This window comes from Proteiniphilum sp. (assembly GCF_034331125.1).
Classification (GTDB): Bacteria; Bacteroidota; Bacteroidia; order Bacteroidales; family Dysgonomonadaceae; genus Proteiniphilum; species Proteiniphilum saccharofermentans.
On sequence record NZ_JAXQGC010000011.1, the window covers coordinates 57,139 to 114,809 of the forward strand.

36 protein-coding genes (1 of these 36 running past the window's edge) are annotated in these 57,671 nt (G+C 45.6%); 6 read left to right on the forward strand and 30 right to left on the reverse strand.

Translation table 11 applies throughout. From position 1 onward, the window contains the following. Positions 1-208: 208 nt before the first annotated feature. Both U2P89_RS03315 and U2P89_RS03320 read left to right on the forward strand, forming a co-directional pair. Complete coding sequence (locus U2P89_RS03315; protein WP_322190611.1) at positions 209-1,777, forward strand: calcineurin-like phosphoesterase family protein; 1,569 nt, start codon at positions 209-211, stop codon at positions 1,775-1,777. Between the two features lie 371 nt (positions 1,778-2,148). After that, complete coding sequence (locus tag U2P89_RS03320) at positions 2,149-2,574, forward strand: Hsp20/alpha crystallin family protein (RefSeq protein WP_076928276.1); 426 nt, start codon at positions 2,149-2,151, stop codon at positions 2,572-2,574. Positions 2,575-2,627: 53 nt separating this feature from the next. On the opposite strand, the gene U2P89_RS03325 is transcribed toward U2P89_RS03320, so the two are convergent. After that, positions 2,628-3,602 carry a polyprenyl synthetase family protein gene (locus U2P89_RS03325; RefSeq protein ID WP_313380884.1) on the reverse strand — a complete coding sequence of 325 codons (975 nt, stop codon included), beginning with the start codon at positions 3,600-3,602 and terminating at the stop codon, positions 2,628-2,630. Between the two features lie 224 nt (positions 3,603-3,826). On the opposite strand from U2P89_RS03325, the gene polA reads away from it, so the two are divergent. The 4 genes from polA to U2P89_RS03345 are packed head-to-tail and all read left to right on the forward strand — an operon-like array spanning position 3,827 to position 9,436. Then, positions 3,827-6,625 carry a DNA polymerase I gene (polA, locus tag U2P89_RS03330; RefSeq protein WP_322190612.1) on the forward strand — a complete coding sequence of 933 codons (2,799 nt, stop codon included), beginning with the start codon at positions 3,827-3,829 and terminating at the stop codon, positions 6,623-6,625. A gap of 20 nt (positions 6,626-6,645) precedes the next feature. After that, positions 6,646-7,098 (forward strand): YqaA family protein, encoded by a 453-nt coding sequence (locus U2P89_RS03335; RefSeq protein ID WP_091905502.1) that lies wholly within the window; start codon positions 6,646-6,648, stop codon positions 7,096-7,098. A 55-nt stretch (positions 7,099-7,153) separates the two neighbouring features. Then, positions 7,154-7,933, forward strand: a complete 780-nt coding sequence (locus U2P89_RS03340) for a radical SAM protein (protein ID WP_076928272.1) — start codon at positions 7,154-7,156, stop codon at positions 7,931-7,933. A gap of 27 nt (positions 7,934-7,960) precedes the next feature. After that, on the forward strand, positions 7,961-9,436 hold the full coding sequence (locus U2P89_RS03345) for an ATP-binding cassette domain-containing protein (protein ID WP_322190613.1): 1,476 nt from the start codon (positions 7,961-7,963) through the stop codon (positions 9,434-9,436). A 17-nt stretch (positions 9,437-9,453) separates the two neighbouring features. On the opposite strand, the gene U2P89_RS03350 is transcribed toward U2P89_RS03345, so the two are convergent. The 29 genes from U2P89_RS03350 to U2P89_RS03490 form a co-directional block, all read right to left on the reverse strand. Continuing rightward, positions 9,454-10,722: an MFS transporter gene (locus U2P89_RS03350; protein WP_313380889.1), complete on the reverse strand. Its 1,269-nt coding sequence runs from the start codon at positions 10,720-10,722 to the stop codon at positions 9,454-9,456. A 13-nt stretch (positions 10,723-10,735) separates the two neighbouring features. Then, entirely contained in the window at positions 10,736-11,794 is a 1,059-nt protein-coding gene (locus U2P89_RS03355) for a sialidase family protein (RefSeq protein WP_322190614.1), read from the reverse strand. Continuing rightward, on the reverse strand, positions 11,778-12,869 hold the full coding sequence (locus U2P89_RS03360; protein WP_322190615.1) for an alkaline phosphatase: 1,092 nt from the start codon (positions 12,867-12,869) through the stop codon (positions 11,778-11,780). The genes U2P89_RS03355 and U2P89_RS03360 overlap by 17 nt, the downstream gene beginning before the upstream one ends. A 163-nt stretch (positions 12,870-13,032) precedes the next feature. Continuing rightward, positions 13,033-13,881: a sugar phosphate isomerase/epimerase family protein gene (locus U2P89_RS03365; RefSeq protein ID WP_322190616.1), complete on the reverse strand. Its 849-nt coding sequence runs from the start codon at positions 13,879-13,881 to the stop codon at positions 13,033-13,035. Positions 13,882-13,919: 38 nt separating this feature from the next. Then, positions 13,920-15,278: a Gfo/Idh/MocA family oxidoreductase gene (locus U2P89_RS03370; protein ID WP_322190617.1), complete on the reverse strand. Its 1,359-nt coding sequence runs from the start codon at positions 15,276-15,278 to the stop codon at positions 13,920-13,922. A 56-nt stretch (positions 15,279-15,334) separates the two neighbouring features. Next, positions 15,335-17,680, reverse strand: a complete 2,346-nt coding sequence (locus U2P89_RS03375; RefSeq protein ID WP_322190618.1) for a hypothetical protein — start codon at positions 17,678-17,680, stop codon at positions 15,335-15,337. A gap of 13 nt (positions 17,681-17,693) precedes the next feature. Beyond that, positions 17,694-20,351 (reverse strand): glycoside hydrolase family 2 protein, encoded by a 2,658-nt coding sequence (locus U2P89_RS03380; RefSeq protein ID WP_322190619.1) that lies wholly within the window; start codon positions 20,349-20,351, stop codon positions 17,694-17,696. Positions 20,352-20,371: 20 nt separating this feature from the next. Then, positions 20,372-21,616 (reverse strand): metallophosphoesterase family protein, encoded by a 1,245-nt coding sequence (locus U2P89_RS03385; protein ID WP_322190620.1) that lies wholly within the window; start codon positions 21,614-21,616, stop codon positions 20,372-20,374. A 19-nt stretch (positions 21,617-21,635) separates the two neighbouring features. Further along, on the reverse strand, positions 21,636-24,902 hold the full coding sequence (locus U2P89_RS03390) for a neutral/alkaline non-lysosomal ceramidase N-terminal domain-containing protein (RefSeq protein ID WP_083710857.1): 3,267 nt from the start codon (positions 24,900-24,902) through the stop codon (positions 21,636-21,638). Then, positions 24,899-25,816, reverse strand: coding sequence for a polysaccharide deacetylase family protein (locus U2P89_RS03395; protein WP_076928264.1), 918 nt, complete (start codon positions 25,814-25,816; stop codon positions 24,899-24,901). The genes U2P89_RS03390 and U2P89_RS03395 overlap by 4 nt, the downstream gene beginning before the upstream one ends. Before the next feature lie 36 nt (positions 25,817-25,852). Beyond that, the gene (locus U2P89_RS03400) at positions 25,853-27,208 is read right to left on the reverse strand and encodes a PhoPQ-activated pathogenicity-related family protein (RefSeq protein WP_322190621.1); all 1,356 of its coding nucleotides are present in this window, start codon (positions 27,206-27,208) and stop codon (positions 25,853-25,855) included. A gap of 79 nt (positions 27,209-27,287) precedes the next feature. Beyond that, complete coding sequence (locus U2P89_RS03405) at positions 27,288-29,465, reverse strand: hypothetical protein (RefSeq protein ID WP_322190622.1); 2,178 nt, start codon at positions 29,463-29,465, stop codon at positions 27,288-27,290. 142 nt (positions 29,466-29,607) lie between these two features. Next, positions 29,608-31,275, reverse strand: a complete 1,668-nt coding sequence (locus tag U2P89_RS03410; RefSeq protein WP_091905532.1) for a SusD/RagB family nutrient-binding outer membrane lipoprotein — start codon at positions 31,273-31,275, stop codon at positions 29,608-29,610. Between the two features lie 13 nt (positions 31,276-31,288). Then, positions 31,289-34,702 carry a SusC/RagA family TonB-linked outer membrane protein gene (locus U2P89_RS03415; protein ID WP_091905536.1) on the reverse strand — a complete coding sequence of 1,138 codons (3,414 nt, stop codon included), beginning with the start codon at positions 34,700-34,702 and terminating at the stop codon, positions 31,289-31,291. A 44-nt stretch (positions 34,703-34,746) separates the two neighbouring features. Continuing rightward, a complete protein-coding gene (locus tag U2P89_RS03420; protein WP_092024854.1) occupies positions 34,747-35,760 on the reverse strand; it encodes a PKD domain-containing protein in 1,014 nt (337 codons plus the stop codon). Between the two features lie 57 nt (positions 35,761-35,817). Then, positions 35,818-36,753, reverse strand: a complete 936-nt coding sequence (locus U2P89_RS03425; RefSeq protein WP_092024853.1) for a dihydrodipicolinate synthase family protein — start codon at positions 36,751-36,753, stop codon at positions 35,818-35,820. 141 nt (positions 36,754-36,894) lie between these two features. Continuing rightward, on the reverse strand, positions 36,895-37,911 hold the full coding sequence (locus U2P89_RS03430) for a LacI family DNA-binding transcriptional regulator (RefSeq protein WP_092024852.1): 1,017 nt from the start codon (positions 37,909-37,911) through the stop codon (positions 36,895-36,897). A 472-nt stretch (positions 37,912-38,383) separates the two neighbouring features. Next, positions 38,384-40,018 (reverse strand): ribulokinase, encoded by a 1,635-nt coding sequence (locus U2P89_RS03435; protein WP_322190623.1) that lies wholly within the window; start codon positions 40,016-40,018, stop codon positions 38,384-38,386. Continuing rightward, positions 40,019-41,467 (reverse strand): L-fucose:H+ symporter permease, encoded by a 1,449-nt coding sequence (fucP, locus tag U2P89_RS03440; RefSeq protein WP_322190624.1) that lies wholly within the window; start codon positions 41,465-41,467, stop codon positions 40,019-40,021. 153 nt (positions 41,468-41,620) lie between these two features. Then, a complete protein-coding gene (locus U2P89_RS03445) occupies positions 41,621-42,877 on the reverse strand; it encodes a DUF6786 family protein (protein ID WP_322190625.1) in 1,257 nt (418 codons plus the stop codon). A gap of 21 nt (positions 42,878-42,898) precedes the next feature. After that, positions 42,899-44,992, reverse strand: coding sequence for a hypothetical protein (locus U2P89_RS03450; RefSeq protein WP_322190626.1), 2,094 nt, complete (start codon positions 44,990-44,992; stop codon positions 42,899-42,901). Positions 44,993-45,086: 94 nt separating this feature from the next. Beyond that, positions 45,087-47,033 (reverse strand): glycoside hydrolase family 172 protein, encoded by a 1,947-nt coding sequence (locus U2P89_RS03455; protein ID WP_416188608.1) that lies wholly within the window; start codon positions 47,031-47,033, stop codon positions 45,087-45,089. Positions 47,034-47,088: 55 nt separating this feature from the next. After that, positions 47,089-48,255, reverse strand: a complete 1,167-nt coding sequence (locus U2P89_RS03460) for a glycoside hydrolase family 172 protein (protein ID WP_076928251.1) — start codon at positions 48,253-48,255, stop codon at positions 47,089-47,091. Positions 48,256-48,319: 64 nt separating this feature from the next. Next, complete coding sequence (locus U2P89_RS03465; RefSeq protein ID WP_322190627.1) at positions 48,320-51,358, reverse strand: GH116 family glycosyl hydrolase; 3,039 nt, start codon at positions 51,356-51,358, stop codon at positions 48,320-48,322. 9 nt (positions 51,359-51,367) lie between these two features. Then, entirely contained in the window at positions 51,368-52,420 is a 1,053-nt protein-coding gene (locus tag U2P89_RS03470; RefSeq protein WP_322190628.1) for a hypothetical protein, read from the reverse strand. Between the two features lie 35 nt (positions 52,421-52,455). Beyond that, the gene (locus U2P89_RS03475) at positions 52,456-53,886 is read right to left on the reverse strand and encodes a DUF4185 domain-containing protein (protein WP_322190629.1); all 1,431 of its coding nucleotides are present in this window, start codon (positions 53,884-53,886) and stop codon (positions 52,456-52,458) included. 133 nt (positions 53,887-54,019) lie between these two features. Beyond that, the gene (locus tag U2P89_RS03480; RefSeq protein ID WP_322190630.1) at positions 54,020-54,430 is read right to left on the reverse strand and encodes a DUF4945 domain-containing protein; all 411 of its coding nucleotides are present in this window, start codon (positions 54,428-54,430) and stop codon (positions 54,020-54,022) included. 23 nt (positions 54,431-54,453) lie between these two features. Then, positions 54,454-56,262: a RagB/SusD family nutrient uptake outer membrane protein gene (locus tag U2P89_RS03485; protein ID WP_322190631.1), complete on the reverse strand. Its 1,809-nt coding sequence runs from the start codon at positions 56,260-56,262 to the stop codon at positions 54,454-54,456. An 11-nt stretch (positions 56,263-56,273) separates the two neighbouring features. Then, a protein-coding gene (locus U2P89_RS03490) for a TonB-dependent receptor (protein ID WP_322190632.1) crosses the window boundary here: on the reverse strand, positions 56,274-57,671 show its final stretch. The gene runs 1,746 nt beyond the window's last position; the window shows 1,398 of its 3,144 coding nt (coding positions 1,747-3,144); the start codon falls outside the window, past its right edge — the gene reads right to left on this strand; its stop codon occupies positions 56,274-56,276.

Here is a 57,671-nt window from a genome sequence, read left to right on the forward strand (position 1 = left end):
TGGCATAGCTCAAACAAGTTTGGCTCTGCTCATTTAGCTTAACGAAAAAGTTCACTAAAGTTAGACTTTTTCTCGCTATGGCATAGCTCAAACAAGTTTGGCTCTGCTCATTTAGCTTAACGAAAAAGTTCACCGATTCGTAACAGTTTGACAGGAAGAAAGACATATCTTTGCAATTCAATATAGCTCAATCATAAAACACACGGCAATGCAAAAAAATTTACTCTTTCTTATTCTGCTATTCAGCAGCATCCTGGCCTATTCCCAACAGACTGCCAAAGGATATGTATATGAAGATGCCAATAGAAACGGGAAGAAAGACAGGCGTGAAGCCGGTATTCCCAATGTGTCCGTTTCAAACGGAACAGATGTGGTACTTACGGATAGTAAAGGATTTTACACTCTCCCTGTAAATGACGGTAGTACTATCTTCGTGATCAAGCCCGGCGGATACAAAACTCCTGTGGATGAAAATTTTATTCCCCGGTTCTATTACCACCACAAACCGGAGGGTTCACCCGATTCTTTCACCTATAAAGGAATATCACAAACGGGAAGTCTCCCTAAGTCGATAGATTTTGCGTTTCACAAACAGGATGAGCCGGAGAACTTCACCGCCGTTATTTTCGGTGACCCACAACCCTATTCCATTCAGGATATGGATTATTTCACGGAAAAAATAGTGAATGATGTGGTGAAAACCGATAAAACCCTGTTCGGTATAAGCTTAGGTGACATCGCAGGTGATAATCTTGATCTGCATCCGGTCTATAAAGAGCGGATGCGCCGCCTACAGTTGCCATGGTACAACGTAATGGGTAATCACGACATGAATTACGACGCGCCATCCGATGAGCTCTCGGATGAAACCTTCAAAAAGAATTTCGGCAGCGCCAATTATGCCTTCAACTACGGCAAGGCACATTTTATCATCCTTGACAACATCCTTTATCCCGATCCGCGTGATGGCAAAGGTTACTGGGGCGGCTACCGTGAGGACCAGCTTATTTTTCTGGAAAACAACCTGAAGCATGTCCCCAAAAACAAACTGGTGGTTTTGTCGCAACACATTCATATGAAAGACAATTCGGGTGGTTCGTACCGGTTGGAAGACCGCCAGCGCCTGTTCGACCTGCTGAAAGATTATGAGAATGTACTGATCATGTCGGCGCACACCCATTTACAGGACCAGATCGAATACACCGAAGCAGACGGATGGAAAGGAAAAAAACCTCTGCATGAATATAATGTGGGTACTACTTCGGGCGACTGGTATTCGGGGAAACTGGATGAGAAGGGATTACCCGACGCTACTATGCGTGACGGCACGCCGCAAGGATATGCTTTCCTGAATATCAACGGGAATCAATATGATGTGGATTACAAAGTTGCCGGTAGGGAAAGCGAGTATCAAATGAATATCTTTGCTCCGAAAGTAGTGCCGCACAAAGGAAGAACCACATCTCAAATCATGGTGAACTTCTTTATGGGCAGTCAAAACGATTTGGTCGAATACCGGATTGATGAGGGGGGATGGCGGAAAATGCACTATGTCTCCGCTCCCGACCTCTACTATCTCACAAAATTACTGGAGTGGGATTTCACCGAGGAATTACTGCCGGGACGACGTCCTTCGAATCCCGTGAACAGCACACACGTATGGATCGGCTCTGTTCCAACGGATTTGCCGGCGGGCAAGCATACCATCGAAGTACGGGTTACCGACAGATATAGCAAGACTCACTCCGGCAAAAGAACATATTCAATCCTCGAATAATTTTTCCTGCCGAACGGCCAAACCAATCGAAAAGAGACTGTCATACACCTTTGACACGCTGTGTCAACGAGGTTTGTCAACCAATAAAGCACGTCAAAAGGAACCATTCTACCCTACCCTGAATGGTCTCTTTTTACAACAATATCTCTCTGTACAAGCACCGGATACTAATCTCAAAAAAACATTTTCAATTTCAACATCCCCTAAATACTGCCATTTTGTCTTTATATTTTACAGTTTTAAACCGTTTTTTGATCTTTTTCAGCCATTTTGTCATATGTATGCATAAAGACGGGCTAAAGTTCCTCCCGGCATGTATTTTGCCCTTTTGATAGTGTAACAAAAGAAAACTAAAAGAAAGGAGTAAAATTATGGCAATTATCAGACGTACAAACAACTGGTTACCGAGTATTTTCAATGACTTTTTCGGTAATGAATGGATGGAAAACAGCAGCAGATCTGTTCCTGCCATCAATATCCAGCAGAATGAAAAAGGATTTACGGTGGAAGTTGCGGCTCCGGGCATGACCAAAGAAGACTGTGTGGTGAGGATCGATGAGGAAAATAATCTGGTGATCTCCTTTGAGAAGAAGAATGAACAAGAAGAAAAAGATAAAAAGGGAGCTTACCTCAGACGTGAATTTTCTTATACGCAGTTCCAAAGAAGAATGGTATTGCCTGAGAACGTAGAAAAGGATAAGATCTCCGCAAAGGTGGAAAACGGGGTTTTGACCGTTGAAATCCCCACTGTGGAAGAAGAAAAAGTTTCTACATCCAAGCTGATTGAAATCCAATAAGTAACAAAAAATGAATCGGGTAAGGGAGTGGCCAATGGTTCCACTCTCTTTTTTTAATGATCCCGATCATTCAAATAGATCAGGAGAAGACGCAAAAGAGTTTTGATCTGGTCATCGATGGAGAGCTCCGAGATGATCGTTTCCGCCTCATCCAGCAATTCCCGTATCTTTTTATAGGCATATTCTACCCCACCATATTCTTTGGCAAAATCAAGCACCCTCTCGATATTTTCATCTGAATAATCCCGTGATTGAATGATTTTCAACATCCCGTCGGAAACCGTCCGGGGTGCATGCTGCAAAGCATATATAAGGGGAAGTGTCACTTTACCTTCCCGGATATCGTTTCCGGTAGGTTTACCCACATCGGTTTTGTAATAATCAAAGATATCATCCCTTATCTGGAAACAGATACCCAGGATGCCTCCCAACCGGCTGAATCCGGAGATAGTCTGCGGGGAAGCGCCTCCGGTAATAGCTCCGATAGTAATGCTGGCACGCAATAAAGAGGCTGTCTTCTTTTCGATCACCTGAAAATAGGATACTTCATCAATTAGGATCTCCTCAGCAAGTGCAAACTGTACCAACTCTCCTTCCGCAAGACTTTTTCCCAACTCCGACATGATACGTACAATATTGAGATCCTTAGTCTTTACACTCTCAGCCAAAGCCGACGACAAAAGATAATCACCCACAAGTACCGCCCTGGTGTTATCATAAACAGCATTCACAGAACGCCTGCCCCTGCGCATATCGGACTTATCAATCACATCATCATGTACAAGCGTGGCTGTATGCAACAACTCAACAGTCACAGCACCATGATATGTTTCCGGAATAATCTGCCCGCAGGCTTTTGCAGTCAGCAACACCAACATGGGTCTTAACCGTTTACCATTCGCCTTAAAAACATAATCGATAATACCTGAAATGCGGGGATTGTCGTTTTTGATTGACTCTCGTAAATAAGTATCAAAAAGTTCCAGTTCTTCCTGCAAAAAATCTCTTATGACCTGACTCTGATCCATCGCATCGTGAATTTTATGTCACAAATTTATAAATTATTCTCCTCTTAGCAACAAATATTCGTAACTTTACATTTCTTAATCAGATTTTGAACGTTTTCGTTAAGCTAAAATAACGCGTAAGCGAGGGCCGTGTCAAGCTCGCTTGAACATTGCCGAGCAAGAGTTATTTATTTAAATGAGCAAAGTCAAGCATAGAAAACAACTAAATTTATTTGAATATAATTATGCACAAAAACAAGCTTTTCCTTCTGGACGCCTATGCTCTTATTTATCGTTCCTATTATGCTTTCATCAGGAACCCGAGAGTAAACTCAAAAGGTGAGAACACATCTGCCATCTTCGGATTTGTGAATACACTGGAAGAAGTACTCCATAAGGAAAATCCATCACATATCGCGGTGGCTTTCGATCCTGATGGCCCTACTTTCCGTCATCAGGAATTCGAGGCCTATAAGGCGCAACGTGAAGCTACCCCTGAAGATATCAGGCGATCGGTTCCCATCATCAAGCAGGTCATTGCCGCTTACAATATCCCCATACTGGAAGTGCCCGGCTATGAAGCAGATGATGTAATCGGCACTATTGCCAAACGGGTAGATAAGGACCGTTTTGATGTTTATATGATGACACCGGACAAAGACTACGGGCAGCTTGCCGAGTCCCATATCTTCATCTACAAACCCAAATACGGCAGCAATGATTTCGATATCCTGGACGATAAAAAGGTAATGGAAAAGTATGACCTCTCGAGTCCAACCCAGATGGTCGACCTGCTGGGGCTGATGGGAGATACCTCAGATAATATCCCCGGGTGCCCGGGAGTAGGAGAAAAGACGGCTATAAAACTGCTCAAAGAGTTCGGCACAATCGAAAACCTACTTGCACAAAGCCATCAACTGAAAGGTGCGTTGCAAAAGAAGGTAGAGGATAACCGGGAACAGATCCTTTTCTCAAAATTCCTTGCCACTATCAAGACGGATGTACCCATTGAGGTAAAAGAGGATGATTTTGCCCGGAAAGAGATAAACAGAGAGGCCATGAAGGCACTTTTCGAAACGCTGGAATTCCGTACATTCCTGAATCGCATGTTCAACCAGACGCCTGCGGTCGTTGTATCCAAAGGGCCTGTACAGGGCAATCTGTTTGATACGGTCGAAGTCGAAGAGGAAACCGAAATAGAAACACTGCCGCCGGTCGAATTATCCGCCGGTTACACCGATATCCACACAACACCCCATCAATACACGATGATACGGTCGGAAGAGGAAATGGCAGGACTATGCAAAAAGTTGACGGCACAGCCATCGGTCTGCTTCGACACGGAAACTACCGGTATGGATCCGTTATTAAGTGACCTGGTGGGACTCTCCTTCGCGTTCAAGGAGGGGGAAGCCTGGTATGTACCTATTTCTGCCAACCGTGAAGAGGCCTATCGCCAGGCAGCGATATTCAAGCCTTTCTTTGAAAATGAGGCTATCGATAAGATCGGACAAAACCTCAAATATGATATCCTGTCGCTCCGCAATTATGATATCCATGTGAAAGGGAAACTCTTCGACACCATGATCGCCCACTATCTCCTGAACCCGGAAATCCGGCACGGGATGGATTATATGGCTGAAACCTACCTGAAATACCGGACGATCCATATCGAAGAACTGATCGGCCCAAGAGGTAAGAACCAAAAAAGTATGCGCGATGTGGATCCGAAGATCGTGGTCGATTATGCCGCAGAAGATGCTGACATCACGCTGAAATTGAAAAATATACTGGAACATGAGATCCACGACAACAACCTGGAAAAGCTGTTCTACGACATTGAATGTCCTCTTATCTATGTACTGGCCGATATGGAATGGACCGGGGTAAGGCTCGACCTGAAAGCATTGGAAGAGCTTTCTACCCAATACACCGCCGAACTGCAACGGATTGAAAAAGATATCACCGATATGGCCGGTATCGAGTTCAATGTCAATTCTCCCAAACAAATCGGTGAGATACTGTTTGACAGGCTGATGATCGTGGATAAGCCAAAAAAGACCAAGACCGGACAATATAAAACCAGTGAGGAAGAGCTGGAGAAAATCCGCTCGAAACATCCGATCATCGAAAAGATACTGGAACAGAGGGGACTTAAAAAACTGCTCGGTACTTATATCGATGCATTCCCGCTGCTTATCAATCCCCGTACGGGTAAGATACACACCTCATTCAACCAGACGGTAGCCGCCACAGGACGCCTGAGCAGCACCAACCCCAATCTGCAGAATATCCCTATCCGTGATGAACGGGGTAAAGAGATGCGGAAAGTATTTATTCCCGACGAAGGATGCCTGTTTGTTTCATCGGACTACTCACAGATCGAACTGCGTATTATGGCTCACCTGAGCGGTGACAAGAACATGACCGAAGCGTTCAGTAAAGGGCAGGATATCCATGCCGCTACTGCTGCCAAGATCTATAAGATTCCCCTCGAAGAGGTCACCGGGGATATGCGGCGTAAGGCAAAAACAGCCAACTTCGGGATTATCTACGGCATCACACCCTTCGGCTTGTCGGAACGGCTTACCATCTCCCGTACCGAAGCCAAAGAACTGATCGATGGATATTTTGAGACTTTCCCTCAGGTGAAACAATATATGGATGAAAGTATCTCCCAGGCGCGTGAAAAAGGCTTTGTGGAGACGCTTCTGGGACGTAAGCGGTATCTGGCCGACATCAACTCCCGGAATGCCATCGTACGTGGCTATGCTGAACGGAATGCCATCAACGCTCCTATCCAGGGGAGTGCGGCAGATATCATCAAAATGGCCATGATCCGCATCTTCACCAGGTTACAAAAGGAGAAGCTCCAATCCAAAATGATCCTTCAGGTACATGACGAATTGAATTTCAATGTATTCCCGGAGGAATTGGAAAAAGTAAAAGCAATTGTGACGGAGGAGATGGAAAATGCCTGTCAATTGTCAATCCCGCTGAAGACCGACATAGGGGTGGGGGAAAACTGGCTGGCAGCACACTAATCAATTAGCATATCAGTTGTATGCTCGACGGATTAGCGGAATTCGGTTACTGGGGACTACTGCTGGCTTCTTTTCTGGCAGCCACTATCCTACCGTTAAGTTCGGAAGTGGTTTTCGCCGCGCTGATTGCCGCAGGATATGATATATGGAGTTGCATCACCTATGCCACGGTTGGAAACTCCATTGGCGGTGCAACCTGCTATTATCTGGGGCGCTTAGGCAAAATAGAATGGCTCGAAAAGTGGTTTAATATAAAACGGGAGAAGATAGATGGCATGATCTCACGGTTGCAAACCAAAGGGGCGATTATGGGTTTTTTCGGCTTTCTCCCCGGTGTGGGAGACCTGATGCTGGTCGCATTAGGCTTCATGCGGGCCAACACATCCATAGTGATGATATCAATGACTGCCGGTAAATTTCTGCGGTATCTGATGATCGCTTTCGGCACCGACCGCATCCTTTCATGGTTTTAATGGAACAGCCGCTCATTTTTAGTTTTTCATTTTTAGTTTTTAGTTTTCAACTTCCATGTCTACTATACTTTTTCATGAGATTGTTTTTGGGCCTATCCACAGCAGGAGGCTGGGGGTATCGCTTGGAATGAACCTGCTGCCGTATGACGGTAAGCTCTGTTCATTCGACTGTATCTATTGCGAATGCGGGTTCAATAAGGATTTCCGTACAAAGACCAAATTACCCGACCGGGAAAATGTGCGGGCGGCGCTGGAGGATAAACTGTTATCGCTCCGCCGGGAAGGAATCACACCCGATGTAATCACTTTTGCCGGTAACGGGGAACCGACGATGCATCCTGAATTCAAGGGTATCATTGATGACACCATAGAGTTACGGAACCGTTATTTCCCCGATGCCAAAATAAGTGTGCTGACAAACGGTATGCACCTCAACAAGCCCGAGGTATTCGAGGCACTCCAAAAGATAGAGAATCCCATAGTGAAACTCGACTCGGCACTCGATAAGACCGTACGTCTGCTCGACCGTCCCAACGCACCAGGATATTCAGTGGCCAAACAGGTAGAACGCTATAAGCGTTTCAAAGGTGATTTTATCCTGCAGACTATGTTCGTGAGAGGCCGGTTCGAGGGAAAGGAGATAGACAATACCACCGAAGAGGAGATTTCAGCATGGTTAGAGCTCGTCAGGGCGCTTAATCCCCGCGAGGTGATGATCTACACCATCGACCGGGAAACGCCCGCTAAAGAGCTTGAAAAAGTGCCTGTCGGCGATTTGCAGAAAATAGCTGCCAGGGTGGAAGGGTTAGGGATACAAACAAACGTGGCGGGATAAGGCTCTTTCATCTTACTTCAAACATTTATGCATCAGGTCATTGCACTGGACAACGTTATACCAAGGATGCCCGATTCACCTTTCACACAACCTATCAACTGGCAAATTAACAGTGATGAGGTTTGGGGCATTACAGGGCGTAACGGAAGTGGTAAATCATTACTATCGGAACTGATATGTGGAAAGATAGCAATACAATCAGGTAATATCCGGTATCATTTTTCAGATGATCCGGATAAAAAAGGCGGTTTCCGGTTACCTTCCCAACAGATCAGGAAGATCGAGTTCAACGCCGCCTATTCCCTACTCGATTACCGTAAGCTATTCTATCAACAACGATTCAATAACTCCGAAAATGAAGAAATACCGTTGGTAAGTGATCTATTACCATTAGACAACCTCTCCGAAGAGAATCGTCTTATTTTCAAAACTTTCCATCTTTTCGACCTAATGGATCGGAAGTTTATCCACCTGTCAAGTGGAGAATTACGGAAATTTCTTATAGCTAAGGTATTGCTCGACAACCCGAAAATGCTGATATTCGATAATCCCTTTATCGGTCTGGATGAAGAATCGCGTAAGTCTCTCAATGCAATGTTTGTGTTTCTTCTTAACCGCTGTAATATCCGGCTATTGTTTATTTCTCCGTCATTCGACGACCTGCCGGCCTGCACGACGCATATCTTGGAAATGAAACACTGCTCGGTCAACTTCCGTGGAGAAAAATCTGATTTTATCCCGGAAAGCCTGTCTATGACAGCTTCTCTTCCCGGAATCAACTGGGATGATTTCACACCCGAAGACCGTAACCCCGAAAGCAACGAACTTGTATCGATGACCCATGTGGATATTGCTTACGGGAAAAGAATCATTCAGAAGGATGTCAACTGGACAATCTTAAAGGACGAAAAATGGGCGCTATTGGGGCCTAATGGTTCCGGGAAGTCGACCTTACTCAGTTATATCTTTGCCGACAATCCGCAGGCATATGCTAAGAATATACGCCTCTTTGGGAGAAAAAGAGGAACCGGGGAAAGCATTTGGGATATCAAACGGCGTATTGGCTTCAGCTCTTCAGAATTACACCTCTATTACAGGGAAAATGTAAGTTGTTCGGCGGTGGTTGCCTCCGGATTTTTCGACAGTATCGGATTATACCGCAAGTGCAATGCACAACAGACTCTTCTCTCGGAGAAATTAATGGAAATATTACAAATAGCACACTTGAAAGAAAGGCCGTTCCTGAAAGTCTCTTCGGGCGAACAGCGGTTACTCTTTTTTGCCAGGGCGCTGATCAAAAATCCTGAATTATTAATTCTTGATGAGCCTTTCCACGGATTAGACCGGCATAACAAAATACGGTGTACATCCATCGTAGAGTCTTTTGCATACCAAAACGGAAAGTCCCTCATCTATGTAACCCATAGAAAAGAAGAGATCCCCGATTGTATAAATCACTTTATGATCTTGCAACAATACGAAGAGCTCTCTTCCGAAGAATAAAACAGAAAAATTTCCTGTTATTTCATTTTTTCCAGCAATTCATCCGTCATGTCTATCGTTCTGGGACTGAGGACAGTCAACTGCAGGATAATGGCAATGACAACTGCTCCGATCATCGTAATAAAAACAGTATTCATATGACCGGCATCCAACGCTTTACCCAGCTCATTGGTAATCACTGCCCCGGCAGAAATACCTGCCAGATTCATAAATCCGTAACCGGTGGCACGATAACGTGACGGCACAAACTGGCAGAGGATCGGCATATTATTCACATCGAAGATCCCGAATCCAAGACCGAACATAAGTGCCCCGGTAACAATCAAGGACAAACCGCTACCGTAACCGATCAATACCAATGCCGGAATAGTGAGTCCCAATCCGATCACACCGGTATAGATCCGTCCTTTTAACCGCTTCGCCACCCAACGGTCGGACATATATCCTCCGACCAACACACCGACTAACGACGCCATTGCCAATGTCATAGTCGACAAAGGCCCTGCTTTTTCCATTCCCATATTGAGCGATTCCGAGAACAGTGTCGGCAGCCAGTTTTTAGTCGCCCATCCCGGTAGACTCGGTGCGGAAAAGTAAAAGAGGATTACCCAGAATGCAATATTGGAGAAAAGCATGGCCAGCCCCTTTCCCATTGCACTGAATTCCTGTCTGACAGACCTCTTCCTGGTCGTATCGATCGAATAGGTTTTCCTTTCACGCAAAAAGGCAATCAACAACAAACTATACATCATTCCGATAAGGCCAAATGTATGAAATGTAAACTGCCAGGAGGTACCTGCGGCCAGAGTCGCTCCGAATCCACCGAATGCCTGCCCGAGATAGATCCCTGAAGTGTGGAATCCAATGGCTAATGACCGGGTTTTTCCCTGATGATAATCCGCAATCAGGGAGAGGGCGGCAGGTACATAAAAAGCCTCACTGACACCCATAGCGGCCCTCAGAATATATAACTGGTCTATATTCCGGGCATACCCCATGGTAAGGGTTACTCCCGACCAGACAAAGAGGCTGACCACGATCAGCCATTTGCGGTTCAGCCGGTCGGCAATAATACCCGATAATGGACTCATAAAGGCGTATATCCAGAGAAATACCGCCATCAGCCGTCCAAAATTGGTTGCGGTAACCAGTTCTGCTATATCCACTTCCATAAATGGTTTCATGGTGGCAAGCATCTGCCGGTCGAGATAGTTCAACAGCGCTACAAACCACAGCATAGCCACCACTAACCATGGATAGGATTTTTTTGAAGTTAAATTCGACATAAGCCTCATCAATTTAGAACTTCAATTGCACGTATTTGATCTTTTCGCGATTATAGGTATAAGTCACATGGATAATCCCGTCCTTATCCTGTATAATGGCAGGGTAGCTGAATTCACCGGAGGGTTGGTCTTCCAGATCGATCAGCTTCTCCCATATTTTACCGTCATATGAACCGGCTATCGCCAATTTATTCCTACCTGAGGTAACCGGATTGTAGATAATCAACTGCAAGCCACCGGATAGGGTCACAGCATCCGTACCGGAGTTATTATTGGGCAGCTCGGTCGGTGCCAGGGGCGACCATGTTTTACCGTTGTCATACGACCAGGACTCCACCACTCTTTCGTTTTTCGAGCGGCAGAGAATTTGAAGGGCTCCATCCTTATGGAATAATACTGAAGGCTGGATAGCGTCAAAACCATTATTGTCGACCTCTATCTTTTCCCAATCCGTCAGATCCTGGTTCGACATCTCCATATAGACATTCCATTTGCCTACGATCTCTATGCTGGTAGGGTAGAGTATTTTGCCTCCGGGGATGATTACCGGTTTGTTTTTGATCGGCCCGAGGCATCCGCGCGGAATAGCCTCCATGGCAGACCAACTCTTACCTTCATCGGTCGATATCTTGTATTCACCCCACCAGGTACTGGGACTTGGCCCTACTTTGTAATAAAGGATCAAGTCCCCATTGTCACGTTTGAATAAGACCGGATTCCAGCTGGGAAATCTCTGTGACTCATTCTGTACGCCATCGGCCACTTTAACAGGTTCGCTCCATTGGCCATTTTTGAATCTGGAAGTATAAATACTCACATCGGGATGCCTCTCGTAGGTACCCCCGAACCATGCTGCCAATATGCCATCCCCTGTCTCCACAATGGTCGAGGCATGTGCTGACGGTACTGAAGCCGGCTCCGGGATTATTTCCGAATGAAGGATCACCGGTTTAATTGCAAGTAACCGGCTCCTGTCTGTTTGCTCAGAAAAAGAGTCGTTGCCAGACACTCGTCCTGCCGATAGTAAAAGCAGGCATAACAGCAGTGCAATATTATTATTTTTCAATATCATATAACTTTAATACTTTGGTAAGAATATCGGTATTCTCGTATATCCCGGCAAATTCGGCGGCACCTGCGCCATAGGCAAACACGGGAACCATCACGGCGGAATGCCCTTTTGTACCATAATTGGCTTCTACTTCCCCGGTCGACAGGTCACCTCCTGTAAGCGACATGCCTCCTGTCTCATGGTCTGCGGTAATGATGACAAGCGTATTGGGATCCTGGTCCGCATAATCGAAAGCCACTTTAATAGCCCGGTCGAAATCCAGCATTTCACTGATAGTGGCATCCTTATCATTCGCATGGCAAGCCCAATCGATTTGGGAACCTTCCACCATCAGACAAAAACCTTTGTCATTGTTTTTCAGAAGATTGATAGCCGCTTGTACACTTTCGGGAAGGAATTCCCCCCTTTCAGGATAGAGAGCCGGATGTTCGTCTGCTACCAGACCTGCCAGTTTACCCGAGCCGACTTTCTTGATATCGTCCAGGTTGAAAGCAATCTGGAAACCTTTTGCAGACAGTTTATCAAGCAGATTCTCGTTATCAGAGCGACCATCGAAGTATTTCTTCCCTCCTCCAATAAAGACCGAAAGATCAGAATTCACAAAATCGACTGCGATCTCCTCTTCCATTTTACGACTAGGCTGGTGGGCAACAAATGATGCCGGCGTAGCATGGGTAACGGCACAACTCACTACAACCCCAGTAGACAAACCGTTTTCAGCTGCATACTCCAGCATCGATTTAACCGGATTCCCGTCCGCATCAACCCCAATAGCACCGTTCTTTGTTTTGGTTCCGCATGCGATGGCTGTACCGCCTGCGGCAGAATCGGTTATATAGCTGCTTGCAGAATAGGTCTTTGAGAAACCTACGAATTGACACTGTTCCAGAAAAAGTACCCCCTTATTTGCCGTCAATCCCGCATACACCTGGCTGACACCCATTCCGTCTCCAATCATCACAATCACGTTCTTTACCTGCGGGGCAGCCTTTTCTTCGGTCTTATTACCTGTAGATGCACATTGTACAAAGAATATCGATAAAACAATAAGAAGCAATAAATGAATTTTTTTCATACGATTATTTTTTTTTATATTTCGGTGTATGGAACCTTTGATATTTAAAATAATCATTCCCTTCGGATGTCTAATGATTATTTTAAACATGTCGGTTTCATACGATAATATTTAATTTTTTTAATTGATGATTCAAGTTTCGTAAATAAATTCGGTCAAAAACTTATAACGACCGGAACTGCTCCTGCATATAGGAGAGCGCCGGCTGGATCTCCTGTGGCAGGTCTTTCCACCTGCACTCAATAGAGACACATCCTTTATAGCCAATCTCTTTCAATGCCTTGAAATAGGGCCTGAAGTCATCCCCTTTGGTTCCTGGGGAAGTGCGTTCTTCTCTTTCGGCAATATGGCAATGGCGGATATATTTGCCATACTTCACTATTTCCGAAGCCGGCTCATCTTCCCGCATCATGTGGTATATATCACATAGTAACTGCAAATTGGGGTGATCGACCACTTCCACGATACGGGCACCTTCCTCCAGGGAATTGACCAGATTGGTTTCTGCCCTGTTCAAAGGCTCGATAACCACGGTCACATTGTATTTCTTGGCTAATGGAGCAATCTTTTTACAAAAAGCGATAAACTGCTCCGTAGCTTGCTCCTTACTGACATTCTCCGGCACATTACGGGCTTTTCCGCTTCCGAAAACGATATAGGGTATATTTGCCATCCCGGCCCTACGCAGAGCGGAGTCGGCCCATACCACCGCCTCATCCTGTTTGGCTTCAGGGCCGATAAGTGGCAAACTGCCCGGAATAAAACTGGTACAGGAAATAACCCTGGCATTTAACCTCTTTATTTCATCCAGATGCTCCTGAAACTCAGCATCACTTTTATCAGGCATCAGGTATGCCACATTTGATTCGACATACTGATACCCTGTCGCTTTAAGCAACGGATAATTGGATACACTTGTACACACAGCAAATTCCGGCTCATAAGTGTTGGAAAAAGAGGTCATTCCAAACATAAAGCATATCAGAAGTATATTGTAGTAAACGGATTTCATACGTTCTTAATTCTTCATTTTTCACTCTTCACTCTATTTCAATACTTAAACACCTTACCTCCAGCCATGATCTGTTGTGTTGCCGGATCGTACACCGCACGCATACCTGTCCGGTAGGCGGCGTTAGCCATGGCACAGGCAATAGTGTGGCTATGCCCTGCTTCCACCGGGCAGTTGGTGCCCACATTCTTCGCCCTGACACACTCCATCCAGTTACGCATATGGGCGGATGTGAGGGGATCGCCTCCCGTATTGGCTTCCGCTTCCACGGTAACGCTCGGCAATGTGAACTTGTCGAGCAGGTTGGCCTTTAATCCCATGGCTGATGCCTCACGCTCACGTAGCCCACCCTCGGGAGTAATTTCGTTGGTATCCAGGTTCAACATCCCGCCGTTCGAATAGTAAAGTTCCTTTGTACCCCCGGCAGAATTACTGAAACGGGACGAATAAACCACCTGGAAACCCTTCTCCTGATCATCCAGCGGCCCGTAATCGAATACCGAGGTCAGCGTATCGGCGTTGGTACGGCCGTCTTTCCACTGGTAAATCCCTCCGTTGGATACCACGCTGCGCGGGTAGGGGAAGCCGGTGAACCAGTGTACCGTGTCGATCTGGTGACACATCCATTGTCCCGGTATGCCCGACGAATAGGGCCAGAAGAGGCGATATTCAAGATATTTGCGTGGGTCCCACGCCACTTTGGGACGGTTCATCAGATAGCGGTTCCAGTCCACATCGCTCTCCCGGATAGAAGCACATAAGTCCGGCCTTCTCCAACGGCCCGGTTGGTTCACGTTCCAGCACATCTCGGCAATCACGATATCACCGAATTTTCCGGATTGGATATAATCATGGGCAGCATGGTAATTTGCCCCACTACGGCGCTGTGATCCTATCTGCACCACGATACCGCTTTCCTTGCAGGCTTTTAATGCGGCATTGGCATCATCCATGGTTTCCGCAAACGGTTTTTCGCAATAGGCATCCTTGCGCGCTTTTGCGGCCTCCACCAGATGCAGGGCGTGCTGGAAATCTGCCGTGCTGATAATGACCGCATCAATGTCGTTCCGGTCATACAGTTCTTCGTTATTGCGGCACAGGGCGACATCCCATCCGGTTTTTTCCTTGATATAGGCTCTTCCCTCCTCACGACGGCGGTTCCAGATATCCGACAGTGCTACCAGTTCGAAATTCAACTCCCTGGCATGGTTCATAAAGCTGGGTAAAAGCGAACTCCTGAACCTGTCGGAAAAACCGACAATTCCTACCCGGATCTTATCATTCGCACCGGGGATATGGGCATAACTCTTAGCGCTCAGATCAAAACCGGTACCTCCAATGGCCATAGCAGCTACCCCGGCCGATACTTTTTTAATAAACTCCCTTCTATTTTCCATGACGCATATAATTTATGTTGTTAATTGATTATAGTTTACTGCTAATACGATTTTAATCAATATATCTTTATAAGCCAGATATCACAAACCTTAGAATATTGACGCCAGTTCAGGTGAGACTCTTCCGGTTCATCAAAGGATACTTCCAGCTTACCGTCCTGAAAAAATCGCCTATCTATGGGAAACTCTTTGAATTCCTCCAGTTCCTTATTGTAGAGGGTAGGTGATATGCGCTCTCCATCCACCCTGAGCAATGCATCGCCATATCCGGCTATACGGATCAGGTAACGTGCTTTCGGATCAAGATCCTCATACAGGAGTTGCGGGAAGTTCTGGAATAACTGGGTAGATAGCCTTTTACGGCTCTTTCCACGATCCCACCAGGCCACATCGGTAGCATCATAGACCGTTGTCTTTACCCGCGGACTCTGGCTGATATTCGATATGTTATCGTAATAGCTCCCCTTCCCGGGATTTTCCCATCCGGCGATCACTTCTAAAGCCGAAAGTTTTTCGGCTTCGGTTTCCATTTGTCCGATCTTTTCAAACTGGTCGGACAACCACCAGCGGTTGTTCAGCGGATAGTCCACGAAATCGAGGACACAGCCTCGTTCAGCCCCGCTGGCCTGATATTTTTCCACACTTGTCTGCAAACCTATCGAGTGATACAACGCATCACAATACCCATCGATCTTCTTTCTCAACGAAGGGGCAATATTTACCAGGTCGGCTTCATTCACTTTCTTCAAAGCCAGTTTCATCGCTTTCGCAGCACCCATTTCCGGGGCCTGCCCGAGCAATTTATTGGCTTCCTGTTCCAACCCTTGTTCGTATAACTTCCGCCTCTTGGTATAAGTGTCATAATAAGCGCGGAGAAGCAGCATCTGCCAGCGCCAGTCGTTTTGTAAGCGGGGATAGGCCTCCTCAAGTTGCTGCCAGCGCAGGAAAGTCATCTCTATCCCCCCATTTGCCTCTATCGGGCCGTCCCAGTTGCGTTCCAATCCCAGTATGGCGTCTGCTACACGATCATCGGGTTTGGTGCCAAAGAAGAACCGTACGTATTGTTCCGTAATGCCAGTGGCATCTTCCTCCATACTCCATCCTTTCCGGCTCCAGATAAACTTGTTCAGATCATCATGTGCCCCGTCGGAGTAGGTGAGGAAGCCATCGGTGAAAGGGGCATACCGGTCATGTAATCCGGCATAGTAAAACGGCTGTGGGTTGACCGGCTCACGACCCAACGTAAGGGCAAACGCCTGATCCCATCGGAGGGTGGGGTAGAGGCAACGGACAGTATGGGTAATATCGGCATAATGGCGATGCATATATTTCTTTGGCAGACGATAGCGCGTGTCGGACAGGGGAGGGCTACCCGGACCGCTTACTACTCCCCGCAACCAATCAGGATTTTCTGTCTCCAGGTAATGGTAAAAATAATCGATCTGCTCATCGCTGAAACCCTGCAATGAAACCCAGACACCTGCCCGGGGGTGGTACTTCTCCAGCTCAGCGGCAATCGCTTTTAGGAAAGGCATCACATACCGCGGATGATTATCTCCCGGATCACCGCCCGGCACAAAGACATGGCTCAGATGCGGACACTCCCTGTAATAATCACTGTGTTTTTTCACTTCCGTACGGAACAGGCTTTCATCCGACAGATCCACATTAGCCGGTGTCCAGACCCAATAATCAATGCCATAATTTTTGCATATGGTACTTATATGCCGGTTCATCTCTTCCTTGGATAGTTTCATATGGGGACTGGGCGTATTGTCAAAAGGAATGGTCTCAATACAGTTTGTCCCGAAAATGACCAACTCCCGGATATATTGCTCATACTGCTCCTTTGTCCATGCATCGTAAGAATTGGCGGTATTGCGATAGCCCAATTGATGTCCCCTGACAGGATACTCCGGTGCGCTTTGTATGGCGTTTGAAGAATCGAACAATATCTGCTTGTCGGCAAGCAATGATGTACGCAGCAGATGTCCTGTAGCGAACAAAACCCCACGCTCATCCGCCCCGATAAGCCAGACAATCGGATGGGAGTTATCTTCTTCTACCACGACACTGAATGATTCGGCCTGTAAGGATAATCGAGTCTTTTCAGGAAGTGGTTTACCGTTCAATACCCCATCCGAGGAGAGCGCCAAGGCAATAACGGGTGAGCCACTCCAGCCATCGGTTATGCCTAAATGGATGTCCGTACGCTTGCGGACCTCTTCCTGCAGAACCCGGATGATAGTTTCCTTGACTGGGGATTTGATAGAAGGCGACACAAATAATCTGCTGCCGGAGAGATCGATCTCACCGGCATAAAGAGTTGAGGGTATACACAGTAAAGCAATACAGATTTTTAATACTGCATCCCATTTATTCATGATCTTAGGTCTATACATGGCAGCCAATCTGTTATTTTTTTATCCGTTCTACATTTATTCCCTGTATAATTACCGAAGGTTCAGATATTGCATCAGCCAGACTACAGCGAGCCGTAACCGTTTTTGTGTCATCATTCACCAAAGATACATAATTATCACTCCAATACACCGGAAGTATCGGATTTTCTGTCTGATTATCTACTAATAACAGTTCTATGCTGAATGCGATATTCTTGCTGGTATTGCTCAATTCTACCTCTACAACCCATTCGTCGCCCTCTTTGTACACTTTCTTTGTAGCGCCCACCTGCGGCTGAGGTAGGTTATTCAACTCGTGGAAATCGGCATATCGCTTTTGGGGAGTATAGAACCAATAGTATTGATCCCAATCCATCTGGTCTTCCTGACCCGACAACCAATAAAAATTGTCGGCAACCAGCTTGTGCTGACTGTCATGCAAGGTTAAGTTCAGGAAATAGGTTCCTTTTTTACCGGGTAGTTCCGGTAATTCGGCAAAAACGACGGATGTATTCTCTTTTACAGATAACTTTTTCCCCTGTTCGAATATTATTTTGGACTGACTGTCGTACAATGTTGCCCTGACCGTATGTTCGGTAATATCACCCAATATATCGTTGGAAACATATATTTTCCTATCATGGTAGTTGTAAATGATATTGATGGGTTGACATGCTTTCTTTGTGCCGAAATAGGCGCCGGTAGGCATTAAATACCAATCGTAAAGTTGCCAGTAAAATTCCGGCCAGGCTGAATTCAACTGCCATTGCACCACTCCCGTTGCTACCGGACGGTTTACGACGAATGCCTCGAACATCGGCCGGATGGCTTCATAATTCGCCCATTGTGCCTTCATGGCCAGTTCTTCCAGATTCTCCGGTGTGCCGTATCTTTTGTTTAACGCATTCAGGTAGACTTTCACACTGTTGAAGTCCTTCCGTCCCGAGTGATAATCCCACATCTCGTTCAATGGCGGCCAAAGATATTCTTCGGGGATCATTTTCCTGATACTGCTTATCGGGGGTATTTGCGGTCCGGGACCTGTTTCTGTATTGAACCCGAAAGCGCCCCCCAGTTTTTTATCTTCGAACCAATAGACGGGAGGGACGTATTCATAAGGCCCGTTCATCTTCATCCCCGTTACCCCGGAGAGCTCGCTGGTAAAATCACCGGCAGAGACCAGTAACGAACGGCTTTTGTCATACCTCTCCATTGTCTCGGCGTATTTCTTTTCCAATGAGGGCTTAGGCATGGCATCGCTACCCACCGCCCAGACAAAAATAGAGGGGTGGTTACGCAGCCACAACAGCTGATCCCTGAACATATCCGATAACAATTGTTCTTCTTCAGGAGTGATTTTCACGCCATATTTATCAACCCCTTCATTGATGGGAATATTCTCGTCCTCTTCCGGAACTTCCATCTCCAGGCCAAGGTAATCGGGCCATTCCCATTGGCAGCTCCATCCGACCATCAGCAGGATACCGTTTTCGTCGCAGAGGTCATATATTTCCCGGCTCGTCCCCCAGAAGCCTTCAAACCGGAGAGAATTAAGGTTCATCTCCTTTACGTAGCGTATCTGCGCTCTATTACTACGGGTGTTATCGCGAAGAAAGAGGTCGTCTACCCAACCGGCGCTCTTGACCAGCACTTCCCTTCCGTTTACTTTATATCCCCGTACGTTTTGTTCATTGAGATAGGTATCTATGGTACGGATACCGAAGCGGACCGTCGCCGTGTCGCAGAGCGTATTCCCCTCTTTCAGCGACAGATGCATGGTGTACATTTCCGGATTTCCCAGTCCGTTTGGCCACCAGAGACGAGGATTCTTTATGGTCAACCCTTTGAATTTTTCAGGGCCGAGTTCGGCCAGAAGGGTCTTACCCGGTTCCACAGTAAAAGTCTCACTGACCACACTGTTCTCTACCTTGGCTTCCAGTGTCATTTTTTTGGTTTCGGAATGATGATTGGTCAGTTCTGCCGAAATGGACAGGGTGGCTTCATCCAATGTTTCGGTGTTCACATCGGTTATCACAAAAGGACGGTCGATTGAAGCCTTTCCACTCCGCTTGATCCTTACCGGCCGGTACACACCCATGTTATGGTCGGGTGGGACAGGTGCCCAGTCGACAAACCCCATATAGAAATCACCCGGCTGCGGAGGCAATATCTCGATAGCCAGATTATTTCCCGATTCCAAAGCGATAGAGGTGATATCACAGGCAAACTGTCGGAAGGCTCCGAAAGCACTGTCTGCCGAAAGGATCAGGTGGCCGTTGAGCCATACATTGGCGCTGTAATTAATGCCGTCCAGCAGCAACTTAGTCTGTTCTTTCTCCGGATCGAACCCGGTCAGGTCGAAAGAGGTCCGGTACCACCACGGTTTTTTGAACTGCTCAACCGGTATCTCTTCCAGATTCATACCAAAAAAGGGATCTTCGTATACGCCTGCATTGCATAATGCCCCTAACACCGTGGCGGGTAAAGATGTTTGTATCCAGTTATCCGTCACCGGAGAGACAGATAATGTCTCTCCATCCTGATCCAATCCCTCAGCAGAATGGATATACCAGTTATCGGTCAAAACCAGTTCTTCAATCGTGCTTTTCTGCGTACAGGACCACAAAAAGAAAAGGCCTGCCAACGTAATGATAATATGACTTAACTTCATAGGATTATATCTCCCTCTATTTATTTTGACATAATTGTATCTGTTATCTCCTCCATCAGGTTATTTTTTCCACCTTCCTGCTTTTTGAGCGTGAACTTGTCATATAACCTCCCCGTAGCGGTATACGCCTCATAGGTCAGCTCGCCGGAGTCTATCCGGATAATCTGGTATAACTGTATTTTCTCGGCGGATCGATGCATCCATTCCTGCTTGTCGAGATGGTATAGTTTCGGTCCACTGACGGAGACAATATATGCAGTCCCTTCGGAATGGGTGCGGGCATAGGTATGATCATGCCCCGTCAAGACCAGGTCGACTTTAAACTCATCCAATACCGGTTTCCACAAACTGCGTAATTCCGGGTTGTCACGACCTAATGTCGGAGAAAAGACCGGATGATGAAAGGTAATGATTGTCCATTTATGCGGATTGTTGGAAAGTACCTCCCGCAACCACTCGAGCTGCTCTTCTTCTTTTTCATTCGAATTGAGTGAAACGATCCGTACTCCCTGGTAATCGATATAATAACAACTCTCTTTTACTCCCTCGGGTCCATTCTGGGGGAAAGTGAACTGAGGCTGCCAGAAGCTGCTTAAACGTGGTGAACCGGATTCAGCGTGGCGGTCACGAGAATACTCATGATTTCCGGGAGTGGCAATTACCGGCACAGAAGCATTCACCCATCCCGGAGCATTGAACCATTCACCCCATTGATCATCATTTTCGGCCCTGTTAATGAGGTCTCCGGCATGAAGCGTGAATGCCGCATAGGGAGCATGTCGAAAGGCCTGATGGAAAACGCGTGACCAATAAGTTTTAATATCTGCCTGCGCATCGCCGAAGTAAATAAATGAAAAGGGTTCCGGGTTGGGGGAAGCAGTCCTGAAATGAAACCATTCAGTCCATACATCCCCATCCCCTACCCGATATGTATAAGTGGTTCCGGGAAGCAGTCCCGTGAAGTTCACACTATGGTAACAGACCTCTCCACCCAATTCACTGCTAAATGTTGTGGTTGTCGCTTCTATCTCAGTAGGCCTGATATCATGTCCATTCTCTTCTGCCACGGCAATCTGTGCCAGCGCGCGTTGCACGGAGCGATCCGTCCTCCAGGTGACAGCCTGGGAGTTGGATGGATTCCCCGCCCAGGTTAATACCACTCTGTCAGGATAAGGAGAAGCTGCAATGAAAGAAAATGCAACGAAGCAAAAGAATAGTCTGACAGAGATAGCCTGTATTGTAGAATAAAGTCTGTTGTAGCGCATCTCTTTATTGTTTGATTATTTATTTCCTGAGTGAAAACTGATCTATGATCGTGCCGTCAAATCGTTTGGATATAAAATTGAGGGTATTGGTATCGACACGGATAACCTGAAACAATCCTCCCTTATTGGCATACACTTCATTGTACTTTTCGGATGGCGGTTCAGGTTTGCGAGGTTCGACCACTACCGAAGAGAGATAGATCGTTCCGTTCTTCGGTTCAGTTACAACCTGCTCATTATAAATGGGGTAGGAGCGGAAATACTGATGGATATGTCCCGACAATACCAGATCGACCCGATATTGGTCGAACAGTGAACACCATGATTTGCGTATGTCGGGGTAGGAGTTATCCTCCACATAAGGAGGAAAGTGGGTGACAGCTATTTTCCACTTCTCTTTGGTCTGTCTGAGTTCTTTTTCCAGCCAGCAGGCGATCTTCTCTACATCACCTGTAGCATCGATCATAAAAAAACGTGCATCCCCGTAGGAGAAAGTATAATTGCGTCCGGGAGAGAGGCCGCAGGCTTTGTCTTGAGGCAACATAAACAGTTGCGTATAAAGCGTAGGCGGCAGGCCATCCTGGCTGTCGTGGTTGCCCAGAGTGGGAACAAAAGAGAATCGGGGAAAAACATCCCTTCCGGAATGTAGGTATTTATCCCATAGGTCCCTGAACAACCCGGTATTTACATGGTCTCCCGAATGTACCAGGAATGCGGCATCCGGCACTTCTTTCACTGCCTGTTTCAGCACCGTTTCCACGATATCGTCGTTATGGGTATCACCCAGATGGATAAAGGTGAATGACGATTTTTCCCCGGGTGCTGTACGGAATGTATAAACCGGACTCTCTTTCCCGCTATCCGAATTATATATCTGATAAATATACTCATTATCAGTCTGTAAACCTGTAATATTTACTTCCCAATGTTTTACAACGGGGTTGTTGTGGATATACTTATCGCTAAGCAGTTGTTGTGAAGCCGGTGCCTCCGAGAATTCCTGCTTATCACTCTCTTTACTCCTATAACGAATCGTCATTTTATCGACCGAAGTATCGGTTCTCCACTGGATCGCCTGTGTAGTAGCCGGGTCATCACACCAGGTCAGTACAATCTGGTCCGCTTCAGGTGATGCTGGATAGGCTGTCTCCCGGAAAGAATTCAATATGGCGGCTTCACGTGCACGTCCCCGTATAGTGGTAAAAAGAATATGCCCTTCAAGCTCTTCGGGTAGTTGTTCGATCACCAATTCATCCCAGTCGTTATAGGTATAAGCTCCTTTTTCCATCGGGATCACTTTCCATCTGGCGGGGAAATGATGCAAAATTTTTGGCATCTGATTTCCGGCAACCGGACCGATCGTCACAAAATAGACCACCCGGTGCAGGTCAAATCCGTTGATCCCGAGGTTAATCTCTCCGGCAGGAAACTCCTTTTGCCATACTTCATAGTCGTAATTTTCGTTGGATACCGACATATCGGTCTTGTGGAATCCCTTTTCCTCCAGCCAGAAAGGAACGATTTCCTGCCCTTTATGACGCATTACCGACACCAGGGCAGGATTATCAACTGTAAAACGCCAATGATCATTGGCGAAGATCTCTTTTTCCTCTTCAGTGATCATTCCCAATAGTTGCTGATGGGTCAACTCGTTCAATTTCCCTGCCGGAATTTCAGAAATAATCCGTTCCAACAGTGCATCCCTCGCCTGTTCGATCACAGAAGGGAGTGGGGGAGTAACGGGTAACTCCTCCAGAAGTTGGCGCAATTCTCTATATAAAAGTGGAGCAGTCTCGGGACCGAGCGAATTCTGTTCACCGTAGTAAGGCTTGTCCCGGTATACATACGGCTCCTTCACATCCCACTGGCTTTTGGGGATTATATATCCGATCTCGTCATTGGCAAGACCGATGCCAAAACGGAACTCTCCCTGCATCAGGTCACGCAGAGGTGGCGTTTCTTGAGGATCGACCGGAAAATCCCGGCCGGGAAGGGCTACTACCCCTCCGTTCAATATCTCCGGATAGAGTTCTCCCGGGAAAGTGATAAAACCGGCCGGCCCGATGCTCCATACAGCAGCTTCGGTACGCTTTTTCATCCATCCGGTCATATCCGCATCCATTATCCCGATAGCGGCAGCAAGGCGGAACAGCTTATTTTTCAGGGGAAGTTCGAACGTCTTCGCACGTAGGTTGATGCCTGCTTCTCTCACTTCAACAGCCTTTTCCTCCATCGTACGGAGTATGATCAATCCAAGGGTATCTCCCTGGGCACGTATCTTATCGAACGACGGCTCTACATACACCGTATCGCGAAACGGATCATGTATCTCCATGCTGGCATGGGTAGTCATTAATCCACCCAGTGCCCCGTTTACATAAAGGGCAACGCCGCCGACCCCCTCTCTGACAAGGCTGTCTCCGTGATAGACTCCTTTCTCGACGGCTTCCCTCAGATAGTGGGGAAAATCGGAGGAGATAAGCAGGTTTTTACTCCACAATGTTTCGGGATGGTTGGCCCATTGGATCAGTGTCCCAAGCGTTTGTGAGGTTTCGGCATCGGTGACCTGCATCATTCTGAGGCCTTCGTCAAAAACATAAGGTTCACGCGTGTCTTTCAGCGTCACCATCCCCTCCGTGAGGTTCTGGGAAAAACGGAAATGGGCAGGACGCAATGCATCCACGGCCTCCACGACAGATTGGACTACCCGTTTCTTTATATACTCTTTCCACTCTTTGTCCACACCGCTCTTGAAGGGTGACTCACCCCAAAGTCCCAGCAGGTCCGGGGCTTCATGGGTGTGGGTGGATGTAATCACCAGATAGGTGATGCCTGCTTCTTCCGGCAACATTTTCCGGATATCGATTACCATCGGGTGAAACATACCAATCACATCCACCGCCACCACTGCAAGGCGGGTATTGCCATCATCCAGCACCATTGTCCGCGCCCACAAGTCGTCATGCACACCCTGTGCAGCAACCCGGTTTCCGAAACCGGCGATCCAGTAGGTATCGAATTTCCCGTTTCCGTTCAGATCCTCATAGGTATCTCCTTTCTTCGGCTCATAACGTGCATTACTATCCACATCGTTCCACGGTTCCATATACTCAGGCGTGATCGTAACCGCAGCAAAGCCGGCACGCATGACTCCCGGCTCCTTACTTTCGATTTTCAGGTCGATACTATATCCCGGATGACGGTCGCGCATATTGGTGTAACTGTAAATACAAGCCAGGAGAAGCAACACCAGCAACGAGATCCCTATGATTTTTATTATTTTCATTTTTTTCTTTGTAATTCAAACAAGGGATGGTAACTGATAACAATGATACCCTCTTTTTCAATCAATTGCCTGAACCGGTCACTGGTAAAAAACTCCAATTCCTTTATGCGTTTGGGAGCAGAACCGGTGATCGCCCGTATCTCGTCTCCTTCCGTGGCCGCATGAATATAAATTTCCGTCACTCCGGGCTGTATATTCTTAATATACTCTGTCCAGAACTCCTCCAGGTTTTCTGTTTTGTAGTTTTGCAGCTCCTCGTGAATAAAGTAATCGGGATGAATAATTCCTTTCTCCTTACAGATATCCCTGAAAGGAGGTGCTCCCATATTGTCCAGTGTGGATTGCGACGGCATACGTACCGGCAGGTTAAACTCTTCTGCCAATTGCAGGTAGACGTACATATAGTCCGGTGAATACTGATAGGTTCCCATATGGGAGTCGATATGGGTGACCGGTACCCCGGCATCCAGCGCCTTGCGGATCTGCGCCCTGCCTTCAATCAAGGCTTCTTCGGTATTGGAGGCTTTATATACTTCCATTACACCTTTCCACATATATCCCTGCTCGTCATATAACCCCGGGACTTCATTGCGCGGCGCTACCGTACCCCATCTGTAGTTCTTCCATTCCGAGGTCAATGTGAGATGTACACCAAATCCTTTATCCGGATTTTCTTTCGCATACTTTACGATCTCATTCGACCAGGAACAGGGCATCATGATGGTAGCCGAGCTGATAAACCCATTCTCCATTCCTTCAATCGTAGCGGTATTGGCAGCATGGCACATACCGGCATCGTCATTGTTGATAATTAGCAGTTTATCCGTTTTTTTATATCCCAGACGTTCTGCCAACGTTTGGGCGGACAGGCTTCCTATAAAAAACAATAAACCCAGTATAAGAATTCCTCTCATCTCGTTTGATTTATTAAGTTAATTAAACTTCCACGATTACTCTACAAATACTTTTTTATTATCCGAGACAAAGGTCCGTGTACTGACCGTATACTCGTCACCATAGGGATCTTTATAGACCAGGTCCACATAAAAGGCTTGGAATCCTTTTTTCGGATATTGGATCCTTATGTCGACAGCCGACCTGTTCTTGGCATTAAGCTGTATATCACTTTTAGTCCAGGTAGCTTTACGGAAATCCCTGCTGTCTGAAACCGATTCCCATAGGGTAGCCCCTACCAAGTTATCAGGAGAGGCTTTTACTTTCAGGTCAATATTTTTACCTTTCTCCGTCAGGTTCCACTCACAGGTAGGATAATCCGTCTTGTTCAACATATGCGCGAAAAATGAACTGAGCGCTCCAAAAGCCTGTATCTTATCTCCCAAACCGTGGCCTGCATTGGGAACGTAATGCAACAGATTATGCCCCGGAATATCGTTGATATAATGTTTAATGGCGTCCACAACCCAATAAGGGTCATTTGTCCCCATAAAGATCATTTTGGGCATTGTCAGTTTTTCGCGGTAGGAATAAGGGTCTATCATCTGTACCACAGCGTTTCCAAATTCACTGTGGATTGCCTGCGGGATCTCCAGATTGATATAATCATTGATCTCTTCACTGTATTCCCCGTATACCTGTTTCTGATAATCCAGGCTGGCCGGCATATTCAGCATTTCAATCACCATGGGTGCGATTGCTTCCACACGTGGATCCTGAAGCGCCCCGGTAAGCCAGGTGGTCCATCCCCTCTTCGATGCTCCAGAAACAAGGAAGCGATTTATCTTCTGGTCCAACTGTTGGGTGGCAAATTCCTGTACCGCATCCATGGCTTTGTAAGCCGTTTTGGTCATCGGAAACAACAACGGCCAGGAATAATCTTTGTCTTTCCTGAACTCATTGAGCGTATAGGAGATCAATGCATCTTCTTTCAAACCGCCATAAAGGGGTTGATTGGGCACCTGCTTTAATACACATACAAGGGCATTATTTCGGTTAGCCAGGGCCGAGAGGAACATGAACAAGGCATTATCCTCTTTCGAAAATTTTGGAATGCCATCATTTACCGACCCTCCGTCAATAAACAGGAGTGCTCCATCCTGTTTTACAGACTGCGGGACAAAGATAATGAGTTCATGCTTCCATAGCATCCCATGCCATTTCTGAGAGATGAACAGTAAGGAATAGACCTCTGTGTCATCCATTTGGTATGTGTTCCGCACTTCCCATCCCCATGTAGGATCATCATTGTGGAGATAAGCATTCAGCGCAGTTTCAGGTGTAATCGCTTGTTGGGCATATCCAACAATAACGCAAAAATAAACAGTTAAAATAAACAGTAATCTCTTCATATACCCGATATTATTTTTTTAGTTTTATAATCAATTCTCCACATGGTGGAATTTTGAATCTTGAATTTTAAATCTTGAATCATTCAATAACATTAAGGTAACGCGCCATCCAGTAGGGCAACAGGAATTCATCACCGGTAAGTTGCTGGTGCGCTCCCCGCCCCCCGTCAATAATAAACTCATTATTATTATGCCGGTTCATGGGGCGTTCTCTTTTAGGAATAAGTTCGGTCGTTGTCTGCTCCCTGAAATTGGTGTGGATATCTTTCGGCAGGAATTCCAGGTCTTTCCGGTGTGAGTTTTTTACCACATAACGGTTACGATCTTTGGGAAACCCTTGCAGATACCAGATGGTAGATTCCAGATCGATATCACCCGATGTTCCATAGGCCAGGAGATTCCAGAGTGCATTGCGTTCGGGTTTCTCAATCTCCCAATGATCACGTATCATTTTCGCATATTCCTGCTTTAACGTATCATCAAACGCATAATGGTATAACACCCAATAGGTAAGGAATGCCATCTCATCATCAGAATGGTTCCAGTCCTCTCCCATGGTGATTCCCTGGTGTTGGAATCCTGAGGTAAAACGGATATTACCCATCGGTATTTTCATATTATCCAGATATCCATGTTCTTCCATCATACGAAACGCCTCACTCTTATAGATATCTTTTCCTGTGAGTTTATATGCCAATTGCAACCCCGTAATGGTCAATGTGCTGTTCAGCCTGCGGTCGAACTGCGTGGTGGCGAATGAGTTCACATAATCGGGATTCCATCTTCCCCAGAGCGTGGGTTGACCATCATAATCTATAAAATAATAATCATGGGTGATGATATGGGTCATGATGGCGTCTATGTAGTCGGCCACCCGTTTTTTCTCTTCCGGCGTTTGCGCCACGTACTGGTCTATCACCGAGGTAACGAACAGATAGCCGACAAACTCATCGGTACTGGTAGTTCCTTTCCACCACCAGTTCTTATCGGGTGCAGGCCTCCAGGGAACCGTATCTCCCGCAATATAGCCTGTCCGTTCGAATGTCCTTGCCGAAAATCCCTCTATGGGATGGATAGTCAGTAATCTTTCAAAAGCCTCGAATGATTCCCATACATACTCTTTGGCTTTTTCCTCTTTGGTGACGGCATAACGGAATGCCTGACTTCCCAGATAGAATGAGGTCCATAAACCGTCATTGTCATCATCGTCGAGGCGCATGGTGGTAGGATCGTCCGGGTCGACCAACCGCGAAGCGGCTGAGAAACCATAACGGAGATGATACTTGCGAAGATTGTCCTGCAAAAAACCTGCTTTTTCAGCCAAAGTTTCCTGTTCAAACTGCACCTTATTCAAACCGGTCGGAGTTAAAAAGTAAAGGTTTCCGTCGTTATCCGCGGCCATATCTATGACCTTGTCCTGATCGAGCCAGCGTTCAGAAGCATAATAGTCGAACCGTTCCGGTTGTTTTACAAAAGCGCCCTGATCCGTTGCAAACCAATACTTTCCATCCACGGTCAACATATGGTTAATAACGGGGACAGGAAGCCTGTTATTGTGAGGTTCAACGATTTTTCCGCTCCGGTCAATAACATAATAGCCATCAGTTGTACCCACAGCTATCTTATCTCTATTGAATGCCATTGCTGTCAGGTTATTACCGGAATGGATTTTCACCCATTTATCATGGTTAAGCAAATAAATACCTGTAGCAGATAAATACCAGAATTGATCATCTGATACATACAATCTAATCAATTCACTATGTGGAATGCCTAACTCTCTGATCTTTGTGTTTCGGTTATACAATACACCCGCCTGCTCTCCTATCAACAACACATCATCATTGCTATTTACAGCAATGTGTCTGTATTTGTTTTCAGGCAGCAGGCCGCATATTGCTCCGGCATGTTTATTGGTAAGGAAACGGTCGGGATACAGATAATAGAGATAACCAGTCCCCTCCTGGATACAAATATCGACAGGATATTTATCTGCCAGGGAGGCATACAGGAGATCTTTGGAAATCATTTCACCCGGGAAATCGCGGAACAGGCCGGCATCGGTCAATATGAAAATACTGTTATCCCCATCTGCCACAACTTTCTTGAAGTGGACATCTTTCCATTTCGGAGATAATGTATACTTCACCGATACCGGGACGGCATAAGGTTCGTCCTTTATCGGCGAGACTGTTCCTGCGGAAACAGGTTTTACAAACAAAAGGCATAGGAAAATGCCTATTTGGCTTAATTTCATATGATTAAAATATTTATTTAGACTATAATTTTTAGAACCAAGGACCAAGACTAATGTACCAATTAAAGAACATCTCAAACTTTTCACTTTTCTCTTCTAGTTTTTAGTTCACAAGTTGTCTTGGCTCTTGGTCCTAATTTATCTACCATGGTTTACCTGTTCCCTGAAGAAGCCACATCTTCGACCAGGCACTGTTTTTAGATTGGTCTGTACCCTGGTAGGGTGTCGCTTCCAGTCTTTCGATAGCCGCTTCGGCATTGGCTCTGTTCTTCTCAATCTCATCGGAGGTATGGTAATACCAACGGACAGGCAATACAGGACGTACAGCTGCCGGGCCTGTTTTCAGTGCCGGTAAACCGGTTCTCCTCCAGTCGAACCAGGCTTCATGTGCAGTTGTCCAATGGGCGATCCACTTTTGTTCAATAATACTTTCCAGTCCATCATAAGATACATTTCCAATATAACTGTCAAATTCACTTTCTACTCCCCATGCTTTAAATGATTCCCTTACACCTTCGGCATAATAGTCGGCCGGATTGCCGGCAATCCATCCCCTGAATGCAGCTTCGGCAAGTATCAGATTGACCTCTGCAGCTGATATCAACCTCATCAGGACAAGGGGATCGGCTGTCTGTCTATATCTACTATTTAAATGGGAAGCATACGGATTCACGGTTCCCTGAGATGCATTGGCATTGTTCATATTAAAGATTTGTACCAACGGATGGGAAATGGTCACTCCTGCATACTCCGGATCAAAATCAACCTTCATACCATTGGTCTCAAAAGCGGTCACCACATCCTGTGACACTTCACGAATTTGATGATCATCATCAATATCTACAATACGATCTATACCTGTTCCCGAAACCAATCTTAACGGAATTTTTATTTTCTCAGCCCATACCTCAAGTCTCGGATCATTATAATCCCTCATGGCATCCACCAATGTTTTTCCCATTTTTACCCTCATATAAGCACCCGCCGGATCTAAATCATACACGGTATTTAATGGGTTGGAAGTAGCTCTCGAAGTACCGGGAAAACTGATATTGGCATCATCCCCGGCCAACCTTATCAACGGGTATTTGTCAGGATCACTCGCAATTCTTTTGATTCCCTCTTCCGCAAACGTAGGTTCTTTAGCCTGTAATCGCATATAGTACCGTAAGGCCAGTGAATTCGCAAATTTCTGCCATTTGGAGACATCGCCCCTGTATATCACATCCTGTTTGGCCACAATGTTGCGATACTCATTCGCACTTTTCGACAAGAGCGTATTGGCTGTGTCCAAGTCGACAAGGATACCATGGTAAATCTCCTGTTGCGGATCAAAAGCCGGCATAAAATGGTCTGACCCCTGTTCGGCCTTGAGAGCGTCTTTATAAGGTGCATCGCCCCATATATCGGTGATCAGGCCGAAAACATAAGCCCTCATGATCCGGGCTACTCCCTCGTGGAACTCGTAATTATGTTCAACTGCCTTTTTGAAATACTCATCGTTATTCATCAAAATACTGTAATATCCATTCCAGCTATGCGAAAGGGTATTCCAATCATAATTATTATATCCGCCGAACCAGCCTGTCTGCTGTGTATGTTGCATAATTCCCGAAAAGGTGCCGAAGCCGGTATTGTAAACGGTCTGCCCTACATTTGTCTGAACCGTGGGCAACAGGAAGTTTACATCGGCGATTGACGGATCAACACCGTTCGGATTGATATTCAGTTCATCCAGATCCTTGCATGAAACGATAAATCCGAGTATCAGCGTTAAAAATATGATAAAACTGCTTTTTAACTTATTCATGACATTCTTTCGATTAAAAAGTAAAACTTAATTTAAACCCAACCGGAACAACCCAGGGCTCGGCGTTAAAACGTTCGACACCTTGCTTGAAACTTCCGTTACTACCCGATTGATAGGCCCTTTCAGGATCTATCCCCATGCCGGCACTTTTCGCCCAAAGCATAATGTTCCTGCTATAGACCGAAATATTCAGGTCTCTCATTCTCAGTTTCTGGGCAGCCTTATCGGGAACCCTGTAATTCAAAGAGATCTCTCTCAGTTTTATATAGTCGGCATCGAACAGGTTAGCTTCTCCAATATCCCAGGGATAGCTCATCACATAAGGTCTGAATTCAGTACCCTCATTGCCAAGATTTTCCTTACTGAGAATAAAATTACCGTTATCGTCATAATGGCCGTATACGCCTGGAGCAAAAACACCGTCGTATGCTCCAATTCCGGTATAGAAATCATTGTAGTATCCACCAAAATCAGGAGTGGGTCCACCGACAGGCCTTGGATTATTGGTATAAATCAACCTGTCGGCATTGGCTACCACCCAGTCACGAAGCGCCTGACTCGGACCACCACCCAATCCTTCAGGTGGAGTAATCAACTGGTTGAGCCATGTGTTTGAAACAACCCCCTCGGTGAGGTAACGCCAGGTTTGTGACACATACTGTCCTCCCGACCGCCAGTCGAACGTCATGCTCAAAGTAAAATTCTTGTAGGTGATAGAGGTCTGGAGTCCCATAATAAAATTGGGGTTGTAATTACCCACTTTGGAATAGTCGTCTTCAGACTGCCATTCGGCATCTTCGTCATTCTCCGGTAACAAGGGATAATTGTAATAGGGAGAATTTTTATCGGTTACTCTCAGTATTTTCCGGGTATAAAGATTTCCAATCAACCCATCCCTGCCCAAGGATTCATCTTTCGCATAGGCAATATTCCTCACCCGGGCTTCATTCCAGAACTCAACAAAGTCGGTTCCTTCAGACAGTTCCAACAACCAAGTCTTATTCTTTGTGAAATTCGCATTCAGATCCCATCTCCAGTCTTTGGTTTCAATGGGTGTAAATCCAAGCATCAATTCCACACCCTTGCTTTGTAATAATCCGGCATTAACTTTAATACTGTTGAATCCGGCCGACCCTGCCAATGGTACACTAAGGATCTGATTGCGATTATCTGCCTGGTAGTAAGTACCTTCGAAGCGCAACCTGTTATTGAACATTTTCAGATCCACCCCTATTTCGTAAGATTTCGATTCTTCCGGTAGCAGAATGGGATTTAAGAGATCACCCGGTTTTCCGAGTCGGATCGCATCACCCCATTGTCCCACATCATAATAGGTGGCATAAAGGCTGTAAGGAGAGGTGTCATTCCCTACCTGGGCAACACCTCCTCTGAGTTTGAGAAGATTTACATTCCTCCCCATATCAATCATATTATTCAGCAGAAGGCTCAATGAGGCAGAAGGATAGAAATAGGATCTGTTTTCCGCAGGAAGTGTACTGGCCCAGTCGTTTCTCGCTGTCAGATCGAGGTAAATCATGTCTTTCCATCCCAGATTAGCCGTTGCGTAAAGGCTGTTGATTGCCCTTTCGTAACGGGCATTGGAATAGTTTAGCGAAGTATTTTCAATATTCTGGATCGTATAAAGATAGGGAATAATCAATCCCGATCCCGGTTTCGATGAATTACTCACATTCGCCCAACGGGAATAGAGAAGGTTACCTCCGACAGAAGCCGTAAGAGAGAAATCATCCCAATGGTTTTTATAAGTAGCCAGCACATCAGCATTGGTTTCAGTGCTTTCACTGGTAACAATACCATACGCTCCATTATTGGGTTCCTGGGAATATCCCGGATCTATTTTCGTTTCCCTTGTCTCGTCCGATCTGTTCAGCGCGTATCTTCCCATAAGGCTCAATTGCGGAGTTATCTCCCAGGTAGCGGAAACATTCCCTATAAGCCTGTTCCTTTTGAAACTGTTATTGATACCATACGCAAGGAAGTAGGGATTTTCCCAGCCTTCACCTATGGTAAGCACTTGTCCCCCGCCAAGATCATAATCTTTCATTTTGCGGATATCCACATTGGGGGGTGTCCAGGCAGCCCATTGCAGAGGATTGGCGCCCCTTTCCTGCGTGGCCGGCCTGTTGTCCGCCCAATTCTGTGTATAGTTAATATCGGTACTAACAGTAAGCCCTTTCACTACCTCCGATGAGGCTGCAAGTGTCAGATTGTTCCGGTTGAGATCCGAATTAGGAACCAAACCTTTATTGGTCATATTGGATACACCGAGCCGGTAATTCACCCTGTCGCTGCTGCTTGATATCGCCACACTATTGGTAGTAGTGATGGCACTACCATTAATAAAGTTCTTGTAGTTATCGGGATAGGAAACCAATTCCGTAGGTACCGGGACACCGTTTGCATCGAGTGGTGCAAAGGGCTGGACCTGCCAATAACCTTTGTTCAGTTCGGGGCCTGCACCGGCCTGTTCCGAGGGACTAAAAGGAGGAAGGATTCCTCCGGGAAAGGTAGTATCGGTATAACTCCTGGCACCAAACCCAAAACGGTTCTGCACGTCCAGGTATTTTGACGGGATATCGAAAACGGTATTTGAAACCACTTCCACTTTCATTCCACCCTTCCGATCCGATTTCTTCGTGGTGATAAGTACAACCCCGTTACCGGCACGGGTACCATAGAGGGCTGCAGCACTGGGTCCTTTAAGGATAGAAACACTTTCAATACTTTCCGGATCGATATCTGAAATAGCATTTCCATAGTCGACCAAGTTGCCATTGCCAAAACCACCGACATTATTTACGGAGCTGGTCATAGGCACACCGTCAATCACAAACAATGGTTGGTTATCAGTACTCATGGAGGTAGCTCCCCTGATAACCATACTGACTGTAGATCCTGCGCCTCCGGTCTGGTTGATGGTGACCCCTGTCACTTTACCGGCCATTGAAGTAAGCACATTTTCATGAACCACCTTGGCAAGTTCTTCAGAACCCAGTTTTCCAACGGAATAACCGAGTGATTTCTCTTCACGTCCAATACCAAGCGCTGTCACTACTACCTCACTCAACGTTTCGGTACTCTCTTCCATGACAATACTGATACTTGTACGGCCTTCAACCGCTATTTCCTGTGTAATATGTCCTATATAGGAAAAGACAAGCGTTGCATTTGAGGGCACATTAAACCTGTAATTCCCTTCCACATCAGTGACTGTACCCTCGGCAGTTCCCTTTACAACGATACTGACTCCGATAAGTGGCATCCCGTCAATGGCAGACGTAACCTTACCGGTAAGAGTTATTGTATTTTGCTTTGTATCGGTTGTCTCTGCAAAACCAACTCCTATAGAGAAGAGGAGAAAAGCCAAAGACAAAATCACTTTACACCAGTTTTGGTATTTATTCATTGGCAAATTTTTTGCTTCCATTTTCACATTGGTTTAAATCGGTTTTAATTAACTGCTTCGAATGTAAGTATTGCAGCAGAAGTACTTAAAGCAATCAAAGGATTTTGACTGACTATCGCATCAGGGGACAATGTCAGGAACATCACCAACCGCATGGAGCTGCTCGTTATCTCCTGCACAATCACTTTCCTGTGAAAATCCCGTATGCCGATAAATGCATCCGAATCGGGAAAATCGAGTGTCATCACACCCGGATAGGTTACAACCGGAATACCGGGAGGCTGTGTACCTGTCGCAAAATCAGGAATGGTAGGTATGATGAAATTTTCATTCTCATTCAATACAAATGTGGCGTTCTCGTCGGATGTGTAAGTTGTCAACGCAAAAACATCCTGACCAAACACCGCTTCTCCACCCGTCTTGGTGATCTGAGCACCTCCCATCTGCTGCAATCTCATCGCATAGACGATACCCCCGAAAGAGGAGCCGTCTGTTGTGTTTTGCCTGTAACGACCATCATAATAAAAAGTGAACTCATCATTATATGCTTCAGGCAGTCCGACATATACACTAAAAGCTCCCGAGGGCAACGATGGAATATCTTCATCGAGCAATGAGAAATTCGCGTCGGAGTTCACCAGCTTGTCATTGACAGTATGCGACATGGTAAGTTTCCATGTTTTACCATCGTACCCTTCGGCTGTGTGGTTTCCGGTCAGCAAGGCATAAGGGGTGAGCGAAACAGCTAAATTCACCTCTGTGGTTACCGAATTACCGGCATTGTCTTTTGCTGTTAATGTGGCAATATAATAACCCCCTTCTTCATAGACATGTACAGGATCTTTCTCGGTACTGACGTTTCCGTCCCCAAAATCCCATTCCCAGCTTACAGCACTATGGGTAAGTGCCGTAAAAGCAACCTGTTTTCCGTCTATACTGTGAAAAATTACAGCAGAAAGCGGAAGATCAGTTTTTGATCCGTCGTCTGAGCATGCCGGAAAAAGGAAAACCAGCAAGTACAAAAAAACGGATGAAAGATAATAGATAACTCTTCTCATACAATTGTTGCGTTTTTTGGATTAATAACATGGATAATTCTCGCTATAATGATTTAATTACATTTTTCCGGTATGCAGTAGATTTTCTATTTTTACCATCTCCTGCTCTATTTTATTCCTGTATTCCTCATCGAAACGGGTAAAAGGCATCGCCGGAAAATCACTGCAAATTCCTGCTACTGACAAGGCGCATTTGAGCCCTAACAAATAACTGGAACCATACTTGCCTTTGCTGTAAATACCACTAGATATTTGCATCACTTTTTGTTGCAAACGCCTCACTTTTTCAATATTGTGTGATTTAGCCGCACCATACAGTTCAACATATAATTCAGGAAATAAATTGGCTCCTCCGTTTACCCCTCCATGGGCGCCCATTAGCACCATTTCGGCTGTCATTTCTTCCGGGCCTACAAAAATCATGAATTCAGGTCTTTCTCTCATGATGTACATCACGGTCTGTAGATAAGTACCGTTGGCGGAACTGTCTTTAAAACCAATCACCTTTTCATTTTGAGCAATTTGCTTAATCGTTTTAGGATCAAATGCCACTTTTGTATGAACAGGCATATTGTACAAAAACAAAGGAAGGGGCAACAGGGAAATCAGATTCTCGAAATACCCGATCAACTCCGACTGGGCGGTAGCAAAATAATAAGGAGGCGTTGCAACAACCGCGTATGCGCCGGCTTCATACGCCTTTTGAGCCAGAGCAACGCTGTCGCTAAGAGACGTATCGGAGATGCCGACCAAAAGAGGTAGCCGATTTTCCACAATCCGGCTTGTTTCTTTTATCATCTCTTCACGTTGGCTCATACTTAAGCTCTGCGCTTCTCCGGTGGTGCCCAGGATAAAAATTCCATGCACACCTCCTCTGACCACATGCTCAACCAGATTACTCAATCCATCTATGTCGATCCGGTTATTACCGCACAATGGCGTTACAAGAGGGACAATAATCCCTTCAAGTGGTTTTATTTTCCTGTTTATCATACGATTATTTTTATTATATGTTTCTTACTCTATCCACAGACGGAAAGCCTGTTCTCATCTCACTTTTCATTCAACAACAGCTAAATCGTTTTAGCTTATATGTATATTGTATCTATAATTTAACTGCAATTCCAGGGTTTCTTACGAGATTCTTTGAGATGATTGTTGAATCACCAATTCCGGCTCTAAAAATAGTTTTGATTTATAATTACTTTTCTTAATGCGCTTGATCAATATATCTATTGATCCTTTTGCAATTTGCTCGATCGGTTGCCTGATATAGGTTATGGGTGAATAAAAGAGATTAAATGCATCATTTCCATTAAACCCCACTACAGCAACATCCTCCGGTATTTTCACATTCATTTCATTCAAGCAATACAATCCATTGGTAGCAAGCATATTGGTCAGAAACATAATGGCATCCACATGCTTCCTGTGGATCAATTCCTCCAATGCTTCCCTGATACCCGGTCTCGGATTCAGGATATTCACCTTCCTGACATGTACATAAGCACTTAGTCCCGCATTTTTCATCGTGTCTTCATATCCCGAAATACGATCCAGAATATGATGCATTTCTGTATTATAAGCGATCAACGCGATGTTTTTATATCCTTGTCCGAGCAAATGCTCCGTGGCCAGTTCCGTTGCCCTGTAATTATCCAAACAGGATGAACTCAAATCTATATCCGGAAAATATCTGTCCAGCAACACTGTAGGGAAATGGCTGTCATAAAGTCTTTGGATAAGCTTTATCGAACCATCGCATGGCACCAGTATCAATCCTTCTACTCCTTTGTTGAGCAGCACATCCACCAACCTTTCGGTATTTTTCAGATTTTCATCCGTACTACTGATTAACACAGTGTAATTCAATTCGCTGGCCCTGTCTTCTACAATTCTTGCGATTGCCGAATAAAAGGGGTTGGAAATATCGGTAACGATCAATCCTATCAATTGTGTTTTTCCGGAACGCAAAGTTTTGGCGTAAACATTCGGAACATAGTGCATCTCTTTTGCCGTCTCCTCAACCCGCCTTGCAACTTCCTCCCCGATCCTGTATTGTTCAGCCTTCCCATTCAATACCATTGAAACAAGGGCGGGCGAGACACCTACCATTTTCGCAATATCTTTTATCGATACCTTTTTTTCCATTTGCAGGTGAAAGAATAAGAATGAAATACAAAAATAGTTTCATTAAATCGTTTTAGCAAAATAAATTTATATGTTTTACAACATAAAACCGTAGATAATTGCCGTTTGGCGACACTTCCTTTTGCTACGATAGTCAAGGAAAAGAAGAAAAGTTTCCTTGAAGTTGTTGAGGAATGTAATGCTGTTCCGGTAAGTACTTTTATTGACGAACTACATCATCAAATTGATGAACATTTCGATAAAAATGCGTGAGGTTTTTGTTTCTGATAGAGTAATGAACAAGGTTTCCGATTTAAGGATTTATCTTATTGAAGAACTGAAATTGTCACGAAAAGCTGCGCATAAAAGAACTGACCGGATAAATACTTTTTTGATGTCTTTCGCAACATATATAAAATTAAAACCGGGATCACCTGCTCAAACTGAACTGACAATTCCGGTTTTTTATTTGTATAAAACAACAAACGCTCGTTTATTTTCCTTCCAAAAGCCAGTTTAATTGCCGGTATTTTTTATACAATGCGCTATAGGCGTCCCGGTTTTCCGCACGGGGAACGTACTCCGTTTTATAGCCCTGTCCCAGGGATTCCTGGGCCCTCTCCATCGTAGGAAAGACACCTGCCGCGACAGCAGCACACATAGCGACGCCCAATGCTCCCGCCTGTTGCGTGGCAGCCACTTTGATGGGTACGCCCATGATATCGGAGAGTGTCTGAATCACATAGGGTGATTTCAATGAAATACCTCCCACTCCAATCACCTCATTCACCTGTACACCCTCTTTCTCAAGATGCTCCATAATAGCACGGGAACCGAAAGCTGTGGCTTCCACCAGGCTTTTGAAGATATGCGCAGGGGTAGTAGCCAAAGTGATACCGGCAATGCCTCCCTTCAATGTGAGGTCGGCAAAGGGGGTACGCCGTCCGTTCAACCAGTCGGTCGCCACCGGATCCGACTCAGTTACCGGCAGTTTTTCCGCCTCTTCGGTCAGCTTCTGCAATATCCGCGCTGTCGCCTCTGCTACTTGCTCATTCGGGAGCAGGTTCAACGACCAGGAAAGTATCTCCTTCCACCAGGCATATACATCGCCAAAAGCAGATTGTCCCGCTTCCAGGCCTATCAGGCCCGGTATAACCGATCCATCTACCTGTCCGCTGATCCCGGGGATCAGTTTATCTGCGATATCCTCTTTCGGGGTAACCATAATATCGCAGGTAGAGGTACCGATGATTTTCACCATCGTGTGCGCTGTGATCCCCGCACCAATAGCTCCGGCATGTGCATCGAGAATACCCGCTGCTATATCTATTCCCGCGGGCAATCCGAGACGCCCAGCCCACTCATCGGTGAGTTTCCCGACCGATGTATCGCCGGTATATGTTTTTGCGCTTAAACGCCCGGCAAACCGATCGAATAAGGGATCGAGCGCAGAAAGGAACGCTTGCGACGGATAACCGCCCCATTCTTCCGCCCACATCCCTTTGTGTCCCGCAGCACAACGGCTACGCTTCACTTGTTCAGGCCGTAGATTTCCTGTCAATAATGCCGGCATCCAGTCGCAATGCTCGATAATGGAATAGGCTTTCTCTCTTATTTTTTCATTTGCACGAAGTACATGTAGTGCTTTTGCCCAGAACCACTCTGAAGAGTAGATTCCTCCGGAGCGGGACGTAAAATCGGTCTCCCATTTACGGGCCAGGACATTGATTTCATCTGCCTCCCGGATAGAAGTATGATCTTTCCAGAGGATGAACATTGCATCGGGATCGTCGGCATATTCAGGCAGCAATGCCAACGGTGTGCCGTCACGGTCCGTCAGGCAGGGTGTGCTCCCCGTCGTGTCAATTCCAAGAGCAACAATATTTTTCACTTCATCGGGTGATAATTGTGCCAATAAATCGTGAATCACCTCCACAAGTGAATCAATATAATCCTGCGGATGCTGCCGGTACCGGTTGGCAGAAGGATCACAATATAATCCTTTTTTCCAGCGGATATAACCGGAGATCGCTGTCGCCAGCTCTTTCCCGGATACGGCGTCTAACGCTACCGCACGACATGAATCGGTACCATAATCAATACCTATGACTAACTTTTCCATATCCATCTATTTTCCGTTACCCAGCTTCTTGCTGCGTGCTATCGTAAAACTATAATAAGTAATAATAATAAATGCGACAACAGGTACCCAGTAGGCGAATTTAATGCTCCCCGCCTGATCGGAGAGGATACCCTGCACTTGCGTCAGCAACGCTGCACCGGCAATCGCCATTACCATGCCCGAACCGGCAATCTTGGTATCATCTCCCAGTCCTCTCATGCCAAGGCCGTAAATGGTGGGGAACATGGCGGACATACAACCCGAGATACCCATCAAGGCATATACTCCCACAAATCCTTCTCCGTAAATCGTCAAAAGTGAACATATCACCGCCAGAATACCCAATCCCGACAATATGTTCACCGGCCGGGTATATTTCATCAGCCAGGTACAGATAAAGCGTCCAAGCACAAAGAGAATAAGCGACATGATATAGTAAGTGGCGCCCGCCTGCTCGGCTGTACGTGGCAAGAGTGCATCCAGTCCGATCGCTTCACAAAGTGCATAAAAACCACCTGCCACCGGCTCTACACCGCGCAACGCCCCGATAATTGCTTCCTGCGAAGGATTTGCACCCAGACCGGCGATCACTGCATCCAAATCGAGTTGCTGCATGGCGTAACGGATAATGAACGACCAGACTGCGATCTGCGCACCCACATAGAAAAACTGTGCCAATACTCCCCAGACGTAATTCTTATTCTTTTTTAGCCGGCTCCATGTCGCTTTCAGGTCCAAACTCTTATCGTCATCCTGTGCTTTCGGCATTTTGGTGAATATGATCAGCAGTAACAGTACCAGCATCACTGCCCCCAGGATCAGATAGGCCATGGTGACGGCATTCAGTTCACCCCGTTGAATGGCAACCAGTTCTGACCCGCTCAGGACAGCCCTTTCGCCGGCCGTCATGGTATTCAACTGAGATAAGACAAATATCTGGCTGGCCAGCACACCGGTCAATGCACCAAACGGATTGAACGACTGAGAGAAGTTCAACCGGCGGGTAGCTGTCCTCGGATCCCCGAGTGAATAAACATACGCATTGGCCGAGGTTTCGAGTACTGATAATCCTGCAAACAATATGAATATACCGAAAAGATAGGTAGCGAAACTCAACGGCGAACTGATATCATTTACCAGCATAGCCGGATAAAACAACATCGACCCCGTTATACAAAGCAGAAGTCCTAACAATACTCCTGACTTGAAAGTGCGTCTCTTGATAAAAATTGCTCCGGGAAGTGCGAAACAACCGTACCCGAGAAGGTAGCAGACTACCTGGATCCATGCTGTTTGCGTATCGGTCAGACTCATGATGCGCTTGAACGCCGCCAGCATGGTGTCGGTCATATTGTTGGGTACCGCCCAGATAAAGAAGAGCGAAGTAAGAAGAATAAAAGGGAACAGGATCCCGGGAGGGATCAATCGGTGCTTTTCTACATTATTTGTGTTCATATTTATTTAGAATAAAGAGTAAAGAACAAAGAATAAAGACATAGGGAGTTCTTCTTCCCGGCTCTTACTCGTTTCATATATTATTTTTTAAAGAAGTCTGAGGTTGATAAATTTAAGAATTGCAAATCAGCAGAGCTAAATCTGAAGTATAACCTATTCAAAGATCTTTCTCACTTTTTCAAGGTCTACTCCTAACAGTTTCTCAGCTATAGGAGAAAGGCTTGCCTCATCGCCCGTGAAATGGAATACGTTGTGTCTGTGCGACAGCGACTCTCCCGGTTTCAGGAATGCAGCGGGCGAGCAACTTTCCAGCTCCAGGAAGGGGCCCATAATGCTTCCGTCTTCCAACGGACCGTCGTTATAAGCATTCAATGCATCTCCGACAAGCGGATCCCTGTCAGGATTCCATTCCTGATTCAAATAGGTTGCATCCGGATCAGTATCAAATGTCACGATGGTCAATCGCTTTGCAAGCGGATCATAATTTCCCGCAATCGACTTGGTGCGTTTGGCATTCATTCCCAGTTTGCCTCTTGACTTTCCATCGGTTTTAAAATAGAGGATCCCATTATCGTCAACCAGGCGGTCGGCAGGAATTTCACCGAAATAATCGGATGTCACCACCTTACCCAGTTCCTTCCCGTCACCGGTATTATAAGGGATCACAGTTACAGCAGCTTCGGAAGGATTGAACATATCGAGCATCCATATACAGACCGTACCGGTCTCCGGGGTCCATTCGAAATCATTGCCATTGACAATTTTGTTGGTTGTTTCATAGGCCACCCCATTCACTCCTTCAGGGATTTCAACCTGTAATTTACCCGTTATTTCACTGGGGGAAAGCAATGCAACTTTCCGTTCTATCGCAATATTCAGGAGACTCCCCAAGTAGTTCTTCTGTTCCATCTCCTTGACAAAAACAGCCTCTTTGGGAGTCACACGGCTTACCTCCCACTCTTCGATATCGATGGCTTTGGGAGTATGCCAGTTATCATATACCTGCTCTTTCCCCGGCTCAAAAAATATGGAATACTTCCCCCCTTCCGGGCCGAGCCAGAAACGATCTTCTCCGCCGAAGCCGTTCATATGTTCATCTACTATACCCGCATCGAAGAAGTTGTAATTTACAAATCCGTGACTATTACCTTCCGGTCCGTTGGCCGTGGAAGTAAATACTTTTCCCTGATACTTCGCCGATAGGATTATTTGTGCCTTTTCATCTTCCGACTTCAGTACGATCAATCCCTCATCTTTTTCGGACAGATAGTTAAGATCATATCCGAAAGTTCCCTTTTCATATTTCTTCTCCATATTTTCTGATGTTTTCCTGTTGCCTGTACAGGAGAGTAAAATTACACCCCCGATCATGGCAGGCAGTACAGTACGATAGATTTGTTTTAGTTTCATTTGTGTATTATTTAAAAGCTTTTATTCAATTTTTCCGAATTTATCGAGAATACGGTTATAGGCTTCCGCAGCAGCACCGTTTCCCCAATCGTATATTGTAAATTCTCCCATTCCTTCCCCTTCGGGGCTGGTACGCCCTCCATGGCCGTAATTTTCCATCATAAAGCCATAATCTTCCTCTCCGAAGAAGGGATACACTTTCTCCCATTGTGCTTTGGTGACAGGATTAAGGGGACTATACATCATTACAAACGATGCCTTCAGCGCAGCCCACCCTCTCTCATTGTACTCATCACTGTCTAAAAGTTTCCCGTATTGCAGGATTAACTCGGAGAAGAGACTCTGGCGGGAGTCGTTCCATTCGGCATCGGCATTCAATACCCCGAAACCGCCAAGCACATTCACATACATATAGGGCGGCTGCCACGAAGCCTGTGTCATCAGTAATTCATCGAGGGTACGCCGCCCCTGTTCCAGATATCGCCGGTCGCCGGTCAGCCGGTAACATTCGAACAGTGCTTCGGCCGTCCAGAACATGGAGAAATTATTCTGTTTGTACATATTATTTCTGACGACTTTTTTCCCGACCAGGTGATCTGCTCCATACCGCGAACAGGACCAGTAGGTCTCGAAATCCTCCCATCTTCCCGAGGGAATGATGTCCCGGATTACCGCATCGATGGCTTTGAGACCTGCCTCTTTGTATTCCTGTTTTCCGGTCAGTTCATAGAGTTTCAAAAGAAAGGTCGCCGACATAGAGGTCTCAGGCGATTCATTCAGGTGAGTCATCGGTTGCAGCGTGCGCAGGTCGAGCCATCCCGGGAAAAAACCATTCTCCGACTGGATACCGAGCAATGATCCGGCGTATTGTTCCGCGTAACGAAGTAATCGTTCATCCTTTTCCAGTTCATCATACCAACGAAGCATCAGCAACGCCGTCCAGCTCATATCGAGAATATGGAATGGTGATTCGGCAGCATTCCAGGTATAAGGATTCCGGTTTGAATTTCCCCAGTAGCAGGCATCCCATCCCTTACTACGGTTATATTTTCTCCCCTCGATTTCCACTTCATGCATCTCTGTGCCGATCAAGCCGTAAAAGAAACCTTCAACCTTCGGAAAAGAGAGAGCCAGTTCTTTGGTAAGCAGCGCCTTTTCCATCAAGGTTGTGTTGCCGGTCCTTCTGGCGTACCGGTACAACCCCCCGGCAGAACGCAGGGAGCTGAACCATGCCTGATTCCATACCGAACGGAATTCCCGCTCATTGACTTCTCCCGGATAATTGGGGCTCTGCGTGACATTCACGATAAAAACCGGTGAACCGACCTTCTTACCGTCCAGTTCGAACTCCTGCCATACGTTATCCGCCCAACTGTTGAAAGCCCAGTTATAGGTGTGCTCCACATATCGTTCCAAATCGGCATCTACCGGATTCCCGGCTTGATAAAGATCATGCCCCCAACGATTCCAGAGGAAATCGAGTGGCCTCCTGAAAGGGTTTTTAAGTGACGCTTCGTCACTATGCACCATCAGGAAAAATCCGATCTCCACTTCTCCTGCCGGATACTCAGCACCCGGTTCACGGACAAACAGGACATGATCGTCGACCCTGCTGTTACTCATCCCCAATACCAGGCGATTATTTTCAGCATCGAGATCGAGATACCATCTTACCGGAGTTCCCTTTTTCATAATATCAAGATCGGGGATCAGGGTAATCACCTGTCGGTCATCGGCGACGATCAGTGCCGGAGAACGGAATACATGCTGGTCGATAATATGGCTGCCGGTAGGTGTAAGGTGGGGCGCCCAATGGAAAGACGGGGTAAACCCGGGAATGACAACCACCTGCCAGTCATCCTGGCGAACAGTCTGGCCGGGAGAGAAGTTGAATTGTATGTGAAGACAATTCTCGTCCACCACCTCGATCCGGCTGGTTCCTTTCTCATTCCCCAACAGGTCGTACTGGATCTTCCGAACAGCTTTCTCCAATGAACGGGGCAGCTTCAGCTCCATCGGCAAAGATTGGCTCCCTACCCTGGCATCCTGTGCATGCACTACGGAAGAGAAAATCATAACCATACCCAACACTCTATAAATAAGCCTCTTTATCATATCTTTCAAATCATCAAAATCACCACTACTTCCCAAAAAATCGGGAAAAGTTATTCCGACTTGCCGGGATCATCAAAATCACCACATCATCAAATCAATTTATTCTTTCGAGTATGATCAGATTCAGTTCGAACTGGTTGGCTTTGTCATTGTTCCTCACATGGAAGGTGACAGAGTTAGTCTGGGAAGTGAGTTGTATATCCCCCACATGGACATTCTCCCTGAAGATTTCTTTGTCGGCTTTTGTCGAAATCCACTCCGACAGTTGATTCTGCCGTTGCCATACCTGGAAATCGGCCCCATTCGGCTTTTCGTGATAGTTGACCAATACCCTGTATTTCCCTTCGGGTACATCCGTAAGCATCACCCTGACCATACCCTGCCCAAAAGAGGTAAGCATCAACCCTCTGTCTAAGATGGCCTGTATTCCCCTGTCGAGGGTAATCTCCATCAGCTGCGGGAAATAGATATGCTTTTCAGGAAAGTAGACCTCCCTTAAATCCGCGGTCGGTTCCATCCGTTCTTTCAACGGTTGTGCCGCGTAAAAGAATGCAACAGACGTATAATCTACGGGAAAATTATTGCCTACCTCTCCATGTTCCATACCGTGATAGATTTCTTTCCCGAAAGACATCTTATCCGAAAGGAAAAAACGGTAGCCTCCGGTACGTCCCATGGGAAGGGAATAATCAAGCGAACCGTGTATCGGCATGCTGATTCCTCTGTCCCACCGGTCGAGCAGCGCATACCACCCTCCGTTATAATAATCTTCCGAACCGGTACCATGCAGACGCATTTTTCCATCCACATATGTGGTATCATCTCCCTCGAAGAAAAGAGTCATACCCGGTCGCAAACCCTGTGCCTGATGGATGGTCCCCACATAATGACCTTTTCCTTTGGTTTCCATAAAAGTATAGAACTGACCCGATTCAGGTTTTTCTCTTCTCCAAACGGTATAGAGTTTTCCTTCCTCATTGATATTTCGTCCGTTGTCGTTATAATATACTTTCACATTCACCGGTACAGCGTTTTGCTGTACTCCTTCCCTTTTCTCATAGATGAGTTTCATGGAAGCCGATCTATCGAAAGGCATGGGCAGGTAACAGTAGTTGGAAGTTTGCTGCCGTCCCATCACGATACTTCGCATAGCCGGTTTTCCGTAGGCATAACCGAAAAAATCAGTCAGGGGGGCATGGATGGCTTCTACCTGTTCATCATCCCATTTTGCAGAAAGGATGATATCTTTATAAATCCCTTCAAATGCAGTTCCACCGTCAATCTCAAAACCGACAATACGGCCCGAGGTTGTTTTCTCAAAGAAAGCTACCTCTTCTCCCGGTTCAATAGTAAATGATTTTTCTTCGGTACGGACACTAGACGACAAACCGGTTGCATAGCGGTTTACTGTAGGTGATATATCAGCCCATACGTCACTCACCTCTGCCAACAATTCTTTGTCGGAAGCGGAGAAATTCCCGGTCCAGCTTTCCACATTCATTCCGGGTAGCATCCGGTATTGAATTTGATGGAACATGATCCGCTCTCCCTGGAACACGATCTTTAATGATTTTGCGAATGGAATAGGGATATAGCTGTAATACCCTCCTATTTCGTTACCACAAACCGGTTTTACGAAAGGATAGACCTTTCCCGAAAAAAGATCCATAAAACGAATCTTCAGGCGTGGGACCCGTTCTCCATCGAAGTAAAACAACAATGTGTCTTCTGTAGGTGTAGGAGTCCATATACGGTTTACTACACCCGGTCCTTCAAATTCGGCCAGCACCAGTCCCTCTTTTTCCTTACGGATAAAAGAATAAGTGCCACTGAAGCCATCGTCATTTCCACCCGTCCGGTCGTAACTCGACTCCTGTTCTATCAATTGATTATGTCGATATGCAGGCAACCGGTCCACTCTTTTCAAAAGCTCTACCTCATCACTCCACCGGTAGGTTTGAGCTTGCCCGTTCATCTGAAAGAGAGATAATAAAAACGTAAAAATGAGTAATAATGTCTTCAATCCTATTCTCTTCATCATTCTTTCATTATATTTTAGTTATTCCTGTATCGATTTTATCATTCAGAGCATAGGGTTAATTCACTTCCAATTCCTGCCAGGAAGGAAACTTGGGAAACCGAGCATGAGGCTCTTTCTGATACCAGAAAGTAGTAGACGAGATATCCGATTTCTGTGGCAGATAACGGTGTCCATGCCGCCAACCCAGATCCTGAATGGTGATTCTCAGGTCTTTCTTAAACCGTATAGGATCCATCACATGCCAGCGATACATTCCGAATCGTTGTCCGGATCTGTAGGTAATATCGGGAGGCAATACCTGCACCAATCCGGCATAAGGTGTTGTAAAAGTAACGTATTTCCCATGCCGGTCGAAATTATACGATCCGCAGAAATAATCCTCAGTTCCGGTTCCTATGATGGTAGGGAATTGCTTGTCTCCATCCATGAAGAATTTGATTTCTCCTTCGCCCCACCAGCCATTGTTATTCACCTGCCAGGCCATATAGACACCTACATAGTGCCCTTCTCCCTTTATTCCGTCGATAATGGTATAATCGGAGGTTTCATTCACTTTTGTGCGGCGGAATTGTGCATGGAAATAAGCAGCATCGTCGGGCACATCGGTCAGCGTATAATCGATCTGATAATAGAGGTTCATCGGCTGTTCATCATTGATATTAGTCATGGTGATCCTGCATTTTTTGCGGAACGGCATCACCCAATAACAATTGAATGCACTACCCGGATTGACGGTTACAGGCAGGGAATTCAGATGGGCATATTCATTCCACCCCATGCCGAAGAAATCACCCACAGGTGCCTCTACTGACGGTTCCGTTTCATCATCCCAGTAGATACGTATAATGGAAAAACGCCAGTTACCGGTCGGTGTCATCCAGATATGCTGAATAGCACCCGGCCCTTCAATTTCAGCCATGGTGAAAGTTTCACCCGGATTGATCGTCACAAACGGATTCACCTTCCAGCCCTGTCCCAGATCACGTGCAGGATTTGTGGCATTGGCCGTATTGCGGGGCGCGTTGGGATCCGGGATAGCCATTCCCCCTTTCCCTTTCTCGCCGGTAAAATTTTCCGGACTGATAGAACGTGTTTCCGCATTGGATAGCCGATATAGGTTACCCATATTCATATCCAGACCATTGAAATCACGATTTTGGGAAAAAACGGTTGTCGTGAATGCAATACAAAAAAGAAAAAAGAAAGTTGTTTTTAAACGCATAATAAACAAATTAAAAATTTATTGATATTCTTAGAAACTGTTTTGAATTTTCCGAATTTATTATTTATGGATTAATTTCTTTTCCAAAGATATTATATTTTTTAACATCAATCGAACCAAATAACACTTCCAGCCGGGGTTTTCCATTTTTTAATGAGAGTGTGCCAAAGCCTGTACCGGTACTGATAAAACCGGTAAAATCTCCTATTTTTGAATCAATATACAGTATTTTATCTACTGCATCGTATCTGATTCCCGTCAGCGCTTGTATCATGGCATAACTTGCCATTGCCCTGGCATACCAATGACCGCATTCATATTCATTAAAAGGATTTCTTACAGAACCGTCGTACCTGTCACGGCAGATGCGCACTATTTCCAGACCTTTTTCTATCTCTCCTTTCAGCATCAGATGGCTTGCCACCTGGTATTCAATTCCGGTCCAAACTTCATTACTATAAACAAACGGTAGAGATAATGCTCCTCCTTTCGGCCATGAGCAGAGTAATAATCCTCCGTCTTCACCACAAGCATACGTCGGTCGTTGCGGATTGTAATGATCGAGTAACGTTGTTTTCAGATTGTATTTATGTACTGCCTTCAGGTGACTGGTAACCATTTTATTATCTATTATTTCCGGAAGTCCGCAGACGGAGGCCATCCACATTCCCAAGATCCCATCCGAAAGGCAACCGGTACCATATTGATATTTAGGCCCCTCTTTTTGTAACAAAGCAATGGCCTCTTCAGAATATGCACCACCGAAAGATTGTACATTTACCGGATTAGGGGCTTCCAACCCTTCCCATTGAATTTTTTGAATAAAATACTCACCATCAAAGAGGTTATTTTCAATATACTTTTTACCTTTTGTCAGTAAAGCCTGGTAATCTTTATAAGGCTCCTTCAATGTTTTGCTCATTTCAATAAAGGCCGTGAGTGCACCCAGATAAAAGCTGGTGCACATTCCATCAGGCCCCCAAAACTCAATATCGTATGTATTATGATGCGGTTCTTCGAGGTATCCTTTCCCCTTCGGATCCCACGTACGGATACAATAATCGAGGCTCTTCTTCACATATGGATACAACGATTTCATCCATTCCGTATCTCCACTGATCCTCCAATCCCGGTAGACTTTCATGATTCCTCCCAATTGACCGTCTGCCGCCGCATGGAAGCTATGATCGGTAGGAGTGATAGGAATGTTGGTCCTGAAATTCTGATGCCCTTCTTCGTTCTGGCTTACTTTAAATTCCGTCTCACGTAATGTCCGTTCCAAAGCAGGAAAAAGATGAGGAATAGCCTGCGCATAATTCCATACATGCGTACAGCTACCATGACAACATCCGGAATCGTCGTTACAACCTTCCCATGCCCAAAGCCTCCCATCGGATACACGTAATACGGTGGGCGATTTTAGTATAGTTAAATTGGCAGCCACTGCTTCCAGCACTTCAGGGGGGAGGGTGGAGTCGTAAAAAGATTTACTGAATAATTCGGAGTATTTTTTCAACGTTGTACAGTTCTCGTTCCAATATCCGATTACACTGTCCAGATTCTCAAATCGGGTTGCATACCAGGGACGATAATAGGAATTCCCGGGAGTTACAACACCCACTTCCTCGGCTTCTATAATTTCCCATCCTTCTGAATAATCACCTTCAAAATCAGCCAGCAAAATCGCTCCTGAAGAGGGGGAGGAGAGTATCTCATCATGACGGTCGGTTAAAACAAACTGGTCGGCGAGAATATGTCCCCATGCGAATGTATCAAGATCAATGATTTTCAACCGGGCAGTTTTTCCCGCATATTTTTTCAAATCCCAGATTACTTCCGTTAATTGTTCTGTATTGTTTCCCACCGCAGTCTCCACGATCCGGTCATTTATCCACAGGTTGACAGATGTTTTTCCCTTTTGATTCCCGCCTCCCACTAAAAATTTGAGGTATCTTTTGCTGATGGTAAACTCAGGAGAGAGCAAAGTTCCCACTTGTCCATCCCCATTCGGATCAAAAGAGTTCAACAAGCCCTGCCCTATATAACCCGACACTTTTTGCTGACCCTTTACCGGTTGCTTTGCTGTTTTACCGGTAAATGCCGGTCCGGTAACAATTCTTTGTCCTATAGAAAGATCCGATTTAGGAAGATACCAACAGAAATTGACTTTCACTGTTTTTTCTTCACCCGGTTTCAAATTTACCGGCAGATAGACAGAAGCTCCCGGAGAAACTCCTTCAATGGGAGCATTACCAATAATCTTCGCACTCCTTATGTTATCCCAAAGGATTGTCTGCGAATCAAACCATCCACCCCTGAACCAGCAATGATCGGTCACAGCATTATTATCGTCCAGATAAACAGCAAATCCTCCAATTCCATTGTTGCCGTCTGTACCGGCTTTGGTCATTCTAAAGCCATTTTTCTGCCCGGATATATACCCTCCCTCATCAATAAAATTACGGGCATTGTACGAGAAGACGGCTTCAATCACCTCATTGAATCTGTTTTTAAAGGAATATTCCAGTACTCCCACCGGAAGGCTTGAATTATCCTCATCAGTAGGAATAAAGGGACTCCAGCCGGTAATTTTTACATCCAGTGGAATATCTTTATCTTCTAAATCTATTATTCCAAAAGGGAATCTGGCTCTGAACGAACCTTTCTCAAACCTCGGTAACCCGTAATTCCGGTTACCCAAACCATTTCCACTTCCGCGCGGGCCAAACAGTTTCCAGGTAGGAACAGTTGATTCCAGCACTTTCGCTCCGTTTTTTATCCCTTTAATACTGATAGCTGCAAAAGCATAGGGCGTATTGTAGATCTCCGGGCGATGGTTAACCGATAGGTGAGAAATCGCTCCGGTTCCCTCCAGGCAGAACATACCGGCACCTATGCCTCCAACCGGAAAAGCCACTTTGCTTAAGTACTCATTCCTGTATTCTCCGTTATAGCTTCTCTCGGTTCTTTCAAGCTGAAAATTCAATTTTTCAGGGTTATTTGATCTCAATAAACTTTCAGCCGATGCAAAGCCGGGAATATTTGACGCGGCAATAGTGCCTAAGCCAATTTTTTTTAGGAATGTCCTGCGATTATTATTCATTTTACCTCTCTAATTTTGTATTTTCCCGATAAACTGTTGCGGTGACAACGGAGTAATCCCAAAGATAAACTTTTCTCCGTTCTTAAACGGTGAATTCAATTCTAAATTTTCGATGGATATACCTCCCGGTATGGGTGCCTCACTTGCCCAATAAGTAAAGCGGCCGGTAATTACTCCCTTTAACTCTTTATGGGGATTCTCTTTTATCCAATACTGGGTTGCATGTTTACCCCTGTATTGCCAATGCAGTTTCGTGTCGTGCGTAAATACAGTCCGGCTGTAATCTTCCTCATCGGGGGCGGCAATAAAATAGACGTTACCCTTTTTATCCCGTATCATCCTCTCTTGTGAAAAATATTCACGTGAAGTAAAATGGATATCCTTATAATCGGGCCATATTTCAAGTGAGGATATTTGTTTGTCTTTGAAGAAAAGCGTCCTCAGACGGGCTTTGTTTCCCATTGTTGCACTCGTTATGAAATAATCCAGATCCACAGAACCATCATATTTATAAGAGGTTATCTCAAATTCGTAAGGACGGGATTCAAAAAACCGAAGACGGGCATATACTTTGGCACCGTTATCAAAAGGTTCGGAAAAGACATACAATGTCAGCGTCTCCTCTCCGTCTATCTTTTCCACTATCCCTCTTGTCGGGTATTGCTCATTTAAGGGTAAAACAGCCGTAGCATCGTCAGAGCTCCAAAAACGTTTACCCCTTTGCTCCTTATCAAGGCTACTCATTTCAAGTTCCGAATACCCACGTTCTTCTGCCCCTCTCGGAATCGGCTCAAAAGCAATGAAATTCATCACCTCAGGAAATCCATAATCCAGATAGGGAGTGTAAATCCGGATCAATCCTCTGGGGCCCGGTAACGGAGCCAATCCCACAATTATACCATCGGCATGGCCCCATACCGGCATCGCCGGTTTTCCCTGTGCCGGTTGTATCCATGCGCCAACCGTATCGGGAGGTGCCAATTGTTTCCAATTCGAAAAACTCTGCTGAGCACCCGAAGGGAGGATTATCAGTAAAAATAAAGAAAGTAGTAACTGTCGCATATCTCTGTTTTCTAAATAATCGTTTGTACTATTCTTTAATCCTGAAAGCTACCCATATCTGCTATTTCGGCTTTCATCAAAAAAACATTGTACGGCATCCACATTGACATCAGGAAATAGAGGTTATCGCCGTTTACGGACAGGGGATGGAAATAAGATCCATATAATTGCGCATAATCCTTTCCCGCTGCCAGTTCATACGGTTCACTCCAGGGGCCGGTAATCTGTTCCGCTGTACGCATGGTGATATTATACCTGTCACCATTGAAATAAGCAACAAACCACTTGTTAAATGTCTCACTATAGATGAACGACAACTCACCCACCTTATCATCTATAATGACGGTTGCCAGATTTTCATCTCCTTTGATCCATTGCCCGGAAGATCCGTTCCAATATTCATACTGATCCCGGTTCTCGATATCAGCTTCACGAAACCGGGCAAGAACGGCTTTGCTGTCGCGCCCGGTTTGTGTACCGATCATGTATACATATCCATCTTTCTTGAAATATCCACCTTGTCCAAAGGGACTGTTGGAAGAGAACGTAACTCCTTCACACTTCTCCCATGTCAGTCCGTTATCGGTCGACTTGTACATTCCCGAATAATTAGTGATCCAGCCGGTCCAGTTCCTCATATTGAAGTAATGGACATAATCAGCTCCATTGGCGCGAATGGCTGCTGTGGGAATAGAAGTCCAGTCTCCATTGCCCGAACCGTCCTTCCCGCCATATATAATTTCACGGGCATCTCCCCTGGCATCGGTCGCCATGCTGCTGAAGGTCAACCCGTCATCCAGGTTTTTATCTTCTGAAAAAGCCAGCACGTTACTTCTCCAACTACCTCCGTTAGGTCCGGGATTAGTGGGGTTCGGTTTGAAATCCCGCCCGAAAGTATCTCCAAAGAATATTCCATATTTACCCGGTTCCATTTCCCATACAATGCCCAGATCAGTCCCACCCACATTCCAGTTTAATGTATTGTTGGGACTGGGGAATGTCTCTCCGGATACCGGGGCACCGGTCACACGTGCTATCCGGCTCACATTACGGATAAAAAAGCCCCACCGGTTATCTACATTCAGTGAAATTTCTTTCGAGATATTTCCATCCAGATAAACAGCTTTCAGTATCAATCTGAAAAAATCAGGATCAGAAACTCTCACTTGGTATGTAAAAAGATAAGAGGAAGAGAGTTCGCTCCGGCTGATCTTTTCCGAATAACTTTCTCCTCCACTCTTATTAATGACCAGATAATCAATATTGTCAAGATTTTTAAACTGGAGAAGTGTGGAAACAGTTTTTGTCTCCTTGTCGGGTATGAGATCGGTTTCGGCCGACGAGATCTCATCAACCGGAATATAAGGCTCATCACTGCCTTCTTCTTTGCTACAGGACGATATAATTATCGTAATGATAGCAAAGGCTATAAGTATCCAATAATTTCTATTTTTTTCCGGGCTCATACACTTTTTTCGGCTAAATGCTATTTAATCAATTCTCTGTGAACAAAGATAAAAGGGTGTACCGCTAAGCGGTGTGACTAAAAACATGTACCTCGCTTTCGGTACACCCTCACTACTTATGGTATCACAGTTGTCATTCAATTTTAATTATTACACCTTCAGAAAAGACCCTGTCGGTAAACCCTTCTTCTTTTGCTTCGGGAGTCAGAAAACCCAGCAATTTGACAATAAACCGGTACTCTTTATTCGGATCTATCGTAACCGCCGCTGAATTGATTTCATCAAATACGGAGAACCTTTGCCGGTAAATATCATCCTCCACCACCTGAATACTTGCTTCCAGCGGTCGATTGAAGTCCTGAGGGATATTGCCGGATATCTGCCATGACAGTCTAACCACATTTCCTTCCAGCGTATAAGACAGATTCTCTACTTTAGGTAAGGAATGATTAAAATCTTTCCTGTCGATAATATCTCTGTCGTAGCATCCTGTAAACAGTACTAAGATCAGTGCTACAATAATAAGTTTTCCTATTTTTCTCATAACCATAGATTTTATTTCCGGTATCAATATCCGGGGTTTTGTGTATAGTTACCTTTGGCCCATTTCATCTGATTTTGCGGAATCGGGAAAAACTCGTCCCGTCCGGCAGTAAAGCGGGCATTTGCCATCCATGAGAATCGTGTCTTCTCCACGGTAAAATAGTTATTCATCACTTCTTCCAGGATACCCCAGCGTTGCAGATCGAAGAAACGGCGTCCTTCACCGGCCATTTCCAGGCGGTTTTCCCATTGCATTGCCTTCCAGGCAAAATCCTTATCCCATACACAGTTCTCACCTGGTTTATAGACCTCCACATGATAGTTCATTACCGGTGTACCATCGGCCTTGATCAACCAACCAGTGCTGTTAGCAGCACGTTCACGAACTTTATTGATAGGGATTAAGGCTTCATTCCATCTGTCCAACTGAATAAGTACTTCCGCTTTCCAGAGCAGGACTTCATCGTAACGGATCATCCGCTTGTTCATCGAATTGAATTGCCATCCGTCATACAAGAGACAATCACAACCGGGATGGGGTAATTCTTTCACTGATTTCAACCAACCATATTCAGCTCCGTTCCTTATTCCCCTGCTTTCAAAAATCAGATCAGGATCGTATTTCCACGGATGTCCGGGCACACCGGCCGTATGGCTGAAACGGGGATCCCAATTGTACTTATTAAAATAGTCCGGATTTCCCGCTTCAACAAGTGCTATATTATCACTTCCATCCGTATTCTTGATATAATTTCCGTAACTGTCATTATTGTAGTCATCAAACAGCGGCAATCCGTCAGGACCTGTCTTAAAGGCATTCCCCATATTATAACTGATATGATGGAATCCGCAACATTGGAATCCTGCCCAGTTCCAGGGGTGATTCAATCCTTCCCCACGATTGATTTTTCCTCCGGTAGAGCTGCCATCATCAATAGAATATTGAATTTCCCAGATCGACTCTTTGGTATTATTATCGGAAGTATGAATAAAGTTTTCCCCGAAATCCTGACAAAGGTCTACTTTACCGCCTTCCTGATCGGTCAGCTTGTTCAGGTAAACCAACGCCTCCGAGAGCCGGTCTTTATTGATATTAACCACCTGATGCCTGTCGTTCTGCTCATATGCCATGAACATCAGGGTTCTGGCCACCATTGCTGTGGCTGCATTTTTATCTACCCTTCCTTTCTCCGGTTGCACATCGGGCAACGCCTCTTCGGCATCTTTAAAATCACTCAATATCCGTTCCCAGAGATACTGGTCGTTCGGAAAACTGGAATCTCTGTTGGGAATCGCTTCAAACTCAGCCGAACTACCCACTACATTTTCATCGATATAAGGTATATATTTGAAAAACTGCTTCAGCCTGAAATGAACAAAAGCCCTGAGAAACTTCATCTCTCCTATTCGGACACTCTTTAAAGGATAATCCTCCTCGGAGATGTTATTCAGTTTCTGTATTGCGGTGTTGCTACGCTGGATAATCTGATAGGAAACATACCACGGATAATCAATCGGCCAACCATTGGCAGTCAGATTCACAAAAGTTTCCATAAAACCCCATCCGTCACCGCCGTCCCAGACGCCACCACCACCCTTATATGAGTCGTCAGACCGCATAGAGCCGGACCACCAGGGCGAAAAAGGAGAATCCCAGGATGGTATATCGGTAATCCTTGCATAAGCTGCTGTCACAAAACCTTCCATATCTTCCGGAGAATTCAGTAATCCCTCATCCAGTACCTGTTTAGGATTCACTTCCAAAAGATCGGAGCAGTTATTTGCCGTAACAAGGAAGGTGACGAGCAAAAAGATATATTTTAATCGTTTCATAATCTATAAATTTAGAATGTTACATTAACTCCAAAAGCCATGGTGAATGGTGTCAGATAACCGTACCCCGGCATTTCAGGATCAAAACTGGTATATCTGTCTTTTCCCCATCCTTTTTTCAGCGTAAGTACATTACGTGCAGAAGCATAAATCCGAAGGTGTTGCATCATCATCGCATTCGTAAGCTGTTTCGGGAAGGTGTAACCCAGTTCTATATTTCTCAACTTCAGATAGGAGCCGTCTTCAACAAAATAGGAGGAAAACCGCTGCTCGCTATTTGGATTTGAATTGGACATAGCCGGAATATCGGAATCGGGATTATCGAAATACCATGCATCCAATATTCTTTTTTCATGATTCTTCCCTGCAGGAACAGAAATATTCCACAGATCGCTCTCCTGTTTCCAGATATTATTTACTTTATTACCGTATACACCCTGGAAAAAGATATTCATATCAAAATTTTTGTAACCGAGATCAAAGGTGATGCCTCCGAAAAAGTCTGGATCGGTAATTCCTATAAAAGTCCGGTCATACAATTCATCCACGACTCCATTTCCATCCAGGTCTTTATAACGGATTCTTCCGATCGCTTTCCCTGTCTGCTCGGCATGGTTATCCACCTCTTCCTGAGTTTTGAAGATCCCGTCGGCCACCATTCCATAGAGGATATTAGGTGTTTTGCCTATCACAAAATCACGCATACCATCACCCGGGTACCTGTTGACCACATTTTCGGGAAGTTCTACCAATTTTGTCCTGTAAGAACCTATATTGGCAGTGATAGCATACTGGAAATCGGCTGTTGGGTCATTTCTGTAAGTAATTTCAAATTCCACACCCTGATTATTCATATTGGCGCCATTGATCCATGGCTCTCCTCCTTCACCCATAGCGGCAATATAAGGAACCTGTACCAACACGTCGTTCGTCTTTTTAAAGTAATAGCTTAATGAACCGAATATCCGCTGATTCAGAAAACCAAAATCTACCGCCACGTCGGTCTGCTTTGTTGTCTCCCATTTAAGATTGGGATTTCCGAGCCAGGTTCTCCTGTAACCTGACCAGAGAGGACCGCTTTCATTCCCCTCTATCGGATAGGATGTACCGAAATAATCAGTCGTGAAAGGGGTGGAAGTATATCCGCGTGGCAATCCCTGCACACTTCCGTTGGCTCCCCAGCTTGCACGAAGCTTCAGGTCAGATACTGCTTCCACGTCAGCCATAAAAGGTTCGTTGTTGATTCTCCATCCGGCCGAAACAGCGGGAAAAGTAGCATACCGGTTGTTTGCCCCAAAGAGTGAAGACCCGTCGCGTCGCAGTGTGAATGAGAGGAGATACTTTGAGTCAAGCGCATAATTCACTTTACCAAAGAGCGAGAAATAAGTATATTCATCTGCCGAACTACC

Excerpts from the sequence above, each read along its gene's own strand:
- U2P89_RS03400 (WP_322190621.1), bottom strand. The coding sequence starts at position 27,208 with ATGAAGAGATTACTGTTTATTTTAACTGTTTATTTTTGCGTTATTGTT.
- U2P89_RS03360 (WP_322190615.1), bottom strand. The coding sequence starts at position 12,869 with ATGAAAAAAATTCATTTATTGCTTCTTATTGTTTTATCGATATTCTTT.
- U2P89_RS03315 (WP_322190611.1), top strand. The coding sequence starts at position 209 with ATGCAAAAAAATTTACTCTTTCTTATTCTGCTATTCAGCAGCATCCTG.
- U2P89_RS03455 (WP_416188608.1), bottom strand. The coding sequence starts at position 47,033 with ATGATGAAGAGAATAGGATTGAAGACATTATTACTCATTTTTACGTTT.
- U2P89_RS03380 (WP_322190619.1), bottom strand. The coding sequence starts at position 20,351 with ATGAAGTTAAGTCATATTATCATTACGTTGGCAGGCCTTTTCTTTTTG.
- U2P89_RS03460 (WP_076928251.1), bottom strand. The coding sequence starts at position 48,255 with ATGCGTTTAAAAACAACTTTCTTTTTTCTTTTTTGTATTGCATTCACG.
- U2P89_RS03415 (WP_091905536.1), bottom strand. The coding sequence starts at position 34,702 with ATGAATAAATACCAAAACTGGTGTAAAGTGATTTTGTCTTTGGCTTTT.
- U2P89_RS03445 (WP_322190625.1), bottom strand. The coding sequence starts at position 42,877 with ATGAAACTAAAACAAATCTATCGTACTGTACTGCCTGCCATGATCGGG.
- U2P89_RS03320 (WP_076928276.1), top strand. The coding sequence starts at position 2,149 with ATGGCAATTATCAGACGTACAAACAACTGGTTACCGAGTATTTTCAAT.
- U2P89_RS03465 (WP_322190627.1), bottom strand. The coding sequence starts at position 51,358 with ATGAATAATAATCGCAGGACATTCCTAAAAAAAATTGGCTTAGGCACT.
- U2P89_RS03375 (WP_322190618.1), bottom strand. The coding sequence starts at position 17,680 with ATGTATAGACCTAAGATCATGAATAAATGGGATGCAGTATTAAAAATC.
- U2P89_RS03385 (WP_322190620.1), bottom strand. The coding sequence starts at position 21,616 with ATGCGCTACAACAGACTTTATTCTACAATACAGGCTATCTCTGTCAGA.
- U2P89_RS03450 (WP_322190626.1), bottom strand. The coding sequence starts at position 44,992 with ATGATAAAGAGGCTTATTTATAGAGTGTTGGGTATGGTTATGATTTTC.
- U2P89_RS03480 (WP_322190630.1), bottom strand. The coding sequence starts at position 54,430 with ATGAGAAAAATAGGAAAACTTATTATTGTAGCACTGATCTTAGTACTG.
- U2P89_RS03410 (WP_091905532.1), bottom strand. The coding sequence starts at position 31,275 with ATGAATAAGTTAAAAAGCAGTTTTATCATATTTTTAACGCTGATACTC.
- U2P89_RS03350 (WP_313380889.1), bottom strand. The coding sequence starts at position 10,722 with ATGTCGAATTTAACTTCAAAAAAATCCTATCCATGGTTAGTGGTGGCT.
- U2P89_RS03405 (WP_322190622.1), bottom strand. The coding sequence starts at position 29,465 with ATGAAATTAAGCCAAATAGGCATTTTCCTATGCCTTTTGTTTGTAAAA.
- U2P89_RS03370 (WP_322190617.1), bottom strand. The coding sequence starts at position 15,278 with ATGGAAAATAGAAGGGAGTTTATTAAAAAAGTATCGGCCGGGGTAGCT.
- U2P89_RS03340 (WP_076928272.1), top strand. The coding sequence starts at position 7,154 with ATGTCTACTATACTTTTTCATGAGATTGTTTTTGGGCCTATCCACAGC.
- U2P89_RS03435 (WP_322190623.1), bottom strand. The coding sequence starts at position 40,018 with ATGGATATGGAAAAGTTAGTCATAGGTATTGATTATGGTACCGATTCA.
- U2P89_RS03475 (WP_322190629.1), bottom strand. The coding sequence starts at position 53,886 with ATGAGCCCGGAAAAAAATAGAAATTATTGGATACTTATAGCCTTTGCT.
- U2P89_RS03425 (WP_092024853.1), bottom strand. The coding sequence starts at position 36,753 with ATGATAAACAGGAAAATAAAACCACTTGAAGGGATTATTGTCCCTCTT.
- U2P89_RS03430 (WP_092024852.1), bottom strand. The coding sequence starts at position 37,911 with ATGGAAAAAAAGGTATCGATAAAAGATATTGCGAAAATGGTAGGTGTC.
- U2P89_RS03345 (WP_322190613.1), top strand. The coding sequence starts at position 7,961 with ATGCATCAGGTCATTGCACTGGACAACGTTATACCAAGGATGCCCGAT.
- U2P89_RS03485 (WP_322190631.1), bottom strand. The coding sequence starts at position 56,262 with ATGAAACGATTAAAATATATCTTTTTGCTCGTCACCTTCCTTGTTACG.
- U2P89_RS03355 (WP_322190614.1), bottom strand. The coding sequence starts at position 11,794 with ATGATATTGAAAAATAATAATATTGCACTGCTGTTATGCCTGCTTTTA.
- polA (WP_322190612.1), top strand. The coding sequence starts at position 3,827 with ATGCACAAAAACAAGCTTTTCCTTCTGGACGCCTATGCTCTTATTTAT.
- U2P89_RS03390 (WP_083710857.1), bottom strand. The coding sequence starts at position 24,902 with ATGAAAATAATAAAAATCATAGGGATCTCGTTGCTGGTGTTGCTTCTC.
- U2P89_RS03335 (WP_091905502.1), top strand. The coding sequence starts at position 6,646 with ATGCTCGACGGATTAGCGGAATTCGGTTACTGGGGACTACTGCTGGCT.
- U2P89_RS03325 (WP_313380884.1), bottom strand. The coding sequence starts at position 3,602 with ATGGATCAGAGTCAGGTCATAAGAGATTTTTTGCAGGAAGAACTGGAA.
- U2P89_RS03420 (WP_092024854.1), bottom strand. The coding sequence starts at position 35,760 with ATGAGAAGAGTTATCTATTATCTTTCATCCGTTTTTTTGTACTTGCTG.
- U2P89_RS03365 (WP_322190616.1), bottom strand. The coding sequence starts at position 13,881 with ATGAAATCCGTTTACTACAATATACTTCTGATATGCTTTATGTTTGGA.
- U2P89_RS03395 (WP_076928264.1), bottom strand. The coding sequence starts at position 25,816 with ATGAGAGGAATTCTTATACTGGGTTTATTGTTTTTTATAGGAAGCCTG.
- U2P89_RS03470 (WP_322190628.1), bottom strand. The coding sequence starts at position 52,420 with ATGCGACAGTTACTACTTTCTTTATTTTTACTGATAATCCTCCCTTCG.
- fucP (WP_322190624.1), bottom strand. The coding sequence starts at position 41,467 with ATGAACACAAATAATGTAGAAAAGCACCGATTGATCCCTCCCGGGATC.